We start from the raw sequence: 54,029 nt of genomic DNA on the forward strand, positions 1-54,029 counted from the left end.
CCACAAGGCTACTGGAATTACCCGAAAGGCACCGAGCAAACGCCCACTCATGCGCAGGAAACCAATATGGAGCGCCAGACCAAGCTTGTGGGAATCACCTCGGCGTGCATTGATTGCGTCGCGCTCGGCACCATCGAAGGTGAAAAATGCCTTCATCTCGAAGTCGCTGATATCGCGGGGGAGCCCACGCATCCCCAAAAACGTTGTGTGCCAACCCTGCATCGTGAACCTCAAAAGTGGGAGGCCACCATACCCGTTTACAAAGCGAACAGGAAAGTCAATGAAATCAACGGTCTACCCAGACCACCCCCGCGCCAGTGCTAGCTTTGCGTACCGTCACTTATTGCACTGAAAACGAGGAGACCCCACAGTGAACAATAACGATCCCCAGTGGCATGAAGCCCCCACTGTTGTCAACGCCCGCCGGGGGCTTGCCCACGCCGATCATCAACGCTGTCTTAACAGATCCATTCCAGAAAACCACTGTGACAAACTTCGATCTGAATGCTATTGCCCTGTTGGTCGAAATCATTGATACCGGAAGTCTGAGTTCTGCAGCCTTGCGCAACAACTTGAGCCGGTCGGCGGTGAGCCATCGGCTAAAGACCCTAGAAGCCGCATTGGGTGTGCAGTTGCTGCGCCGCACCACTCGGCGCCTGGAACCTACGGAGATTGGCCGACGCCTTTACGAACATGGCCGCATCATCGTGGGCGAGCTCGCGCAGGTGCGGGCCAAGGCCTCGACGGCCGGCAACTCGCCGAGCGGCGCGGTCCGCCTGAGTTTGCCCACGGGGCTAGGCGATGCGCTGATCAGCAGCATGCTGATGGACTTCAAGCGCGCCTTTCCGCAGGTCGAGCTGGAGGTGCTTTTTGAGAACCGTGTGCTGGACCTGCTGGCCGACGAGGTGGACGTGGCGATCCGCATTCTGTCCTCACCGCCGGAGTCACTGCATGCGCTAGACCTTGGCAATGTGAACTGGGTAATGTGCGCGGCGCCCGACTACCTAAAACGGGTCGGCACCCCGACCCGGCTAGACCAGCTACCGTCGCTGGAAATAATCTGCGCGGCTGCGGTGGGAGGCAAGCTCACCGTTTCAGCGACGCGCTGCTCCCAGCGGACCATCATCACGGTCAATCCCGGCCTGCGTTCGGAGAATTTCCAATTCTTGAAGCACGCGGTGATCGCAGGACTGGGCATTGGCATTCTGCCCTTCTACCAAGTGGAGTCCGATCTTGGTGGGGGCCGCCTGGTTGGCCTGATGCCTGAATACCGTTTCGGCATATTCGGGCGCAAGGTCATGCTGCTGGCCATGCCGGACCGCTACCGCACCGCGGCCAGTGGGGCTCTGATCGAGTTCTTGAAGGTCCGGGTGCGTGAGGATATGGCGGCGTTCGGCGAGCGCTTCGATGCCGCTCGCCTGGCGCCGCGCTCCGCGGCAGTTACGGAGCGACCGTCAGCGGATGTCCGATCTTGCGCTGATTCAGTCCGGTGATCTGTATCCAAGTTCCGGCCAGCGGCTGTTCCTGCATGCCTGGCTTGGTGAAGTCGCAGACGCCGGTCGGGAACACCGCGCTCAGTGCTGCCAGGTCGGCCGTGCGCTGCACGCCGACCCAGCCCGGATTGGCCGCCGCATAGCCGTCATAGTCCTCTGCGTTCACAGGCTTAAGCTGGCACTGCATCGTCCGTCCGGTCATCGGCTCGCCCGCATCGAAGCGTGGATAAGACGAGGCCGGTGCCATCGCATTGCAACGCGACGGCGTGGCACTCACGCCCACCGTGCCCGCTGGTGACTTGCTGCCGTTGCCCTTAATGAACACGGTATTGAAGCCGCCGAAGACCTGCGGTTCGGCGATGAAATCGTCAGCGGCACCGGCAGTGGTGGCACCGAAGCAGCCGTCAACCAGCGTAGTCGGTTTGCTCTTCACCACCTTGGTTTTCAGCGGAGTGGACGACTTGTCGTTAGCCAGCGAAGTCAGCCATTGGTCCATTGCCGCGAAGGCCTTCTGTTGTCCCACCAGCTGACGGCCGGTCATAGCCGGGCGGGGCGCTTGCACCGGGGTCGCGTGGTTCGCATTGGGGTCTTGCTTGAATGCCGGTATGTTAGCCACACCGTTCCACATGACGTGGTTGTCGAACGAGCCGGTGGCCGCCGCAATGCGGGCGCGGATCATGTAATGGAAGAACTTTAAGTGCAGGTCACCCGCGCCAGAGAACTCGTTGTTCAGATTGTCGAGGTTCAGCACTGCCGTCTGCGCAAGGCCAGCCCCACCGTACATGATCATGCCAGTCTGGTAAGCATTCTTCAGCCCTTCCAGGTCGGGTTGCATGCGCTCCGTGCTCATATTGCCGTCAATGTCCTGACCACCGATTTTCTTATTGAGATCGATGAACTGAGCCATTGTGATCTGGCCGGTATTGAGCGAATTCAGGCCGTATTGCAGACCAACGTTGGCCGTGTAGGAGCGCCCGAAACCGGTGGGCTCGACACCCAACGTGTTCTTGTTGTGGTCCGACACGTTCGGCCGCAGGCCGTTGGGATTGGCCGGCAGCGCGCTCACCGGTGGCGCCGGCAGCTTGCCCATCGGGGCCGACGCGACCACGTTGGCGGGGCTGTATTTTTCGTTGGTGCCAATCACCGCGCTGAACACCGACGAGTTACCCGTCCCGGCGGTCACGTTGTCCCGGTCGCCCGCATTGATGGGGCGCAGCACGGAGTCCGTTCTACCGGCCCAGAAGCTCGCCTGCTGGCGAATGCTGTGATACGTCGAATAGCCCGAGGCCGCAGCGAGTTCGGAGTTGGTCCATGTCACCAGCGTGGGGTCGGACAAGCGCGCTGCCGCCGTGGCGTTGTCATAGGATGGGTCATAGGCCGTGTTGGGCACCGGGGCGTAGGTAGCGTTCTGGGTCGTGCCAGTCTTGGTATGGTTGAGCTGATAGTTGTAAAACAGGCGGCCTTCCACGCTTGCGGGACTAGTGTTATCCGGGAAGCCATTGAGCAGCACGATGCCATCAAGCAGGCCTGGGTAGGTGTCGGCGATCATGCTCTGCTGCATCGCGGAGCCGGAGTTACCCCAGCCCATGGTGTAGAGCACCGGACCGTTGGCTTTGATGAAGCGCTCCTTCACCATCATCATGGTCTCGGCCGAGATGATGTGGTTGCAGTTCTGGCCAAAGTAGTTAAGCGTGGAATTCGCCACCGCGAAGCCCTGGCTCAGTGGCAGGTCGTTCAATGCATTGTTGTCGCCCGCTGTGCCGTTTGACGACGCGGCCGAGCCGCCCACCGGACCCATCACGCGGCCTTGGACGTACCAGCCCGAGCCGCAGCTCTGGCCGAACGGGTAGACCAGCTTTCCGTTGAACCCGGCCGGCGGGTTAAGCGGCGTCGGGTTAGGGTTCTTGACCGGATCGCCCAGTACCGCGAGCTGGTAGATGCCGCGGTTGATGACGCCGGTTTCCAGTCGCACGATGTAGGGTACCTTGGTGCCGTCCTGCAGCGTTGTCAGTTCAACGTTGGCGGGCGGCTTGGCCGGGTCGTACGGCTGCCAAACAGCCGTGCCGGCCTTGGTGGCGTCGTGGTAAACCCAGTCGACGCGTGTGGGCGCGGCGCAATTCGGGTCGTTATTGGGCCCCGACGTGAGCGTCGGACCGCCGGGATAGATGTTGAAGGTGTCGGTCTGGCAGTGAAAGCTGGGCTCTTGCGGTGCATAGAGGATAGGCCCTTGGACCGGGTAGGCGGTAAGCTTGAGGCTCGCGCGCAGCTTGCCTTCGCCGCCGGCATCGTTGACCTCGACCAGGTTGTCTCCGCGATTAAGGCCGGTGAGCAAGCCGAGTGATGCGTTGCCCTTGCTCGCCTTCTGAAACTTGGCTGTCACGTCCGTACCGTTGAGGCGAATGCTGACGCCGGTGACCGGGCTGTCGTCGGCCATTGCCACCTGCACTAGCGTGTCATCACCGCTGGTCATCTTCTCGGGCGAGGACAGGCTTTGCAGGCGCACCTCCGTCGAGGGCGGAGTGCTGCCGCCGCTGCTGCCGCCGCTGCCGCCGCTGCTACCACCACAGGCAGCGATCACCATCGCCACTGCGCTGAGCGAGGCGGCCGAAGCTCGGAGCGGCAGGCGCCGCCGTGTTGCTGATTTGGTCATTTTCATGTTGTCTCCGTTATAGGCATGGGGTGCGCTTGAACTCAGTCGACCGTGGCGCGTGATTCCTTCACCGTCTTGGCCCACTTCGTGGCCTCGGACTGGATGAATTCCGCAAATTGGGTGGGTGACTCGGGGTGGGGCTGTGCGCCCTGTTCGCTGAACAACTTTTTCACCTCGGGCAGAGCAAGTACAGCTATGAGCGATTCGTTTAGCTTTTTGACGACGGCGGGCGGCGTGCCGGCTGGGGCCAGCAGGCCGAACCAAGAAGTTGCCTCATAGCCCGGCACGCCGGACTCCGCGATGGTGGGCACGTCCGGCAGCGAAGGGGCGCGCTGGGCCGAGGTAACAGCAATAGCACGGAGCTTCCCGGCCTTGATTTGCGCGGCAGAGGAAGGAAGGTTGTCGAACATCATGTCCACCTGCTGGCCGAGCAGCGCCGTCACGCCGGGTGCGCTTCCCTTGAAAGGCACGTGGAGCATGTCGGTTTTCGTCATCGACTTGAAGAGCTCGCCCGACAGGTGAATGGAGGTTCCATTGCCCGCCGAGGCAAAGCTCAGCGCGCCTGGGCGGGCCTTGCCCGCAGCGATCAGGTCCTGCACGTTGGTAATGCGCGACTGACTGTTCACAACTAGCACATTGGGCACCATCGCCACCCGGCCGATGGGCGAAAAGTCCGCCACCGGGTCGAAACCGATGTTTTTGTAAAGCGCCTGGTTGATCGCGTGGGTGCCGACGGTGGCCATCACCAGCGTGTACCCGTCGGGCGCGGCCTTCGCCACGAGTTGGGCACCGAGGTTGCCGCCGGCGCCGGCCCGGTTGTCGACCACCACGCTCTGCCCGAGGCGCTGTCCGAGATGGGTGCCGACGATACGCGCCAGGATGTCGGTAGTACCAGCTGGAGTGAAGGGAACGACGATAGTGATCGTGTGGTCGGGGTAGACGGCGTGGGCCTGAGAAGCCCAGGCTAGGGTGCTCAGGGCGGTCAGGCTTGCCAGTACCAAAGCACGGCTACGCCTGCCCGGCGGGGGCGGGGTGTTTTGTAAAGTCATATGTCTCCTGGTCTTTTAGACCTGTGTGTGTGCTGAATTATTAAGCGGGCCTACTTGTAACGGAATGCCGCTTTTCGGGATGCACTGTCGAATTAGATTCAACAATCAAAACCGTGTCGCCGTCTGCCGCCATCGCCACGGTCCGTCGCCCATCGAGAGCTACGGGTACGATCAAGCGGCGATGGAGAAATACCTCGACTCAGCGGCCCGCTCGCTGTGGTGATGGTTCGTCTACACAGCGGGCCAGACGCCGCTGGATCCCGACAAGCCAGGCGCCGCCCGCCAATAGCACCTGGAAGACCTACGGGCGGCCGATCGGGGCGACATCGCCCCGCTGCTGGCCTTCGCAGCTGACCTATTCGGGCAGATACCGGTTTAGTCGGAAGTCGACCCGATGGCGCCCGAAGAAACGAATGCCGAGCTCTCTCACGCGCAGTTCTACGGTGTTTCAGGATAGGGCCCTGGAGGCGTCCTAAGGGAAACCAGGCCCAACCCCTCAACCCAGGCGAAAAAACGCAGCCTGGGCCGTTCTGGAGGGCCGGATGGTGGTTCGATGGCCAACCCCGCCCCTTTCTTGCCAAACGGTTTTGGGTGAGACCTTGCGTCGAGGGCGAAGCCCTGGCAAGCGTAGCGCGCAGGACTCGCGCAGCGAGCCGAGTTGGGGGTCGGCGCGAAGCGCTTTGCTTTTCCCCCCTTGGGGGGACTGTTGAAGGCCATGGCGCAACACAGATTCAAAAAAGATTAAGAGAAGATTAGTGTTTTCGGGCACCATCCGTAACCTATTGTCGCCATTGAGATTTTCTGAATTTTCCGGGAGGGCATCGGGAGCGGAATGCCGTGCCACCGGGAGCGGAATGCCGTGTCCGCGGGAGCGGAATGCCGTGTCCGCGGGAGCGGAATGCCGTGCCTGCGGGAGCAGAGTGCCGTGCCACCGGGAGCGGAATGCCGTGCCGTTATCCACAGGGAGCGGAATGCCGTGTCTTGCACAGCTAGAAGGAGTGGATTTTGGCCAGATACAGGCCCATTTCTCCTCAAAACCTCCTTCAGACCGGGAGCGGAATGCCGTGCCTCAGCGGATGCCTTTCCCACACAAGGCCGGTCTCTCCCTTGGCTGCAGACGGTTCAAGACCAGCAGACCGGGAGCGGAATGCCGTGCCTCAGCGTTCCAAATGCCGCCGTTGACTTTGCGTGGGCCGGCGCGTCACAACCACACAGTCGTTCTCGTCGATGACCCAGCCGGTGATCGACGTTTCCTTGGCCACCAGCAGATCCAGAGCAGTACGCAGCAGCTTCCGGAAGTCTCCTAACCGTTGCGTTGCCTTGGCACCGCACAGATCCCGGATAGTGGCTACCTTGTAGGGCAGCTGCACAGCATGGCTGCTGTAGAAGCCATGCAGCCACTTCGCTAGGTTCGCGTTCCCCAGCTGCTGGCGTTCCTCCCAGTCGATGTAGGTGTTGCCTGCTTGATAGAGCTTGAGCAACTGCGGTGAAACCTCGATCACGTAAGCCTGCTCGGCCTCGTCCCGGTAGTAGCTTTGCACCATCGTTCCGCCAAACGCCTGACCCTCTTCCTTGATCGTGATTTCGACCACGGCGCCGGTCAAACGCGAGATGTCTTCCTTGAGTTGCTCATGCTGCTCTCGACCGTGGTGCCGTCCCAGCATCGTGAGCATCGAGTGCGCGGAAAACCTCACCTTCGAGCCCAGATTCTGGGTCCGCGCCAGGTGGATGATGGTTTCCCAGGTGTCCAGATCAGTCGCATGAATTCCAGCACAGCCTGGCAGGCCTGGCTCAGACGCCGTTCGTCCCGCGCCCAGCGCATGGCCTGGCGAATGCTGGTGGCAGACAATTGCGGAATCATGCGCGCGCATTCGACCGCAGTCAGACTGGTGCCGTGGGCCATGATGCCGGCATAGACCATCAGCAGCTCGTCGGTAGAGCGCGGCTCACGTCCGAGCATGATCCAGCTAAAGCGCACCTGGGCGTCAACGGCCAGAATCACTTCCGGCAATTGAACCTCACCGATGCGGTGATCCAAAGCCGCGCGCAGCTTGGTCACTTCTGGGTCTTCGTCCTCTGCGGGCAATGGCGACAAATGGAGTTCATCATCCACGCGCAGTACGCCACTGCGGGCTGCAGCGGCCACCGCATCGACACCGGCAGTTACTCTGGCCAGCAAAGGCTTCAAGAAAGTGGCAGCCTTGCTGGGTAACGATAGACGGGCATAGTGTTTCTTGGACTCTGCCTGCCAACGCTCGTCCGTGAAGAACAAGCGCGCACGACCCCGAAAGCTCAGGCTGTGCTCAATCCAGACCGAGCCATTGCGCACCGCGCGGCGCAGGGCAAACAGGGTGGCCACCTCCAACGCCTGAAACGCCCGTTCCCGGTCTGGGCTGGAGATCGAAACCTGCCAGATCATTCCCAGACTTGGTGCCACCACTTCAACTGGCAGCTTTCTGGATCCTTTGAGATATAAAGCTTGCAGCTTGGCAAGGTACTCGATGGCAGGATGCTCGCCGGTGGCCTGCCAGGGCAGCTTTGCAATGGCGACGAGCAACGACCGCACGGGGCGAATTCCATCAATCAATCCCTCGCGGACCAGGGAGGCCCTGCTCGGTGGTTTGCGTTTCTGGGTTTCGGTGATCAAGGCTTCAAGACGGGCACGCAACTCAGCATCTGGCACCGCACCTTGCGCGCTCAAGGCAACAAGTTCGCCGAGCAGCGTTTTGTACATTGCGGCCCAATTGACGGTAGCGGGGACATCGGCGGCAGCCTGACGCCACAGATCGGCGATCCGGCGCTGCACCATAAGGATCAACTGGTCTGTGGTGGTGAACAGGCAATACCGAAGAAAGCATGCGACCTCCACGGTGCGCGCTGGCTCTTTGATCTTGGCTCCGGCTGAGGGCGGCCTGGAGACAAGTCGGCGCGCGTAGCGGCGCAAGATGAGATCGGGGATGTCTGCCAGGTGCTTATGAACGTCCAGCGTGTAAAGCAGGTCGATGCGCTCCAGTACCTCGCTGATTTGGCGGGTTGAGTGTTTCGCCGGTGCAGCCCATAGCCAACTCTGCTGGGTTTGTCCATCTGGGCGCAGCTCTGAAACTGAGGCTCGCCAGCGATCAAGTGTTGCTGGATCAACGCTGGCGGCGATGGCGGTGCCTGTTTCAACTTCAAGCTGGGCAAGTGCCGCCGCAATCAGTGTCCGAATTGCCCGCTCGTGCACGATCACCAGCTTGTTCTTGTACAGCCATTGACGCGCCCGCACGAGTAGCTGATCGCGGTCGGCGCAGCGCGCCACTTCGTCGCGCAGTTCACGTACCAGTGAGCGGCGCTGGTGCTCGCTCATCCACTGGAATCCAAGGACCGTGCAGGCTACTTGTTGGTGATCGAATAGCGTGCGCCCGCGTTCATACATGGCTCTCAGCGAGGCGACTTCTGGTGCTGCAATGCCAAGCTCGTTGCCAAGGTGGCGCCACAAGGCTACTGGAATTACCCGAAAGGCACCGAGCAAACGCCCACTCATGCGCAGGAAACCAATATGGAGCGCCAGACCAAGCTTGTGGGAATCACCTCGGCGTGCATTGATTGCGTCGCGCTCGGCACCATCGAAGGTGAAAAATGCCTTCATCTCGAAGTCGCTGATATCGCGGGGGAGCCCACGCATCCCCAAAAACGTTGTGTGCCAACCCTGCATCGTGAACCTCAAAAGTGGGAGGCCACCATACCCGTTTACAAAGCGAACAGGAAAGTCAATGAAATCAACGGTCTACCCAGACCACCCCCGCGCCAGTGCTAGCTTTGCGTACCGTCACTTATTGCACTGAAAACGAGGAGACCCCGGCTTGGCCCCTCAAGTGTCTGCATGCCGCCGCTGCGCCCCTCATCTGTCAATGAAAAACGGGAGCCTAGGCCCCCGTTCTCTGTCGCATGTCCACCTGGTCTACCGCTGGCAGTAGATCGAGTCACCCTGCACCCATGACAGCTTGATAAGCCCGCTCTGGCTCAACTCTTCGCACGCCTGGCCGGTCTGCTCGCGCCACTTCTTGAGCCTGGCCGAATCGGACCCGCACATCAGCCTGAACGTCTCCAGTTTCAAGGGGAAGGGTTCCTTGTGAGAGACGAAGTAATCGAACATGCGCCGGGCAGTAGGGGACAGCTCGCGGTACTTTTCCCACACGAATTTCGAGTAGTGATCGCCGGCAAAAAGCACTACCATTTCCTCGTCGATTTCGACCTGGCAGCGCGACGTTTTCTTGCCGCGATCCAGCACGCGGAAGCGATGGATCAGGGACACCGATTCAAGCCGGCCGATCCGGCCCGAACTGAACTGCATGGCGGTCGCCTGCAGGCGAGTCAGGCACTCTTCGGCCTTGTCGTAGTACCGGCCGTTGATCGGCCAGCCCAGGTCCGTGCAAAGCTCGTAGAACGTGAAGGAAACGGGCGTACCGACCGGCGAGCGCTTCGCGTATTCAAGAACCTGCTGCCAAACCAGCTCGTCGTCATCGGCCCGCAGCTCGATCCCGGTATAGGTGATGAGCACGTCCTTATTGACGTGAAAAATTACGTGTTGCTGCCGCACCTCACGCGGGGTCTTCTTGTTCCTGGTCGTGAAGAGCGCAGCACGCGCCAGGTCGTTCGGCATCGCCCGCATGTCGTCGCCCCAGGGCGCGAGGTCGAACAGCGAAAGCTGCATTGCCTTGATCTGCTCTTTCGTGTGCTTGAGCAAAGCGGCCTGCTTGACTTCGCTCACCTTGTCGGCGGTCTTCTCGACGGCGGTTTTTCGTTTCGGCGCTGGGGCGGGTGCGGACATTGAGGTTCCTCCGAATGGAAATTACGCCACGGCAAATGCCAACGGCGGGTGATTCGGCGGCGTAACTCCTGCCGTCGCTCGACGCATCGGTATCAAAACAGCCGATTGGACGCCAGGGGAGGGGATCACATCGGCTCTGCAGCTTGATGTATCGCTCGCCCCTTCATCGCGGGTAAAATTACCGATAAATTGGAACCTGTTTAGGCTCATGCATTGATTTTCTTGCGCTAGAGAACTCGAAGTTTAGCTAAACACGGTCTCCCCGTCAAGAACTTTAGCGGCTAAAATTTTGAGCTGCGGATCGCAAGGCATAGCCGACCGTGTACAACCAGATATTCTTTACGAACGTCTTACGCCTGCTCGAAGAGCAAGGGATGACGAAGCATGACCTCGCCGAGAAGGCAGGAATGTCCATATCATTCCTGTCCGACTTGACCAACGGGAAGGCCAATCCTTCCCTCAAGATCATGGGTTCCATTGCGGACGCCTTGAGCGTCCCATTGCCGACCCTTTTGGAAATGACTGACTTGGACAAGGCAACGCTGGACGCCTTGTCCGGGGGCAAGGCCCCAAAGAGTCTCCCGGACGGGTTCGCACGCATAGCGGCGATCCTCAACGAGTACCAGGCATTCACAGTGCGGCAATGGGATGAGGCGAACAGGAAGCAAATAGCCAAAAGTAAAGGCAAAAAGTCCTGACGCCAGAGGGAAATTTTTAGCGGCTAAAGCCCCCCATTCACGGGGATTGCCGCTTCGCTGGGTAGCAATCCAGCCGCCAGCCAGCCGCGTAACTCGCCAGCCAGCGCCTCCTTTCACCCTGCAGCCTTCAACCGGGCGCCCCATTTGTCAACAGGGGTAACAGTTCGTTGAAGGCTTTGGCTTGCCTTGCTTTCCTGTTCGGTATATCGTTTGTCCGTGTAGAATACGACGAAACGAAATGGAACAGGACGGACATGGCAGACACAGAAGACTTCTCAACGCTCAAAGAGCGGGCCAAGAAGAAATTGGAACGCGACATGGGGCCGCTGCTCTTGGGTGCATTGAATGACCCGCGCACGGTCGAAATCATGCTCAACGCGGACGGCAAGCTGTGGCAGGAACGGCTTGGCGAAAAGATGAAGTGCATCGGGTCGCTGCGCGTGGCGCAGTCCGAAGCGATCATCAAAACCATTGCCGGCTACCACGGCAAGGAAGTCACACGCGGCAAGCCCATCCTGGAAGGGGAGTTGCCGCTTGATGGCTCGCGCTTCGCGGGCCAGCTCCCCCCGGTTGTGCCTGCGCCCACGTTTGCAATCCGCAAGAAGGCCGTGGCCATCTTCACGCTGGAGCAATACGTCGAGGCCGGCACCATGACGCAGGGCCAGTACGAGGCCCTGAAAGCCGCCGTCAAGAACCACCGGAACATCCTGGTGATTGGCGGCACTGGCTCGGGCAAGACCACGCTCGTGAACGCGATCATCAATGAGATGGTGATTTGCGATCCCATGGAGCGCGTTTTCATCATCGAAGACACCGGCGAAATTCAATGCGCCGCTGAAAACTTCGTTCAGTACCACACGTCCCTGGAAGTGCCGATGACGGCGCTTCTGAAAGCGACTCTGCGCATGCGCCCTGACCGGATTCTGGTCGGGGAAGTGCGTGGGGCGGAAGCGTTGGATTTGCTCGATGCCTGGAACACCGGGCACGAGGGTGGGGCGGCAACGCTCCACGCCAACAACGCAGCCGCTGGCCTGGCTCGTCTGAGGTCGCTCATTACCCGTAATGAGTCGGCACCGGCCGAAATTGAACCGCTGATAGGCGAGGTGGTTCATGTCGTTGTTCATATCGCCCGCACCCCTGAAGGCGGTCGCCGCATCCAAGAAATCCTTGAGGTTTCCGGGTACGTGGACGGCCGCTACATCACCAAAACCCTCTAGGAGTATTTCCAATGCAAGCGTCTCTTCTCCGTCCCTTCGCCATCAACCGCACGACGATGTTCTACATCGGCGCGGCGCTGCTGATGGTGCTTTTCCTGCTGTCTCCACAGCATGCCTTTGCCTCGGAAGGCACGGGCGGCTCGCTGCCCTATGAAAGCTGGTTGACGAACCTGCGCAATTCCGTCACCGGCCCCGTGGCCTTCGCGCTGTCGATCATCGGCATCGTGATCGCTGGCGGCGTGCTGATCTTCGGCGGCGACCTGAATGGCTTCTTCCGCACGCTGATTTTCCTCGTCCTGGTGATGGCCCTCCTGGTCGGCGCGCAGAACGTGATGAGCACCTTCTTCGGCCGTGGCGCTGAGATTGCTGCGCTGGGCGATGCCGTGATGCACCAGCTCAAGGCCGCATCGGTTCTGACCAACAGCGTCCGCACGGTCTAACGATGGCCCTCCGCACGATCCCCATTCGTCGCGCCGGGAACCGAGACAACCTGTTCATGGGTGGGGATCGTGAACTGGTGATGTTTTCGGGTCTTCTGGCCTTCGCGCTGATTTTCAGCGCCCAAGAACTGAGGGCAACGGTGATCGGGCTTCTGCTGTGGTTCGGTGCGCTCTTCGCGTGCCGGCTCATGGCGAAGTCCGATCCCAAGCTGCGCTTCGTGTACCTGCGTCACCGTAAGTACAAGGGGTACTACCCAGCGCGCAGCACGCCTTTCCGACTGAACCCGAATAGCCAAGGGAAGCAATACAAATGATCGAAGCAATCGCAATTGGCATCGCGGCGCTCGGTGCCTTGCTGCTGCTCATCCTGTTCGCTCGCATCCGAGCCGTCGATGCGGAATTGAAGCTCAAAAAGCATCGTTCCAAGGACGCCGGCCTGGCCGATCTACTCAACTACGCCGCCATGGTCGATGACGGCGTGATCGTGGGTAAGAACGGGTCGTTCATCGCCTCTTGGCTCTACAAGGGCGACGACAACGCAAGCAGCACCGATGAACAGCGGGAAATGGTGTCGTTCCGCATCAATCAGGCGCTCGCGGGCCTGGGTAACGGCTGGATGCTCCACGTCGATGCCGTGCGCCGGCCGGCACCCAACTACACCGAAACGGGCCTGTCGCATTTCCCTGATCCGGTGTCGGCCGCCATGGACGAAGAGCGCCGCCGACTCTTCGAGGGCCTGGGCACGATGTACGAGGGCTATTTCATCGTCACGATGACCTACTTTCCGCCGCTTCTGGCGCAAAGCAAGTTCGTTGAACTGATGTTCGATGACGAAGCGAAGACCCCCGGCAACAAGGCCCGCACGCAAGGCTTGATCGACTACTTCAAGCGCGAATGCACCAGCATCGAATCGCGCCTGTCGTCGGCCGTCAAGCTGCAGCGCCTGCGTGGCAACAAGGTGGTGAACGAAGACGGCTCCACGGTCACGCATGACGATCTGCTGCGGTGGCTGCAGTTCTGCATCACGGGCATGGATCACCCTGTGCTGCTGCCCAGCAACCCGATGTACCTGGATGCCGTGATCGGCGGCCAGGAGCTGTTCGGCGGCGTGGTGCCCAAGATCGGCCGCAAGTTCGTCCAGGTCGTCGCCATTGAGGGCTTTCCTCTGGAGTCAACACCGGGAGTCTTGACCGCCCTGGGCGAGCTGCCCGTCGAATACCGCTGGTCGAGCCGCTTCATCTTCATGGACTCGCACGAGGCCGTGAAGCACCTGGACAAGTTCCGCAAGAAGTGGAAGCAAAAAATCCGTGGCTTCTTCGACCAGGTGTTCAACACCAATACCGGCTCGGTGGACCAGGACGCCATGTCCATGGTGAACGATGCCGAGTCTGCGATTGCCGAGGTCAATAGCGGCCTGGTCGCGGTGGGTTACTACACCAGCGTCGTCGTCCTGATGGACGAAGACCGCGAAAAGCTGGAAACCTCTGCACGCCAGGTAGAAAAGGCCATCAACCGCCTGGGCTTCGCTGCGCGGATCGAGACAATCAACACGCTGGACGCCTACCTGGGAAGCCTTCCGGGCCACGGCGTGGAGAACGTTCGCCGCCCGCTCATCAACACGATGAACCTGGCCGATCTGCTGCCGACAAGCACGATCTGGACGGGCCTCAACAAAGCGCCTTGCCCGATGTATCCGCCGCTGTCGCCGGCACTCATGCATTGCGTGACGCACGGTGCCACGCCGTTCCGTCTCAACCTGCATGTGCGCGACCTGGGCCACACCTTCATGTTCGGTCCCACGGGTGCCGGCAAGTCAACGCACCTTGCGTTGATCGCGGCGCAGCTCCGTCGCTATCAAGGCATGTCGATCTACGCCTTCGACAAAGGCATGTCCATGTACCCCTTGGCCAAGGCCACGGGCGGCAAGCACTTCACCGTGGCGGCCGATGACGACAAGCTGGCCTTCTGCCCTCTGCAGTTCCTGGAGTCGAAGAGTGATCGGGCTTGGGCGATGGAGTGGATCGACACGATCCTTGCGCTGAACAACGTGGAAACCACCCCGGCGCAACGCAATGAGATCGGGAACGCGATCATGAGCATGCACGCCAGCGGAGCGCGCACGCTGTCCGAATTCAGCGTGACGATCCAGGATGAAGCGATCCGCGAGGCGATCCGGCAGTACACGGTGGACGGCAACATGGGCCATCTGCTCGATGCCGAAGAAGATGGTTTGTCGCTCACCGACTTCACCGTTTTTGAAATCGAAGAGCTGATGAACCTGGGCGAGAAATACGCCCTGCCGACGCTGCTCTACCTGTTCCGCCGCATCGAGCGCAGCCTGAAAGGCCAGCCGGCCGTCATCATCCTGGACGAAGCCTGGCTGATGCTGGGACACCCGGCGTTCCGCGCCAAGATTCGGGAATGGCTCAAGGTGCTGCGCAAGGCGAACTGCCTGGTGCTCATGGCAACGCAGAGCCTTTCCGACGCGGCGAACTCGGGCATCTTGGACGTGATCGTGGAATCGACCGCAACCAAGATTTTTCTGCCCAACGTGTACGCCCGCGATGAGGACACGGCGGCGCTCTATCGCCGCATGGGCCTCAACGCTCGCCAGATTGAGATTCTGGCTACGGCCATTCCGAAGCGGCAGTACTACTACGTTTCCGAGAACGGCCGGCGACTCTACGACCTGGCTCTAGGCCCGCTGGCCCTGGCGTTCGTCGGCGCGTCCGACAAGGAATCCGTGGCGGCTATCAAGAGCCTCGAAGCCAAGTTCGGCGATGCCTGGGTGCATGAATGGCTCGCCGGCCGCAATTTGAAACTTTCTGACTATGGGGTGGCAGCATGAGCTTTGCAGACACGATCAAGGGCTTGATTTTCAAGAAGCCCGCACAGCCGGCTGATCCCCGGCGCGCACCGGATTCGGTGATGGAAGGTGGCCGACGCAGGGGCGAGGTCGAAAACCCGTACCTGGCGGCACGCCGCACCTGGAATGAACACGTTGGCGCGGTCGTCTCGTCGCGCCAGACCTGGCAGGTTGTCGGCATTCTGTCGTTGTTGATCGTCCTGGCCGCCGTGGGCGGGTTGATCCACATCGGCAGTCAATCGAAGTTCGTGCCCTACGTGGTCGAGGTAGACAAGCTCGGCCAGGCGGTGGCCGTCGCGCCGGCACAGCGAGCCGCTGCAGTCGATCAGCGCGTGGTGCACGCCTCGGTGGCCTCGTTCGTCAGCGATGCCCGCTTGGTGACGCCTGACGTGGCCTTGCAGCGCAAGGCCGTGTTCCGGCTCTACTCGATGCTTTCGGCCAACGATCCGGCCACGGCCAAGACCAATGAATGGTTGAACGGCAGCGAGGACAGCAGCCCGTTCAAGCGCGCCGCGAAGGAAACGGTCAGCACCGAAATTCTCTCGGTGATCCCGCAGACACCCGACACCTGGCAAGTGGACTGGATGGAGACGACACGCGACCGGCAGGGCGTCGTGAAGGGCCTGCCGGTCCGCATGCGGGCCTTGGTCACGGTCTACACCGTCGCCACCACTCCAAACACCACGGAAGAGCAAGTGCGCAACAACCCGCTTGGCATCTACGTCCGTGACTTCTCTTGGTCGAAACAGCTTTAAGGGGCAACACTCATGAACAAGTATCTTCTCGCTTTGGTCCTGGGCGCTGCGCCCGCATTCGCACTCGCTGCAGGGCCGGCCGGCCCGGCTGACAAGAACCTGGCCGACCTCTATTTCTCCAAAGACAACCCGACGCTGACGCCGCAGGAAAAAGCGGCCGTCGCCATCGCTCAGAAGTGGCGCGACAACAGCGCGACGGGCATCAAGCCGGTGGCCGGCGCCGATGGCTCGATCCGCTTCCTGTTCGGTGCGCAGCAGCCCAGCATCGTGTGCGCAGTGCTGCAGGTCTGCGATGTGGAGCTGCAGCCCGGTGAACAGGTCAACTCGATCCACCTGGGCGACACCGCCCGGTGGACGGTCGAGCCGGCCATCACGGGCAGCGGCCCGGCCGAAGTGCAGCACCTCATCATCAAGCCGATGGACGTGGGCCTGGAAACGTCGCTGATCGTCACCACGAACCGGCGCACGTATCACCTGCGGCTGCGCTCGCATCGCACGGAGTTCATGCCCCGTGTGGCGTTCACCTACACGGAAGACGCAATGGCGAAGTGGGACGCCATCAAGACCCGCGAAGTGAAGGAAAAGCAGTCGCGCACGATCCCGCAAACCGGCGAGTACCTGGGCGATCTGAACTTTGCCTATGACGTGTCGGGATCGGCCGCCTGGAAGCCCGTGCGCGTCTACAACGATGGGACCAAAACCATCATCCAGATGCCCAGCACGATGCAGCAGACGGAAGCGCCGACGCTCCTGGTCGTTCGCAAGGATGGCGGCGTTTTCACGGATGAAGAAACCGTGATGGTCAATTACCGCGTGCAGGGTGACCGCTACATCGTGGACACGGTTTTCGACAAGGCCGTGCTGATTGCCGGCGTCGGCAGCAGCCAAGACCGCGTGACCATCACCAGGGGGAAATAACCATGCGCAAGACCGCTTTCCTCGCGCTGCTCGTGGTCGGCCTGGCCGGCTGCGCCACCACTGCGCCATCCACCTACGGCAACTTCACGCAAAGCGCGCCTGCAGCCTTCAATCAAACGATGGCTGATGACGCCGCGAAGCAGCTCGTTGCCGTGTACCCGCCCGCAAGCACGCGGTTCGATCTGCAGCACGCCACGCCGGATGCCTTCGGCTCTTCGCTGGTCGAGTCGCTGCGCGCCAAGGGCTACGCCCTCTTGGAGTTCAAACCAGCCGCGCCGGCCTCGGCCGCATCGGCGGCCACGGACGCCACGGCGACCGCCGGCAAACCGCTGCGGTACATCCTCGATCAAGCTGAATCGAACCTGTACCGCGTGACCCTGCTGGTGGGCAACCAGTCATTGACCCGCGCTTACTCGGCTGCACAGAACGGCACTCTGTACCCGGCCGGCGCGTGGGTTCGGAAGGAGTAACGCACATGAGCGAAGACCAAATGTCGCCTGACGCTTCCCCTGGGGAAGTGACAAAGAAGACCGGCGTTCGCCGCGTCAACAATCTGCCGGTCTACATCATCGGCGGCCTGATGGGCGTGTTCCTGCTGGTCATGGTGTTGGTGGCTGCGGATCGCGCAGCCCAGCAGAACCGGCCGGCCGGTGCGAAGGACGAAAAGGCTGGCAACACCAGCATGTTCGCCAACGAGATTGCCGGCAACCAGAAGGACGGGATCATTCAGGCCGAGCGGCCAGCACCGCCCACGGTGCCCGACCTCTCGCAGCCGCAAGGCCAGGCCATCGACGTTGCCCGCCCGGACAACCTGGACGCGCCGCCGACGCCACCGACCAGCGCAAGCCTGGATGACCGTGTCAACAACGACGAAATGCAGCGCGTCCGCATGGCGAAGATGCAGCAGCTCGAAGAGGCCATCAAGGCAAAGACGGGCGTGCGGGGCATCGCTCCGCGCAGCTCGGGATCGACGCCTGGCGGCCTGACGGATGGCGCAGCGCCGGCCACCCGCGAGGAAGCGTTAGCCCGACTGGCGGCCGTGCGCCAGCAGATCGACGCGCAGACCCGCGACGACCCCACGGCGGCCTACAGAGCGCGCATGCAGCAGCTTCAAGCCGGTGGGGTAGGGGGCATGGCCGGGGGAGGCGTTTCGGCGGCTCCTAGGCTCCTGCAAACGGCCGGCTCCAGCTCGTCGGGGAGCAAGGACTATTCGCAGTTCGCCAACTCCGGGCAGGAAGACCGCTGGAAGCTCGATTCCAAGCCCGAAGCGCCACGCTCGCCGTATGAGCTGCGCGCCGGTTTCGTCGTGCCCGCCACGCTGATTTCAGGCATCAACTCCGATTTGCCCGGTCAGATCATGGCCCAGGTGAGCCAGGACGTGTTCGACACGCCCACCGGCAAATGGAAGCTGATTCCTCAAGGCTCGCGCCTTGTGGGTCGGTACTCCAGTGATGTGGCATACGGCCAATCCCGCGTGCTGATTGCCTGGCAACGCATCGTCTTCCCGGACGGCAAGGCAATGGATATTGGTTCGATGCCTGGTGCGGACAGCGCCGGTTATGCGGGCTTCAATGACCAGGTGAACAACCACTATTTCCGGCTGTTCGCATCGGCATTCCTCATGTCTGGCGTGACGGCGGGTATCACCATGAGCCAGAACCAGGATCAGCAGAACAACGGCAATCGGCAGACGGCCAGCGGCGCACTTAGCGAAGCGTTGGGCCAGCAGCTCGGCCTTGTCACCGCTCAGTTGATTTCCAAAAACATGAACATTGCCCCGACCCTCGAAATTCGTCCGGGCTACCGTTTTAACGTCATCGTCACAAAGGACATGACGTTTTCCAAGCCGTACCAGGCGTTCGACTACTAACCCAAAGGAGAAAGCGAAATGAAGATGCTCACTAAGAAAGTTTTAGCGGCTAAAGTCGCTTTGGTTTTTGCACTTACTGCCCCTGGCGTGATGACCCCCGCGCAGGCCGGCATCCCGGTTATCGACGGTGCGAACCTGACGCAAACCGTCATGTCGGCGGTGGAGAACGTTGCGCAGACGCTCAAGCAAATTGAGCAGTACCGCACCCAGCTCCAGCAGTACGAAAACATGATTCAGAACACGGTCGCACCGGCCGCGTATATCTGGGATCAGGCCACGTCCACGATGAACCAGCTTCGCGGGGCCATCGACACGTTGAACTACTACAAGAACCAGGCGGGCAGCCTCGACGGCTACCTGTCGAAGTTCCAGGACGTGTCCTATTACCGCTCGTCCCCATGCTTCAACATCGGTTGCACGAAGGCTGAATTCGACGCCATGAAACAGGCTTCCAACAAGCTGAATTCGGAAGCTCAGAAGAAAGCCAACGATGCGCTGTTCAAAGGCTTGGACAAGCAGCAGGACGCAATGGAATCCGATGCGCGCCAATTGCAACGCCTGCAATCTTCCGCGCAGGGAGCCACCGGCCAGATGCAGGCCATCGGCTTTGCAAACCAGCTCGCCAGCAACCAGGCAAACCAGCTCCTGCAGATTCGCGGCCTGTTGATCGCGCAACAGAACGCGGTCGCCACGCGCAACCAGGTGATTGCAGACAAAGAGGCGCAAGAGGCCGCTGCTGCCGAAAACTTGCGCAAGGGCGAGTACCGCGCTAGCCCTGCGCGCACTTGGTAAGGGCTGCTCGATGAAGACCAACAAGGTTCTTACCTTGGCCCTGGCCGCCCTCGTGGCGGCCTTGGTCGCCGGCTGCGGCGAAAAGCCTGCAGAACAACCGGCCAAGCAAGCCATGCCCGAAGTCAACGATGAGAACTGCAAGCCCGCGAGCGTTGCCAAGATCGAAGACAAGGGCGCGCAGCAAGCGTTTTCGTCGCTGTGCCTGCGCCGTGGTGGCGGTTTCAAACCCAGCGAAAAGAAAGAATGGTGAGGTTGTGACTATGAGAATGCCAGCCGTATTCAAGAACGCCGGCCTGCTGTTTGTTTTGCTGTGGCTGGCGTTCTTTTCCATTGAGGCGCAAGCGGCTATCGACAATGCCGGCGTCTTAGATAACGTCCTCAACCGCTATTCGGCCGCCGCCAGTGGTTGGGCCGGCTTCATCACGGCCCGGGCCACCTGGTTGTTTTGGACGCTCGCAGTGATTTCGATGGTGTGGACGTTTGGCTTCATGGCCTTGCGCAAGGCCGATATTGGCGAGTTCTATGCGGAGTTCATCCGCTTCACCATCTTCACCGGCTTCTTCTGGTGGCTGCTCACGAACGGGCCGAATTTCGCCACCGACATCATGAGTTCGCTGCGCACCATCGCAGGCAGTGCAAGCGGCACCGGCTCGACGCTGACGCCCTCCGGGATCGTTGATATTGGTTTCGACATTTTCTTTAAGGTGCTCGATCAGTCTTCGGTGTGGTCGCCTGTCGATAGCGCGGCCGGCATCCTCATCAGCGCGGCGATCCTCATCATCCTGGCGTTGATCGGCGTGAATATGTTGCTGCTCCTGGTGAGCGGCTGGATATTGGCCTATGCCGGCGTTTTCTTTCTCGGCTTCGGTGGATCGCGGTGGACTTCGGACATGGCGATCAACTACTACAAGACCGTCCTGAACATCGCCGCGCAGCTCTTCACGATGGTTCTGCTCGTCGGCATCGGCAAGTCGTTTGTCGATCAGTATTACAACGCCATGAGCGCCGGCATCAGCCTCAAGGAATTAGGCGTGATGATGATCGTCGCGGTCGTGCTGCTGGCCCTGGTCAACAAGCTGCCGGCGATGGTTGGCGGCTTGGCGATGGGCGGCGGAACGCACGCCCTCGGCGGTGGCTTTGGTGCCGGCGCAGCGATGGGTGCGGCGGCGGTGGCCGGCGCGGCCATCGCCACGGGCGGCGCGGCGATTGCAGCCGGCGCGGCCAGCGCGGCCGGTGGCGCGCAAGCCCTCATGGCGGCCTACAGCAAAGCGTCTGCGGCATCCAGCGAGGGCGGCGGCGGTGGTGGCATGGGCGACACGATGGGCGGCGTCGCTATGGCCGCTGCAGGCCCTGGCGGCGGCAGCTCTGGCGGTGGCAGCGTCTTCGCGGGCATGGACACCGGCAGCAGCTCGGGCAGCAGCTCGGGCGGCGGCTCAAGTGGCTCAAGTGGCTCGGGCGGTGGCTTCGGTGGTGGTGCCTCCGAAGGCGGCAGCTCGGGCGGCAAGAGCAGCGCGCCGGCAGGCGAGGGCAAGGACTCGGGCGGTGGCGCGGCACCTGGTGCCGAAGGGAAGGCCGACGCAGGCGGCAAGGCCGCAGGTTCTGACGCCAAGGGAGGGGGGCAGGGCACTGGCCTGGCACCTGGCGAACAACGCTCCACCGGCAGCATGTTGGGCCGTGCGGCGGCTATTGCTGCGGGCACTGCGGGCAACCTGGCGCAAGGCTCCTGGGACGTGGCGAAAGCCAAGGCCGCGAGCATGCGCGAGTCGGCTCTTGATCGCATCAGCGAAACCACGGGCGGAAAGATCGCAGCCGCGATCAGGGCGCAGGACGCGGCAGCGCCGGCAGACCTGTCCACTCCCGCACCGGCACCCAGCAGCGCCGCGCAGGCCTCGACGGCCGCGACGGCCTTCAACGACAACGAACTGTCTGCAGGCAAGGGCCAGGCAGAAACCCCCGTCGCGCCCGAAGTGGCCGACTTCATGAATCGCAATTCCAAAACCTCGTAACTGCAAAGGAGCATCAACCATGCAACGCAAAAACCTCATCGCCTCGGCCGCTCTTGCGGTGGCCGCCTTCGGTGCGATTCCAGCCACTGCCAGCGCGCAGGAAATCCTCACGGGCGATACCCGCCTGGCCTGCGAAGCGATCTTGTGCCTTGCCACTGGCACCCAGCCCAGCGAATGCACGCCTTCGCTGCGCCGCTATTTCAGCATTTCGTACCGCAAGCTGTCGGACACGATCCGGGGCCGCGTCAACTTCCTGAACCTCTGCCCCGTCGCCAATCAGACGCCGCAAATGTCGGCCCTGGTCAATGCGCAGGCCAATGGTGCCGGCCGGTGTGATGCCGCTTCGCTGAATGCCGTGCTGCGTTCGTGGACGGGTTCCGACGATGGCATGGTGTACGTCAGCAACCAGATGCCCAGCTACTGCACCGCCTACACGACGCACGCCTACACGGACTTCTCGGGCACGGTGCCGCGCTATGTGGGGATTCCTGAGCGGGGAGGGTATTGGGTCGAGGCGCGGGACTATGACCGCGCCCTGGCCGAATACAACGCCCGCATCAAGGCCGAAGACGAAGAGCGCCGCCGGGCCAGTTGGGGCGGCGGTGGCAACTAAGGGAGCCTGAACCATGCCTTTCATCGATCTCCCGCCCCAGCTTCAAGAGCGCGTCATCTGCTCGATTTCGGCCGCCGTCAAATACGAAGTGCCGGCGAACATCGTTCTTGCGGTCGCGGAGAAAGAAGGCGGCAAGCCGGGCCAGTGGGTGAAGAACACGAACGGCACGCATGACGTGGGCCCGATGCAGTTCAACACCCTGTACCTGGGCGACCTGGCGAAGTACGGCATTACGGCAAACGACGTAGCAGCGGCTGGCTGCTACTCGTTTGACCTGGCGGCCTGGCGGCTGCGGCAACACATCCGCAAGGACAAGGGCGACTTGTGGACGCGGGCGGCTAACTACCACTCGCGCACCCCCCAATTCAACGTGGTCTATCGCGCCGACTTGATGCGCAGGGCTGTCAAGTGGGCCGACTGGCTCGATGCGCGGTTCGTCACCCGCGACGTGACAAAGCCCGGCGCAATCCCTTCGACTCCGGTAGCCGTTCAAGCGGTCGCTCCGACCGCGCCAGTGGTATCGAAGCCGGCCCCTGCAGCGGTCCCGCAGGCAGCGCCTGCAGGGCCTTGGAGCACTGCCAGCTACGTGCCTCGAAAGCTCATCATCAACGGCCAGTGAGGCCGTTTTTTTAGCGGATAAAAACATGGACTTTCACGCCTTCATGAAGCGGTACACCCTCGGCCTTTTCGGTGTCATCAAGAGCTATTGCGATTGGGCCGAGTCGCAGGCCAAGAGCCAGGGCGATTTACTGCTGCTTGCCTTCGGACCGCTGCTCCTGCTCGGCCTGGTGCTCTGGTCGCTGCCGGCATGGATCGGCAAGACCATTGCGCTGATCCTGCTCGCGCCCGTGCTGTATCTCGCCTTCGTCGCCCTCCAGCACTACAGCCGGCGAGGTGGCCGCAAGTGAGGTTGCCGCGCCTGGTCGTCGCTGATGGATCGGTCGAAGCGTTGAAGTGGCTCGCGCTGCTGCTCATGACCGGCGATCACGTCAACAAGTACCTGTTCAATGGCACGGTGCCGCTGCTGTTCAACGCGGGTCGCCTGGCGCTGCCGATCTTCTGCTTTGTCCTGGCGTACAACCTGGCTCGGCCGGATACGCTGCAGCGCGGCGTCTATCGCCGCACCTTGAAGCGCCTGGCCCTCTTCGGCCTTGTCGCCACCCCTGCATTCCTCGCCTTGGGCGGCCTGTGGGCCGGCTGGTGGCCGCTGAACGTGATGTTCACGCTGCTGGCCGCAACGGCCGTGCTCTTCCTCATCGACCGGGGAGGCCGTCCGCGCCTGGTTGCCGCTGCCGCCGTGTTCCTCGTCGCCGGCAGCTCGGTCGAATACTGGTGGCCGGCGCTCTCGATCTGCCTGGCTGTCTGGTGGTACTGCAGGAAGCCATCGGTGCCGGCGCTCGCGCTGCTGCTGGCGTCCTGCGCCGCGCTGTGGTTCATCAACGGCAATTTTTGGGCGTTGGCGGCGGTCCCCGTGGTCGCCGCGGCTGCGCACGTCGATGTGCGCCTGCCCCGGCTGCGGTGGGCGTTTTACGCCTACTACCCCCTGCACCTGGTCGCGCTTTGGCTCATCCGAATCCCGATGAGCAAGGCCGGCTACCTCTTTTTCTGATTGGAGCGTGTTCATGTTCAAACCGTGCCTGCTGGCCCTCTCTGCTGCCTTCCTGGTGGCCGCGCAAAGCGCATCGGCCCAGCCGATGACCGAATACGGCAGGCCGGTCCTGTCGGGTGTCTTCGTGTCGTTCCCCCATGGCGGCACGGCCTTCCGGCCCACGGCACGGCAGGAAGCGGAATTGCTCAACGCGAAGGATGCCGACCTGGTGACGATCAAGGGACGCACCAGCACACTCAAGCCGAGCGCGCAGGATGAATCGCTGGCCCTTGCTCGGGCACTGTCGGCGCGCTCCTATCTCATCGCACGCGGCGTTTCGCCGTTGAAGATCGTCGTCAACTTCGCATCTGCTGCAGACTTCATCGCGGACAACTCGACTCCAGAAGGCCGGCTTGAGAACCAGCGCGTGGAAGTCGAACTTGTCTTCGTGGGCAACTGACATGGCGCGCTTGGCTCGCCTGGTCGCGCTGGTCCTGTGCATCGCTGCAGGACAGGCACACGCCGATTTCGCGGGCCGCGTCGTCGGCGTTGTCGATGGTGATACGGTGGATGTGTTGGTGGATCGCACGCCGATCCGCACGCGCCTGGCTGAGATTGACGCCCCCGAGAAGGCGCAAGCCTTCGGCACCAGGTCAAGGCAGGCGCTTGCTGCGGCGGTGTTCCAGAAGTCGGTCTACGTGCGATCGGCGTCCGTCGATCGCTACGGCCGCGCGATCGGCACGCTGTTGGTGGACGGCCGCAGTGTCAACCGCATGATGGTGGAGCAGGGCATGGCCTGGGTGTATCGGGCCTACCTGGTGGATCGGTCGCTGCTCGACGTCGAAGCAGCGGCACGCGCTGGGCGGGTCGGCTTGTGGGCCGATCCGCACGCGGTCGCGCCCTGGGAGTGGCGCGCAGAAAAAAGAAAGGGATGGGACGCCAAGTGAAATTCACCGACGAACAGAAGCACAAGGAAACGCTGGCCGTGCTCGAGAACGTTCTCGACTACCTGCAGCGTCTTCCCTCGGTGCCGGCCACCACGGCCATGTGCGAGAAGATCAAGGCCCACATGGACAAGCCGGCGCAGCGCCTGGTCGCTGACTCCAAGCGCGAGCTGATAGGCATGTGGATCACGCCGGCCGGCAAGCGCATGTTTGAAGCCTCATTGATCGGGGATCAGCTCACCGTGAGCGTTCCAGATTCAACGGATGACCTCCCACGCAAAAGCGTCGAAGAAAAAGCGCAGTCCCGCAATGAGGTGTCGGCCGCCGTGGTTAAGGCGCTCATGCGGCCGGCCGGCGTCACGGTCAAGCTGGTGAGGCCGTCGCCCGCATTGACCAAACGCGCTTGACCTGGCTTTCGCTGCAGCCGGCCAGCCTGGCCGTATCGGGGATGCTGTGCCCCGCAGTGCGCAGCGCAATGATCCTCTCGTGAGTTGCTGTGTCGGCCTGGCGGCCGGTGTACCGTCCCGCTTCCTTCGCAAGCGCCACGCCCTGGCGCTGCCGCTCGCGCCGGTCTTCGTAGTCGTCGCGGGCCATCTGCAGGGCAAGGCGCAATAGCAGCTCCTGCAGCGACTCCAGCACGATCTTGGCAACGCCCTGGGCCTCGGCCGCGAGGTCGCTCAGGTCGACCACGCCGGGCACCGCCAGGCGGGCACCTTTGGCGCGGATCGAGGCCACCAGGCGCTCGGCCTCGGCCAGCGGCAAGCGGCTGATGCGGTCGATCTTCTCGGCCACCACGATTTCACCGGGCTGCAGGTCGTCAATCATGCGCAGCAGCTCGGGCCGGTCGGCCCGTGCGCCCGATGCCTTCTCCCTGTAGATGCCGGCGACGTAGCAGCCCGCAGCGCGTGTGCTGTCCACGATGGCCGTCTGCCGGTTCAAGTCCTGTTCGTCGGTGCTGACGCGGAGATAGATGCGCGCCACCTTGAACCCAACACCTTGCGCCTGGTGCGCGGCCGGCGTCCGCATTGTCATTTTCAGAAGGCGACTGCACGGAATGTCAGGAGTCGGCTGCACGGCCTGTCGGGGCTATTTTTTGCGGGAGCGTTCCATGTGCAGAACAGCGTCAAGCAATGCCATTGAATCGCAGGTGTCGGATGCGTAGACCGTGCGCGTCCTTGGGTCATACGACACCATGACGAACGGGTCTGAGGTACGTTCCGTGCTCCGGGGCGCTTGACGCTTGGAGCGGTAGGTTCTGCATACCTCCCTCTTTTCGGCAAGCTGCTGGCCGATCTTCTTCCAGTCAAAGAGATAGTCGGGATACAACCGGCGCATGTCTCGCTTGTCCTGCGGCTCAAGCGTGTAATTGCGAATCCGCATGATGTTGTAATTGCTCCTGCCGACTTTGACCGTGAGATAGCAAAAGCCCTTTCTGGTCGTGACGAAGGCACTGCTTTGCTTGCGGCTCATGGTTGCTCGCTCCCGCCTTGCAGCGCGGCGTATAGGGCCGTCTTGCTCACCTTGAGCCGTGTAGCAGCCTCCCGGACGTTCAGCCCGTTGGCAATATGCTCCTGCGCCCGCTGCAACTTGTCGGCAGTGACAACCGGCTTGCGCCCGCCCTTGCGCCCGCGAGCGGCGGCAGCGGTCAGCCCGGCCTTGGTGCGCTCACGGATCAAGTCGCGCTCGAACTGGCCCAGCGCGCCGAACACGTGGAAGATGAGCCGCCCGCCCGGTGTGGTGGTGTCAATGCTTTCTGTCAGCGACCGGAAGCCGACGCCACGCGCTTCCAGCGCGCCGATTGTCTCGATGAGGTGTGGCATCGAGCGCCCGAGCCGATCCAGCCGCCAGACGGCCAGCACGTCGCCGTCGCGCAGATAGGCCAGCGCGGCGGCCAAGCCGGGCCTGTCGGCCTTGGCCCCGGAAGCCGTGTCCTCAAAGACGCGCTCGCAGCCCGCCTTGCGCAGTGCATCCGTCTGCAAGGCGGTGTCCTGTTCAGCCGTCGATACCCGCGCATAGCCGATGAGTGCCATTACCGCCCCTTTTGTCCGTTTTTCCGTCCGCCTATCATAATGTCCGACAACCCGTTATTCAAGCGCATTGCCGGACAGTGACCGGCTTGGCCGACTAATGATCGTTTGACGGACAAGGCGGCGCATGTGCCGCCATCCCGGCGCAATGGAACAGCGAACCGACTTAAGCCGGAACCGCCGAAAATTCCGGCGCGATACCGAGTAAGCCGGAATCCCAGATTTTTCCGGCACCGGGTCAAATAACGCCAACGACCAACAGGAGCGCCCTATCTATTGCTTTCATTCGCTCATCGTCGAGGCGGCCAAACGGTTCACTGATTTTGGTGCGCGGTAGCGTCGAGAGCTTGTCCACCATAACTTGCGATAGTGCGCGCAGCCCGTTAGCTGGATTCGGTTCCACGGTGACGCGAAACGCGGCATTGCGCAGGTCGCTTGTCACTGGGCACAGCACAACGCTTTCCAAGTCGGTTAGTAGGTCTGATTGAACGATCAGGGCTGGTCGTGGTTTGCCGTAGTCACCCTGCAATGAAACCGTCACGAGGTCGCCTCGCTGCATCACTCCCAGCCCTCAACGTGCGATGCCGCCTCTTCGGTGAAGCGCAAAACCTCTGCTTCTGCTGGGTCGCCCTTCAGGCTTTGGCATTGCTTGCGCACTTGCGCCGTGAACTCAGGCGAACGGGTGTCCGGCACCCAAAACTGCACAGGCCGCAGCCCCGCCGCGCGCATCCGTTCGCGGTGTCGGGCTACCTTTGATTCGTGAATTGATGGCATGGTGCTCTCCATTGGTTGCATGTATGGTTACATGATACTGCGCATGAAACCATAGCGCAAGCCAAGCCGTTCCGCAACGTCGTGCAGGGAAGTTCTGCGCAATTTCCGCCCTTCTTGGAGTTTCGTGCATAGGACTGCTGACACGACCCGGTCAGAAGTCGGCTGCACACGGGGCGGCCAGCCTCATGAACTGGTGCAGTCGTCTTCTGAAAATGACACCGTCAATTGGTGCAGTCGTCTTCTGAAAATGACAAATTGGCCGGGTCGGTTTTGGCTACCCAAATTGGCCGGCGTGGATCTCGTTCGGGATCTGCTGCAGTAGATCTCGACCAGGTTGGCCAGCCTGGCCAACTCGGTGTTGGCCACGGCCGCCGCGTGCATGCTCGATGCGCGGCAGGGGCAAAAAAAAGCCGCCTCGGGGTGCGAGGCGGCAAGGGAGGCTGCGGAGCGGTAGGGAGGGAGGAACCCGCTCACACAGTGCAGCCATTATGCGGCCTGTTCGTTAAATCCGTTGTCAGATTTTTGCAGCGCGGCGCGGCTGCAACGGTTGGTCTTGTCGTTGCACGCGCTGTTGCTGCTGCTCGATGCGCGCCTGGTGCCTCTCGATCACGTCATGGACGGCGGCCCGCACCTGGCGGTCGATCCCTTCCTTGCCCAGCACGCTTTTGTTCGCCAGGTCGTTGAAGTCGGTCTTGCCCTTCATGTGATCGAGCGCGGCAAGCTGCTGGTCGGTGAGTGCCGTCCCGGTGCGCTGATGCTCCCTGAACTTCTCCGGGGTGACGGGTGGAAGGCCAGCGGGATAGCTGTTCTCGCCCGGCGCAAAGATCGGCAGCATTGCCTTGCCTCCGGTGATCTTCGCGGCCTCCTGGGCCTTCGCCTTGCCTGGGTTGACGCCCTGCGTCAGCTCCAGGTGGCGGTCATCGTCGCCAGCGATGATGACGGGCTTGTCCGGGAATTTCTCGTGCAGAGCCTTCGCAACGGCCGGCAGGTTCCCCGAGTCGAACGCGGCCACGGTGGCGAAGCCCAGCGATTGCGACAAGCTGCCGGCAGTCGCATAGCCTTCACCGATCACAAGGGCGGGGGCCTGGGCCAGCGCATCCATGCCGCCGACGACATGGAAGCAACCTTCCTTGCGGCTGTCCTTCGCAAACCGCTTTGTGCCGTCCTCCTGGATGTATTGCATCGTCCACTGCTTGCCGTCCACGTCCGTTGCGGGGATGTAGGTCTTCTGGCCTGCGCGGTCGGTGAAGACGCCGGCCTGCGGCTCGATGCCCTTGGCCTGCATGTAGGGCGTCGGCTGCTCGACCGGCACCAGGTCGGCCATCTGGCGGCCGACACGTTGCGCGGTCGCTTCGTGGGCCTGAGCCTGCTCGGCTTCGCGGGCCTGCAGCTTGGTGGCGGCCTCGGCCGCCATGCGTGCCTTCTCTTCGGGATCGAGGGTGTAGCCCTTGGACTTCCATTTCATGTCGATGCCGGTCTTGTTGTTCTTCATGTAGCCGGCAGGGTGTCCGTCAAGATGGCCGACATAGAAACCCGAGCCGGCTTTCTCGCTGGGCTTCTCGCCTTCCACGCTGATGCGGTGTTTCTTGCCGTCCATGATGGGATGCTCGCCGCTGACCACGCAGCCGATGGAGCGCAGCGCATCGGCAAACTCTTCCTGCGGCGTCATGGCCGGCCCCTGCTGGTCGGGCACGTTCTCGGGCTTCCAGCGGGCCAGCTTCTCCATGTCGGCCTTCGGGCCGGCATACCAGGACTTCGCTACCTTGTCCCACTCGGCGCCGGCCGCCTTGGCCGCGATGCGCTCGCCGTAGGGAACAGCCAGGTATTCCCGCTCCTGGGCCGCTTTGCGGCCCACGGTGGGGCCTTCGGTCGTCTGCACTGCCTGCGGCGCGTCTACGGCGGCCGTAGCGGCCCCCTGCGCCCATTTTGCGAAGGGGCCTGCAGCCACACCGGCCGGAACGTACCAGGACTGTTCCTGCCGGTCCCACTTCGCACCCAGCGCCTTCGCCTCGTCTTTCTCGCGGTAGGGCACCTGGATGAAGGTCTTTTGCGCCTGGGCTTCGGCCTTGATCTGGCTCGGGGACTGCGCTGCCGGCGCTGCGGCCTGCTGCTGGCCCCGTTCCCGCTCGAACTCGGCGATTCGGCGCTGCATGTCGGCATCGTTGAGCATGGCCGCGCCCTCGGCATCCTTGCGGGCCTCTTTAGCGGCTGAAATTTGCTCGTCCGTGCTGTTCGGGTCGCGGCGCACGGCGTTTTCGAGCACGCGGGCCAGCTTGGCCGCCTGCTCGTGCGGGTTCTGCTCGGTAATGGCATCGACCATGCGCAGCTGGTCGGCCAGCTCGTCGGCCTCGGTGACGGCTGGGAAGTCGGCCAGCCACTGATGCGTGCCGTCCTCGTGCTGCGCGTAGACCCCGAAGAACTCCGGTTCAACGCCAAGGGAATGTGCTGCGGCGACGTGAGGCTTGCCGTCGATCTGTTGCGTCACGTTGCCCTGCACCTGGATTCGACCGTTCCAATCGGCCGGCATGTCCACGCCGAAGCCTTCCTTCGCGCTCTGCTGGAACGATGCCGGGCTGATGGTGCGTGCGTCGGCCGTCAAGATGATGGCATTGCGCCGCTCGGCCAGCTCGAATTTCTCGCTCGTCTGCAGGGCGGCCGGGTCGGACACCCGCGTGACGGCTTCTAGTACGCGCTCGATGTAGGCCGCCTCGGCCCGCTTGGCTTGTTGTGCTTGCATGTTCGCCTCCTGCTGCTTCCCTTCGTCCAACATGGCGGCAACGCGGACGCCGTAGGAATCCTGAATCGACTTATCGGCCCGTGCGGCGGCGGCTGTCGCAATTCGGGCGGCCTGCTCGGCCGTCGCACCTACTGGAATGAGCGCGCCATCTGCCGCCGCCACGTTGCGACCTTCGCTGAGGTACTGGAATTGCAAAGTGCGGTTGATGCCATCGCCGGCCGTGATGAACGCATGTGCATCGTTCTTACCGTTCACTGTATCGAACGACTTGGACGCGATGGCAGCGCCATCGCTGCGCACCCAGCCGGCCGACTCCAGCGCGGCTACGACACTTTCAGCTTGTGTCTCCGGCAGCGCCTGGCGCTGCTGCTGGTCCTGCTCCTGCACCTGTTGCTGCTCCAGGCCCAGCACGTAGTCTTGAATCTTCTCGGCATCTGCAGCGGCCCGGAAAATCTCCAGCGGATCGTCCTGCAGCGCCTTGATCCACGAACCCACATAGGCGACGTGCTGGCCGGGATCGTGGCCGATGCCCAGCTCGTCGCCCAAGATCATGCTGGCGATTTCCGCCCGCAGCTCTTCCTTGGCGTACCCCTCGGACCCGAATGGATTGGACAAGTCTCGATCAAGGCGCGACTCGTGGCCGGTCCAGTGGCCCAGCTCGTGGAGCGCGGTCGCGTAGTAGTTGTCGGCCGTGGGGAACTGCCCCTTGTCGGGCATGTGGATGCTGTCTGTCGCCGGGCGGTAGAACGCCCGGTTCTGCTCGCCGTGGCGGATCACGGCACCGGACGCCTGCAGGATGTGTTCGGCGCGCTCCACGGCCGTCCAATCCTGTTGCTTGCGCGGTTGCAGCGGTGGAAGCCCGTCGATCTGCTCGGCGTTGAACACCGTCGCAAAGAACACCCTCGGCCGCTCCAGCTTGACCGACTGCTTGACCGGCTCGCCCTGTGCATCAAGGACGGGCTTGCCGTCCGCGTCGGTCTTGATCTGCTCGTCGCTGAACTTCCAGTATTGGATCGGCGTTCCCTTCTCGCCCTTGCGCACCTGGGCACCAACGGCAGCCGCCTGCTTGTAGGTCATCCAGCGCTGATCGCTGTGGCCCTGGCTCATGAGCTGGATAGCGTTGATGCCCCGGTAGCGCTTGCCGGTGGTCGGGTTCGTCGGAATGAAAGCACCAGGTTGACCAGGCTCCCACGGCTTTTGCCATGGAGCGGTGCCCTCTTTCAGTTGCTCGATCAGCTTCTCGGCCACTGTCTCGTGAAATGGCTTTTTCGGCTCCATCTTGTCGTCCCTTCTGAATAGCTCGTTGATCTGCGGAAAGGTCTGCTGCGTTCTGGATCGGTCGTGCAGGCCCTGAGCGACGACGCACACGATGTTGTGCAAGTCGTCCGCCTGCATGGGCCGCACGCGGGCGATGCAGGTTTCCGCGAATGACTGCTGGCCCTTCTGCCGCACCTGGTCTGTGCCCTGGGCGAAGAGGTCCGCGCCCTGGTGATGGCTTGGCTCGATGCCCTCGCAGTACAGGGCAAAGACTTCCTCGGCGCGCACGTCCACGGGATAGCCGGCGTAACGCCGGTCTATGTCGTCCCATAGCGGTTTGAGGCTTGGTTCCTCGCGGGCGGCCACCAGGCCGTCCAGCAAGGCACGCTTCTCTGCCGGCGCGAAGGTGTTGGCTCCGTAGTGGCCCAACACCTCGTGCCGCAGCGTCAGCAGCAGGTCGCCGGCGTCCTCCACGTTCGCCAGGGGCACGTCCACGCGGCCACGGTAGGCACGGCCGGCGTGCTGCGTCTCCTTCGGGACGTAGCCGCCTTTCATGTCCTGGGGCACTTCGGCGGCTCGCGGCCCGTACAGCTCGGCGGCGTCCTCGCGGAATTTGTAGGCCAGCTCAAGCGCGCCGGGGTAGTCGCGGACAAAGGCCCGCGTCACCTCCTGCGCCTCGGCTTTCGTGATGGGCATGGATCAGCCCTCCTTGGCCTTGCGTGCGGCGGCCTGGGCGACCGACTCGCCAGGGCGCAGCTCGTACAGCTTGCGGGCGTTGGTGGTCGAGACGATGCGCGGGAGGTCTGCGCTCGGGCCGTCATCGTCAAGGAATGCCGGCTCCAGCGACCCATCGCCGGCCAGGTCGGCCAGGTCGTCGGTGCTGGCGAGGGCATCGCCTTCGCTCAAGGCGTCTTCTGCGAACGCGCCGGCACGGTCGGCCTCGTCGGGATCGAATTCGGCCTGGTAGCCGGGCGTCTGTGCATCGGTCAGCTTCTCGCGCAAGGCTTCCGCGCTGGCTGCGGCGTCGTCAATGGCCGGGATCACTTCGGCGGCCTGGTCGTTGGTTTGCTGGGTCATGTCATCACTCCTTCGGTTTGCTGTAATCGGGCTTGCCCTTGATGTCGGGATAGGTCTGTGTGCATGTCGGGTAGTTGCTGCAACCCCACCAGAACATGCCTTTCTTCTTGGTGCTGGCCCGCCTAGACAAGCCGCTGCCGCAAGCCATGCACTTGTGCAGCTCCGACACCTTTGGCGTCTCTCGCGGCACTGGCTTGCCGGCCTTGTCTTCGCAGGCGAACTTGCAGCCATCGGCGAAGCCGGTGCATCCCCAAAAGAACTCGTTCTTTTCCTTCTTCTTGATGCGGCGCAACGGCTTGGCGCAGAGCGGGCAAGGGTGCGTGTCAACCTTGATTGCCAGCCCGTTTTCCTTCACGCCGGCCACCTCGCCAGCGATGTAGTCCATCAGCTCGCGCACGAATGATTCGGTGTCGCGCTGGCCGGCCTGGATGGCCTTCTGCTGCTCATGCCAGAGCGCGGTCATGTCGGGGAATTTGGCCTGGTCGGGCAGGGCGTCGTAGAACTCTTCGGCCGTGGGTGTGGGCACGATGTTCTTGCCTTGCTCGACTAGGTAGGCACGCTCGAAGAGCGTGGCGATGATGCTGTCTCGCGTGGCCGGCGTCCCGATGCCGCCATGCTCGCCTTCCTTGCCCTTGTCCTTCTCCAGCAGCAGCTTGCGCAGGCGGTCGTCGCGGATGTACTTGGCAACGCGGGTCAAGTCCCCTAGCAGGGTCGCCATCGTGTAGAGCGGCTGCGGCTTCGTTTCCTGCTTGGCGGCCTCGGCATCGACGCAGACGCCGGCCTGGCCGCCGCGCAGCGTGCGTATGTCGATGGACAGGTCGTTCTCGTCGCTTTCCAGGTCTTCATTGCCCGCGTCGTTCTTGTAGAGCAAAAGCCAGCCTTGGCGCGTGGTGACGTTGGAGCGCACGGCGAAGCGGTGCCCCTCGGACTCCACCAGCACATCGGTCTGGTCGTATTGGTGCTTGGGCCAGAACTGCGCGATGTAGGCGCGGGCGATCAGCAAATAGATCTTCTGTTCCCCCTCGCTCAACGCCGCCAGGTTCGCCGTCGCCTCTGTCGGAATGATCCCGTGGTGGGCGGAAACCTTGGACGAATTGAAGGCCCGGCTCTTAATCGAGGGATCGGCCCGCTGCGCAACGGCGGCCAACATGGGCGCGGTCTGCGTGATCGCCGCCAGCACGCCCGGCGCGTCCCCGTGCTGCTCGTCGCTGAGGTATTCGCAGTCGCTGCGGTTGTACGTGATGAGCTTGTGCTTTTCGCGCAGCGACTGCGTTATGTCCTTGGTCTGGTCGGGCTTGAAACCGAACTTGCGGGAGGCATCGGTTTGCAGCTTCAACAGGTTGTAAGGCAAGGGCGGATGCTGTTCTTTCTGCTTGGTGTCGGCGCTGACGATTCGCGCAGGCTTGCCCTTGACGGCATCCGCGATGGCCTGGGCATGCTGCTCTTCGATCAGCCGGCCCTTCTCGTCCACTGGATCGGCTTCAACGATCTGATACCGCGCAGGGAAGGCAACGCCTTCGACCTCAAACCGTCCGGTGACGTTGTAGTAGTACGCCTTCTTGTGGGCCTTGAATGCCCGCGTGCGGCGCACGACAAGGCCGACGATGGGGGTCTGCACCCGGCCTACGCTCATGACGCCCTGGTAGCCCTTCTGGCGGGCCGCCAGGGTGTAGGCGCGGGTCATGTTGTAGCCGTAGAGCTGGTCGCCCACGCTGCGGGCCTCGGCGGCGGCCGACAGGCCGGCGAACTCGCGGTTGTCGCGCATGCTCTCCAGCGCCTTGCGCACAACCTTGGTGTTGTTGTCGTTGATGAGAACCCGCTTCACCGGCAGAGTGCAGCCGGCGTACTCCAGGATTTCATCGACAAGAAGCTGCCCTTCTTCGTCGGGGTCGCCAGCGTTGACGACGCTGCTGGCCTTCTTCAACAGGCCGAGAATGACCTTGAGCTGGTCCTTCGCGCCCTTGTCACCGCTGGGCTTCTTCTTCCAAGGAATATGGGACATGGGCAGGTCGTCCATGTTCCATTTGCTGTATCGCTCGTCGTAGTCCTCGGGGTCCAGCAGTTGCAGCATGTGGCCGTAGCACCAGGCCACATAGTCGCCGCCGCAGTCGTAGTACCCGTCCTTGCGGCTTCCGCCTCCCAAGCCTTCGACAATGGCTTTCGCCAGGTCGGGCTTTTCTGCAATGAACAAACGCATGGTGCCTCCTACCAGGTGATGACCGGGACGATCACGGTCTTGATTTGCGAAACGTTGACCGGCCCGAAGTAGCGGCCGTCGAACGATGTGCCGCTCACGTCCGACATAAGCAGCACCTCGGAATTGCCCAGCTCGTAGCTGTTGGTCTGGTAGCGCGGCAAGGGCCGGCCGGCCTTGTCGGTCTTGAGCGGTGCGCTCAGTGGCAGCAGTGCGCCATTCACTCGCACGCCGTCATCGGCCACGGTGACGGCATCGGCTTTAGCGGCTAAAACCTTTTTCATGAGGTAGCCGTAGCCGCCAGGGCAGAACCCGCCCCCGATGTAGCCCCGTTCCTTGGCGTCACCGAACACGCCGACTTGCGGCGGGCAAAACATGACGTAAGCGCCCTTCTCTACCGGCGCGCTGCTTGCCCAATAGAGGCCGACGGGAATGCTCTTCGTGGTGTTGACGCGGGCACCGGCTGCATAGCAGGCAACGCCCAAGGCGAGCACGGCAGCGCCGCCGATGGCGGTGCCGATGGTGATCCGTTTCAGCAAGCGGCTCATATCGTGATCCCCTCCCCTGCGGGCGCGACAAAGCTGTTACGCAGCTTGTCGCTGTTCTTCGGTGCGGGAATCGCCGCCCGCGCCTGAAAGGTCGGGTCTTGGAAATACAGCGGCTGCTTGCCGTAGATCGCGGGATAGCCCGCGACGTACACCACCATGTCGCCGGCCTTCGCAATGTCGCCGCCCTCGGTCTTGACCGGGCCGGGCATGCGCAGGCACTCATCGGGCGTGAGCAAGGGGCGCTGAACCTCCTGGATCGTCCGCGACACCTGGCCCAGCAAAGCGCTCGTGCGCCGGCCGCTGGTGGTGATCTGCTCCTTCGCTACGGTAGTCTGGCCGGTGAGCTTGGAAAGATGCTCGGCCGTCTCAACGCGGTTCGGTGGGTAGGCGTTCTGGACGTGGCAGTTCGACGTGATGCTCTCGTCGTGGCCGTAGCCGGTTTCGCGGCTCTTGAGCTGGTTAATGTCCTGGCAAATCAGGTAGCACTTGATGCCGTAGCCGGCCACGAATGCCAGCGACTCCTGCATGATTTCGAGCTTCCCCAGGCTGGGGAACTCGTCAAGCATCATCAGCATGCGGTGCTTGTAGTGCGCCACCGGCCGGCCGTTCTCGAAGTCCATCTTGTCGGCCAGCAGGCGAACGATCATGTTCACCATGACCCGCACCAACGGCCGCAGGCGGGCCTTGTCGTTTGGCTGCGTGACGATGTAGAGACTCACCGCGTTGTCGTGGTGCATCAAGTCCTTGATCTTGAATTCGGACTTGCTCACGTTGCGGGCCACGATGGGATCGCGGTACAGGGCCAAGTAGGACTTGGCGGTGGACAGCACCGATCCTGCTTCCTCGTCGGGCCGGTCCATCATGTCGCGGGCGGCAGAGCCGACAACCGGGTGGACCTGGCCGTCTACGTGGCTGTAGGTGGTCATTTCCATCCACAGCTCGCCAATGTCGCGGTTGGGGTCGGCCAGCATGGCATCGACGCCGGGCAGCGTGGCCGGCGTGCCTTCGGCCTTGGCCTTGTAGAGCGCATGCAGGATCACGCCGACAAGCAGCGCCTGGCTGGTCTTTTGCCAGTGCGATTCGAGGCCCTTGCCGTCCGGGTCAACGATCAGTGTTGCGAGGTTCTGCACGTCGCCCACTTCGTTTTCCGTGCCAAGGCGGATTTCATCGAGTGGGTTCCAGCAAACGCTACCGCTGGCCGTCGCCGGCTCGAAACGCAGAACCTTGTTCTTCGCATGCTTCTGCCGCCATCCGGCCGTCAGCGCCCACAGCTCGCCTTTCAGGTCGGTGATGACTGCGCTATGGCCCCAGGACAGCAGCGTAGGAACCACCAGACCGACGCCCTTGCCGGAACGGGTCGGCGCATAGCAAAGCACATGCTCCGGGCCGTTGTGGCGCAAGTAGTGCTGCTTGCCCTTCTTGTCGATCCACGCGCCCACGTAGACGCCTGAGCTGGCCGCCGCATCCTTGCCGGTGATGGTCTGCCAGAACGACCGCGCACGCGGGATGAGGCCGGCCGCCTGAATGTCCCTGACGTTCGCCCAGCGGGCCGAGCCGTGCAGGTACTCGTTCACCTTCGATGAATTCGCCAGCACCATCTTGGCGACAACCAGGCTGATGAGGCCCACGCCGGTAATCGTGACGCCGATGCTTCCGGCGCGCATGAAGGCGTCGGGGTACTGGCCGTACCACTTGCCGGCCCACTGGACGATTCCCCACGGCGGGTAAATGTGGTTGATGTGCGCGCCAAGCGCGGCCTGGTACTTGAAGTCATGGGCGAAGAACTGCGTAGCAGCCTGCAATCCGCCGCCAAGGGACAGCACGGCCAGCGCCGGGATGACCTTGCCAGGCCCCTCCTTCTCGGCGCGTACCTGCGGCCCTACCGCGTTGTTGAACCTGTCTTTTGTCATCTGCTACGTCCTTTCGTCGTTTTGATGGAACCCTGGGGGGTCACGGTGATGGCATCACCAACGGCAAGGCGCTTGAGGCGTCGTGCGGTCGGCTCGTCAACTGGCAGCACCATGACTTCCTCGCCGCGTTTCAGAAGGGCCAGTGATTGCCCCTCGACCTGGCGGATGCCGGCGAAAGTCGCGGCCCCGTCCTGCCCGTCAGTATAGCGGGAGTGCTTCGGTATATCGAATCCTTTAAGGCGCTTGCCTTCCCGCTCCGCTATGTATTTGTCGGCGGCAGCGGCAACCTGCGGGCTTAGTCTTCCTGGCCCAAAAATATCCCGTCGCAGGCCGTCAACTGGTTTGGCTCCTTGTTGCTCCACGTCACCAGGAACATGACGCGGCAATAGCACTTCACTTCCGCTGGCGAGCTGAACCACACCGAGTTGGGACAGTCTTCGCAGACGGTTTTGGCTTTGGGGCGGCGGCTTTCGTCCAACGCGGCCAACGTTGGGCTTGCTGGCCCGTCCGGCTGCGGCGGCGTCGGCTCGTGGCTGTCCGGCTCGGGCGGCTCCGGGGATTGCGGCAGTGGCTGGTCCACTGCCGCTAATGCCGCCTCCAGCAGCTCGTCCTCGGTCGGTTCGGTCATGGTCGTTCTCCTTCGTGGTTGCTTGGGTCAGTAGTTCTTGACGGCGGCGCTCCAGGGCGTCGTCGTCAAAGGTGATGGGTAATTTCGAGGCCGCCGCCGCTTGGGCGATCTGCTCTTTGAATGCCGGCGTGCCGCCGACGCTGATGCGGTCGCCGTAGCGATCCACTGCCATGCGCAACGCGGCTTGCATGCCGTCCTGGTCGGCCCCGCGCGAGACTTTCAGGCGGTCGCCATCGTCGCGGACGGCGGTAGGGCCGACGCGATAGATGATCGTGCCCTTCTTCGTCACGCTGTCCTGCTCTGCAGCGGCCGCCTGGGGCCGCTGCGGCCCCGTGCCGGCCACGGTGTTGCCCTTGAGGCCCTGGGCAGCATCGCGGGCGCGCAGCGCCCCTAGCGCCTCCTGGTCGCCCTCTGCGGCCTTGGCGCGCAGCCAATCGGCCCACGCACGGCGCTGGTACTTCTCATGTATCTCTTGCCGTTCCTTGAGGTACTGCTTGTTGATCTTCTCGATCTCGGCTTTCATGGTCTTGCTGGTGGCCGAATACATCAGCTTCTTGCCCACGCCGGCCCCTGAAATCAGCTTGATGGTCGAACGCTTGAGCCGCCCGCTACGCTTCGCGGCTTCAATGAGGCGGTCTTTCTTCGCCCTCGCCTTCTCCCATTCGGCCGTGCGCGATCCGCTGATGTTGAGTTGATCGGCCTTGTACTTCGCGTGCAGCTCTACCGTGTTGACACGGGACCGCACCGGCTTCTTGTCGTACTGTTTGCGCGGCTTCTGCGCTGCGCGCTCCAAGTGCTCGGCCGATGGCTCGAAGGTGCCCAGCCTTTCTTCCAGCTTGGCCTTGGAGAATTCGCGGCCGATGGAACTGGCCTTGACGGCAAGGCCGTCAGCGGCTTGGATCACGAACCCATTGCCGCGCTCGCGCAGCTCCAGGCCGTTGTCCCGCATGACCTGGTGCAGAGCCTCCCACGACTGCGCGGCCTGCATGTCTGCGGCGCATTCGCGCTTGACCCAGCCCTGCAGGCTTTCAACGCCTGCATGCCGCTCCATGTCTTGGGCACGGCCCTCCGATACCAGCTTGTTCCCCTGGTGGTTGTCGCGCTCCAGGCCGTATTCGCGTTCGAGCTTTTCGCAGAGCTGCCCGAGCGTGTGATAAGCGTTGAATGGCTCCAGGATCGTGTAGCGCGTTGGGTGAATCTTGTTGATGGCGATGTGAATGTGCAGGTTGTCGGTGTCGTGGTGAACGGCACTGACGCGCTGATGCTCGCCAAACCCCAGCCCTTCGCATATCCGCGCCTCGATGGCCTTCAAGGTCGCGTCGTCGGGTTGCTCGCCTGGCCGGAAACTGACGATCAGGTGATAAGTCTTGTCGGCCCCCGACCGGGTGTTTTGCGCCTGGGTGTTGAGGACTTCGGTGATCGCCACTTCGGGCCGGTCTGTGTGGCAGTTCGTGACAGCCACGTAGCCCACGCGCTCGTTCTTCGCCTGTTCGTCGGTGATGTACTTCACCAGACCGGCGAAGTCACTCTTCTGCACCGTCTTCATGGAAACGTGCTTTGCGATCACGGCCGCCCCCCGCAATTTTTAGCGGCTAAAGGGCTCATCGCTTCACCCTTGGAGTGACAACCTCCTGCATGACCTCGTGCATGCGGTCCTGCGTGGATTCGATCCTCGACAACAGGGCGAGGATGGTCGTCTCTCCAAACTGGAGCGTCCTCACGTCATCGGTGAGCCACAGCTTCAGCAGACCACCCAGCCGCCCAAGGTCGCCATTGATGCGAGCGAGTTCTTCAACTCGCTTGTTGTCCAGGATGCCGGGCACCTGGTAGCCAAGACCCACATTCCGCAGGTACGCCGCCACGGGAAGCCCGACCGAAGCCGCCAGTCGTTTGATTTCGGCTTCCTCGTCGGGAAGCACGGGGACGCGCAAATGCCGGCCCGCTTTGCGGGTCGGCTTTCGCGGATCGTCGCTGTTTCTTGTCTTTGCCATTGGCCTCTCTTTAGCGGCTAAAGCCGCGCACCTCAGACGGCGGTAGCCGTCAGCCTCGCAGAGCAGGATTCCCCGTTGAGCACGAAGTGCGAATAAGGGGATAGTGAAGATAGATAACCGGCTCGCCGGTTAGCTAACTTCACCTATCCTGCCCGCCTTTCGGCGGTATAAACACCAAGGAAAGCATACACCACCGCGCCGCATTTAACCGCTGTTATTGCGCTGAAAGCTAACCGATATAGCGAAAAAGCGCGTAGGATGCCTATAATCAGCCTCAATCGCCTTGTTTCAGCGCACTGTCAGCACATTGGCAGCGCTTTAACAGCGATCTTTTTGCGATCTAACGCAGTGCTAGAGTTGCACGCAATAGGAACGACATGGAAAACAAACGATGCCGAAGAGCTACCCCGAAGAGCTGGCCGAATGGGTGAAAAAACGCGAGGCAACCAGGCCGAGACAGGACAAGAACGTGGTGGCGTTCTTGGCCCTCAAGAGCGACGTGCAGGACGCAATCGCGGCCGGCTATTCGCTTCTAACGATCTGGGAGCACCTGCACGAGAAGGGGAAGATCCCGTATCGCTACGAAACCTTCTTGAAGCATGTACGCCGACACATCAAGGGCCGGCCTCCTGCGGTGGTAGACGGCCAGCCATCGACGCCACCAGACCCGCCACGTCCACCCGCTGCAGGCAAGACCGCTGCACCACGGCCGCAACAACCAACGAAGTCAGCGCCACCAGCTCCGGCCGGCTTCAAATTTGACTCTCAACCGAAAAAAGAGGATTTACTGTAATGGCGAAAATTCACATGGTTCTGCAAGGCAAGGGCGGGGTGGGCAAGTCGTTCATCGCGGCCACCTTGGCACAGTACAAGGCAAGCAAGGGTCAGAAGCCACTCTGCATCGACACGGACCCGGTGAACGCCACGTTCGCCGGCTACAAAGCCCTCGGGGTGAAGCGCCTCCAGATCATGGAAGGCGACGAAATCAACCCGCGCAACTTCGATACCTTGGTCGAATTGGTTGCGCCGTCGAAGGATGACGTAATCATCGACAACGGGGCCAGCTCGTTCGTGCCGCTTTCGCACTACCTCATCAGCAACCAGGTGCCGGCACTCCTGGCAGACATGGGGCATGAACTGGTCGTGCATACGGTCATCACGGGCGGCCAGGCTCTTCTTGACACCGTGAGCGGCTTTTCGCAGCTCGTGAGCCAGTTCCCCACGGAAGCAATTTTCGTGGTGTGGCTGAATCCGTATTGGGGGCCGATTGAGCACGAAGGTAAGGGCTTTGAACAGTTGAAGGCATACACGGCCAACAAGGCCCGCGTTTCGGCCATCGTGTCGATTCCAGCCCTCAAGGAAGAAACCTACGGCCGCGATCTGAGCGACATGCTGCAGGAACGTTTGACGTTTGATGAAGCCCTGGCGATGGACTCCCTCACGATCATGACCAGGCAGCGGCTCAAGATCGTGAAGGGCCAGCTCTTCGGCCAGCTCGATAGCGCAGCGGTGCTGTGATGGCCGACCAGGTAGAGGAACTCATCAAGGAGATTGCCGCGAAGCACGGCATAGCCGTCTCGCGTGATGATCCGATCCTGGTCCTGCAGACGATCAACAACCGGCTGATGCAGGACAGCTCCAAGGCGCAACAGGCCCAGCTCGATCAGTACAAGGAAGAGCTGGAGGCCCTGGCGCTCCGCTGGGGGACGGACGCCAAAGACAAGGCCGAGCGCATCCTGAATGCGGCACTGACCGCAAGCAAAGGGGCGATGGACAAGGCCATGCAGGAGAACGCCAAGAGCACGGCCGCCACGGTGCGCGCCGAGGTCGATGCAGCCTTGGGCCGTGTCGCTGGCCAGGTCAAGGATGCGCGGCGGATCGGCCTGCTGAACGTGCTTGCATCGTGCATCACGCTCGCGGCGGCGGCGGTTGCGTTGTGGGTAGCGCTGCGATAGCGCAGCGCCTGCAGGCGCGCATAAAAAAGCCCGGCATCGCCGGGCTTCTTTTTTTGGGGATGCGGCGCAGCTAGCGCGCCTGCGAAAGCCCTAGCCGCACGCCTCGGCCGGTTCGTTCGATCTGCTCTCGACGCTCGCGGTCCTGAGCCTGCTTTTTCTCCTGCTCTTCCTTGCGCTGGAGGGCTTCGTGCCGGCGCTGCGCTTCGCGCATGTCGGCCCATTCGCTGGCAAGCTCTGGCTCTTGAGCACGCAGCTTTCGAGCGGCAAGCTCTTCGATACGGGGGGAATGGATGCCCATGCCCTCCTTGATTTCACGGACGGTTTCTAGCCGTCCGTGCAGGCGCTGCAAGGTGGCTTGCTGCTGCTGCATCTGCTGTTGCCACTTGGCACGGGTCGAGGGCAAAGCAAGCATGCCCGGCTGCTTGGCCTGCGCCTGCTGCATCCGGGATTCTTGCCGCTCGATCAGGTCTTCAAGCCGGTCCTCGATCCTTTCCGCCTGGTCGTGCTTCGCCTCGACCTGCGCCGCGAAAGCGGCGCTGTATTGAGACTCCAAGGGGGAGGCTTCAAGCAAGGCCGCTTGCTCGGCCTGGGCCTCCAGGGCGCGATCCTGCAGGGCGTCGGCTTGGACCTCTGCGTCTGCGCCGGCCTGGCGGGCACCGGCAAGCGTGGCGCGGGCGGTTTGCTGCGTCTGCTGCTGCAGTCGTTCCCTGGGAATGCTCATGGCCTTGGCTCCTTTTTAGCGGCTAAAGTTTCATCGGGACAACCCTCGCCCCAGCTTGATGGATGACGGGGCGACTTGCGCCTTGTCACCATCGTATTTGATGCTGGAATTGCTCCCGATTTCAGGTACTTTATCGAAATTCGCCCGGTCATGCTGGACGAACTGTTTGCCGACCTGTTGATACACATGATCCTTGTCGGCATGGACGATCACTCCATCGTGGCTCTGGCTCTTGTCGGCCTTGGTGGATAGGTGGATGTTGTATATCCCCGGCTTGATCGTGCCGGCTTTTTCGACCTTATCCGTGGCCCACTGTCCTCCCTGCTCGCTCTGAACGAGCCTCTGCCCGTTCATCACAAGAAGGCGCTGTTTCATTCCAATACTCCTAGACTCATGGGTTAAAAAAAAAGCTGGTCTGGCATGCCAGCGCGAATAAGGCCAGCCATACCGCTTGAGTCGCCGTTGTAGGCTTCGATTGACGCCTGGGTCATGCGGGCCTGACTGACCCCGCTCCAGTCGATCCTGTGGCCCGCCTGCTGGGCCAGTTGCCCGATGAACTCACGCTGCGTCCTGCCGTTCCCTTCACGGAAGGGATGAAGCACGTTGATTTCCCCGAGATAGTGGCCGGCCCGCTTGCTGAACTCGTCGGCATCGAGGCCGCGCAAGAGCTGTTCCTTGGCAAGCTGCCCAAAGAGCTGCTGCGCCGCGCTCTGGATCGCAACCTGCCGGGCAAACATGGTGCTGCCTTTCGAGATTTCGACCTGGCGGATTTGGCCCGCCCAGTCGTACACGTCGCCAAAAAGGCGCTTGTGAATTCGCTGCAGGTGCGCTAAATCGAATTTGCCTTTAACGGGCTGCTCGCGCAATTCGCTGGCCCGCAAAAAGGAAAGGGTGGATTCGGCTTTATCGAGTCCACCCTGTTCCTTGATTCCAAGGAGATTGCGGAGAACACCCGTTTCGCTGTCCAGGTAAGGATCGCCACGATCCCCGGCGTATTTCATGCCATTTCTAGCCGCATGCGCGCCTTGTACTGGTCCACGGCGGCACCGATGGTCATCTCGCCACGCGCCCAGCGCTCGGCGTCGGCCACGGCCTGCGCATCAGGCTCTAAGCCCTCGATGCGCTGGCTCGCAAGGGCGCTTTGCACCACGGCGCGGCGCTCGGTCTGTTCCTGCTCTGCGATCATGATTTTTGCCCCTCGGATGTAGCTGCCAAACAACATGCCATTTTAGCGCAAAACCCCCGAAATATCAGTCCTTTTTGGTACGTGAAACGGCCTTATCGGCTTTTTCCGAGTCTCGGAATGCGGCCATCAATTGCGTGTGCTGCTCCTTGAAGGCTTCGAGCTGGCCGCGCAGCCCTGCCGCCTCTTCCCGCGCCGCAGCCGCGTCCCGCTGCGCCTGGTCGCGCTCGGCCTGGGCACCAGTGAAGCGCTCGACCATGCGCGCCGCTTCCTGGGCGGCCGTCTTGCGCTGCTCCTGGTGCGCCTCTGCCTGGGACTCCGCACGGGCCTTGACGCCGGCCAGCTCGCTCCGCAACGCCTCGACCTGGACCTGAGCCTGGCGCAGTTGGTCGGCCAGCTTGACGCCTTCGGCCTCGGCCAGCTCCTGGCGCTGCTGCACCTTGTCGCGTTCGGTGCGCAGGCTATCGGCCGTGGCCTTGGCCTGGGCGGCGGCAGTCTCGGCCTCGGCGTGCGCGTGATCGAGTTCGGCGCGCAGTTCACCCGCCCGACGCTCAATTTCTTCGGCCCGGCCCTCGGCCACGGCGGCCCGCTGCTGCATGCCTAGCAGGGCGGTATGCCCTTCCTCGATCTGCTGCCGGCTCGCCTCGGCCAGCTCGGCCGCCTGGCGAGCCGCCGCCTCCAGCTCGGCAATGCGGCCCTGCGCCGCCTCCAGCTCGGCCGCCTGCGACTCGTAGGCATCGGCCATCTGCTTGTTCAGCGTCTCGGCCTCGATGCGCTCCGCGTCCCAGCCCGCTTGCGCAGCCCGAAGGGACTCGTTCGCCAGCTCCTGAGCCTCCTTCCACAAGGACGCCAGCGCGGCGCTGCTGGCCTGCTGAACGGCCTCGGGCACCTGGACGGCCACCGGGGCCGCCTGGGCGGTCTGCGCACGCCGCCACTCCTTCATGCCGGCGCTGGCGTCGTTCATGTTGACGCGGGCGACCTTCCGCACGGCATCGACCGTGGGAAAGGCGGCCCGGCCGGCCTGCTCGTAGAGCGAATCAGCGGCGGCAAAGATGCGGTCGCGGGTGTCTTTGGCGAGTTCCATGGTGCGCGGCTCCGGGTTGAATAATACGATAAGAAGAATAATATTCTTATTATTCTTACCTGTCAAGCGTTTAGCTAAACTTTTTTTAGCGGCTAAAACTGTGGGACGAAAAAAAGCCCGCCGGGAGCGGGCGGGCTTGTGGGGTGCGGCGTGGGGCCTGGGCGCGGCCCTGTGGGGGAATCAGGGTTTGTTTAGCCTTCCAGCAGGGCCACCAGGGTGACGCTGCTCAAGTTGGCTTCAAACTCCTGGCCGTCATCCTCGTACTTCAACCAGGCGAAGCCCTCGGCCGGTGGGCGACGGTTGAGGATCAGCCGGGCAGGGCGTTCGTTGTGCTGCACCTGGACAATGGCCTTTTTCAGCTTGTCGGGGTCGGGCTCCTTCTCTTCCTTCTTGGAGTCAGAACCTGAACCCTGCTCGCCGTCGCCAGCTTCGGCGTCCGTCTTTCCGGTGAGTACGTCTACCGTATTCGGATCGCGGTCGTCGTCCTCGTGCTTGCGCTTGTCGTCCAGGAACTCGCGCAGCAGCTTGACCGAACCCCGCGTGATTTCCTGGTTCTCGTCTTCCAGCCAGTCCGTGACCTCCTGCGGCTTCTTCTTGAACGCCGTCACCAGCTCGTTGACCACGGTAACGTCCTTGACGCGGCCCGAGTTGAACGCCTCGGCAATGGGATCGGGCAAGTCCAGCAGCGCGGCATGCTGCGTCACGAAAGCGGGCGACTTGCTGATGGCCTTGGCAATCTCGCCCTTCTTGACTCCCTTCGCCAGCTCGCGGCCGATGTAGTCGGCAATCTCGCGGGCCGTCAGTTCATTGCGCTGCAGGTTCTCCACCACCTGGTCGGCCTCGTTGTAGTCGTTGTCGATAAAGCCGGGGATCGTGGCCTTGTCGGCTCGCTTCGAGCCACGGAAGCGGCGTGCGCCGTGGTTGATGAGGTAGCGACCAGGCGCATCCGGGTTGTCGCGCACCGAAATAGGGGTCTTGACGCCACGGAGGCGGATCGAGGCGGCCAGCTCGTCCAGGCTCTCGTCCGAGAAACCGGGGTTGTCCTCGGTGCGCGGCTGGTGCGGGTCTTCATCAATCAGGCCCATATCCAGGTCCAGCGGACCGCCACCGTTCGCGGCGGCCGTAGGGCCGGCCAGGAGCGCCGACAGGTCGCCCATGCCCTCCAGGCCCAGGCCCCCGGCTTGCGGCTTCGCCTCGGCCTCGGGAGCGGCCTTCGCAGGCGTCTTCGACTTGGGGGCGGTCTTCTTGTTTGCGGCGGTGCTCATTGCGCGATCTCCATCTTTTCAAAAACATAGGCGGCCAAAGCGCGAACTTCGTGCGTGGCCTTGCGGGCGGCGGTCTTCCTGATCTTCCAGACGGGCACCCCGGACGCCAGGGCGTCGGCAATGCTGCTGCGCAGGCCGATGCTGGCCGGCGCCATCAGCTTCGGATAGGCCGCCTGTAGCTCGACCTGGTGGCGCACATGGCGCGGGTTCCTCGCGTCTACCTTGGACGGCACCATGCCCAGGAACTGCAGGCCGGCGTTCTCCTTGCGGACGTTCATGATCGTGGTCAGCATCATCTTGATGCCCTGAATGCTGTACGCCTCCAGCTCGATAGGGGACAGCACGCAATCGGCTGCGTAGAGCGCGGCCACCAGGGCAACGCCAAGGCCGGGTGCCGTGTCGATCAGGCACACGTCGAACCCTTGGCCGGCCAGCGCCTTGAGGTTGGCTTTCAGGTTCTGCTTGGCCTTGTCCAGCGGCAGAAAAACGGCATTGGCCAGCTCGGGATCTGCTTCGATCAGGGCCAGGCGTGCGCCGTCGCCATCGGCCGCGGCTGCACCTCGCCAGCCATCGGCCGGCACCGGGCCAAAGAAGCCGCTCGCCCGAGCCTCGATCTTGTACTGCGCCAGGGTGAAGGAGGCATTGGCTTGCGTGTCCAGGTCGATCACGGCAACGCGAAGGCCACGCTCCAGGAAGTCGAACGCCAGGTGAACAACACTCGAAGTCTTCCCGACTCCGCCTTTCTGTTGAGCGACGACCAGGGTTTTCATTTCTTGGGTTCCTTCTTCTTTGTCGCCGCGTCCTCGGCCCACTTCTTGACGATGAACGCCTGATGCTCCGGCAGCACTGCCGAAACCCGCTCGTACCCCTGGGGTACGTTCTTGGACGAAAACGCCGTCCACACCCTGCTCACGGCCTGCGAGACTGCCCCTTTGGTCAGTCCCAGCGACGTGATGAAAGCCGCTTGCGGCTGGCCCAAGACCAGCACGCCCCGCGCTATTTCGATGGTCTGCTGGCCCACGTCCAAGCCCTTTATGCACGCCTGGAACTGGGCTTCGGTTAGCCGTTTCTTCATGGATTGCACCCATATCATTGACTCCGCGCCTAGTTAAAAAAAGCTGGTGACAGCCAGCACCCATAAGACAAAGTTTAGCTAAACTTCGTCCACGAGTCAAGCGTTTTAGCCGCTAAAATTTTCTTTGGCACGAAAAAAAAGGCCCGATAAAACGGGCCACCTGTCAATGCGCTTTTGCCTGGCGGATTGCGCGTACTGCCGCACCCTTGGCAAGCGCTTCCCGCCAGCACTCGGAATCGAGACTGCACGCGCTGCGCGTAGTGCCGTCCGGCATGTCGTAGAACACAGCCGGGCGGCTCTCGATGAGGCTTTCGATGCGCAAGGCCGATGCATCAAGCCCAAGGTCGCCCGCAATCACGGCCAGCGCCTCACGTCGCTCGTCTTCCTCCTTGGCGTTCAACCGGGCCGCGTTCTTCGTCATGTCAAATTCCTTTGGGCTTGTAGATGGATACGAAATAGGTCAAGGCCACCAGCACCGCGAAGTGCGCGAGGAACGTCCAGCCGGCGAAAACGCCCGGCGTGTTCCAGTGGTAGACCATGCGGATGAACTGAAAAAACACGTCAATCGAGACGATCCATTTCAGCAGCGGCCACACCAGGACGACGACAACCCAAACGGCCTTGACCACTGGCGCGAACAGGCCCCGGCGCGGCGCGGCAGGCGCTGGCTTCTCCTGCGCTGCCGGCTCCGGTGCGACCTCGGCGGGTGCCTCGGCCTTGCCTGGAAACTTGATGATGTTCGTCATCGCTTGACCCCTTTTCGCATTGCCTATCCAATGCAGGGTGCAACCGCGCCTATGGTTGGGCCTTTGGTGTGACAGCACCAGGGCCGAATGCCCCGGATCACTCCGGGGCGTTCCTCCTACCAATCAGCTCGGCGCTTCGCCTGCTCTACTTCCTCATAACCCCATTTCCCCTTGGCGTCGCCCTCCAGGCTCAACGCTGCGTAGTACGCCTTGGCGCGCAGCTCGGCCGCCTTGTTCAGCAACCCCGTTGCTTGCTCTGTCAACGCCGCTGCTTCGTCCATCACTACAGCGATTTGATCGCGTCGAGCGGGAAAGTCGGTAGCGGGTGCGCCTGCAAGTTGATCGACCCACGGCATGATCGGTGCCTTGTTCATCGGATGGTTCTCCGGTTATTGACCTGAGCGGTATGCCCGGCCTTCTAAGTAACATGATAGGGCAAAATGCCCTAGCTGTCAACTGATTTAACGAAAATAGTTTAGCTAAATTGCCGTGAAAATCTTCTTCCTTGGCGTAAAAATCCGGCGCAGCCGGGGTATTCATGGCTTTAGCCGCTAAAGCGGCTAGCTAGGGCGTGTTAACACTAATAGCGATTGCGTCCACTGCGGCGGATACTTCGGGGCATGGAGATCACACCCGAGCAATTCGCCACGATTGAGCACTGCCTGCCCAAGCAGCGTGGCAACGTCAGCCTGAGCAATCTGCAGGTGGTCAATGCGATCCTCTACGTGGCCGAGCATGGCTGCAAGTGGCGCGGACTGCCCAAGCGGTTTGGCAACTGGCACACCATCTACACGCGCATGAACCGCTGGACCAAGGCCGGTGTACTTGATCGCATGTTCGAGGAGTTGCAGCGAGCGCAGGTCGTGCGAATCAAGATCGAAGCAGTCTCGCTGGACTCCACAAGCATCAAGGTCCATCCCGACGGCACAGGGGCACTAAAAAAAACGGTCCGCAGTCCATCGGAAAGTCCCGAGGTGGATGGAACACCAAGATTCATATGGTTGCCGCGGATGCTCGAACGGCCGTGACGTTTTCGCTCTCGCCTGGGCAGGCGCACGACGCACCCGAAGGCCGGCGCCTGCTCAGCAGTCTTGGGCCGACCAGCAGACCGGTGCATTTGTTGATGGACCGTGCCTACGAAGGCAACGAGACACGGCAGCTGGCACTGGATCTGGGTTTCATTCCGGTGGTGCCACCAATGAAGACGCGGATCGAACCGTGGGACTACGACCGCGAGATGTACAAGCGCCGCAATGAGGTGGAGCGGTTGTTCCGTCGACTCAAAGGCTATCGCCGTATCTTCTCGCGGTTCGAGAAACTCGACCTCATGTTCCTGGGCTTCATCAGCTTCGTGCTCGTCGCTGATGGACTGAGGATGTGTTAACAGGCCCTAGTCCTTCTTCCAGATTTGGCCCAAATTGCCGAAGTCGCACAGCAAGGCCCATGCGGCATAAGGGATGGCCGAATCCCCGCCGATCCAGCGGCGCACGGTTCTATCGCCCTTCGCCCCCAGCCCGAGGGCTTTCGCGGCTTGGCCTCCCGTGAAGCCCGCCGCTTTCAGCGCCTCGCGCACCTCTTCGCCGGTCGGCTGCTCCCAGCCGTCGTTTGCGGGCCGCAGGCATTCAAGCCTGATATTTGCCTCTGACATTGCATTGCTCCTGGTCATAGGATGCGCAAGGCATCCATGCTGTAAATCGACTCGATACAGCGCGGGTCTGAATCCACCACGCGCCGCCCATTCCGGTTGATTTTGTACGTTACGGGTCGATCCTCATGCGCGAACACCTGGCGGGTGTCTGCGGCAACTTTGGTCACGACCACTTTTTTGCCTATGTCCTTGGCGAAAACAGGATGGTGGACGCTCTTGATCTGGCACCGAACGCCCTTGAAAAACGCCTCTGTCGCCGGGGGTTCCTCGTAGTAGTAGTCGTCGCTCTCGGCAGCAGGGGAGGGCGCTACGTCTTCTTCCTTGGCGTCGATCCGGGCCGGCACGGCCTTGGCGGCCCCCCTGGCCGCCTTGACTTTCAGGCGCGCAGCTTCGGCCCACTTCTTGACGATGAATGCCTGGTGCTTGGTCAGGACGGCATCCACCAGCACGAACCCGGACGGCAGTGGTTCGGCCAGGTCATCGGCTCCCACCGGCTCGATGGCCCGCGCCCGCCTGGGCGGTTGCGCCATGCCAGCCAGCCAGGGGCGCACCGGCTTGGCGGCATGCCTGTTTTGCGCTTCGGCTGTCAGGTAGCGACGATGCGCTTTGACTTTGAGATAGCCGGCGAACACGGCGGCGGCCACCTGGTCAACGGTCATCCCGCCCTGTGCCGTCTCGAAATGCGAACGGTAGCCCGTCTCGGAGATAAATGGCCCGTCCAGGTCAACGACATGGAACGCGAAATGCCGATCCAGCAGCGAACCAAAGCCATCGCCGACTTCCACCAGGCAGCGCACGCCGGCCGACTCCATCAGGAATTCCCCCGACTGGCCCCACATCGGCACCACGCCAGGCGCGGCGCTGCAATGCAGCTCGATCAACGTGCCGGCCGCCTCGGGGTTCGCGCCATCCTTGCAGCCTTGGTACGTGCCGCCGTTGAGCTTCCAAATGCTCGCGTCGTAACGATTCGCGGCTGCTTCGGCGGCAGCGCCGTCGCTGGCCAGCACGGCCGCGTGACAAGCGGCCACGGCCTCGGCCGCGACCGCCAGCAGGCCGGCCCGCTCTTCGGGCAGCTCGGCCGCCAGGTCCGCCGCCGCCTCGTCGCGCTCGCGTAGTCGCTCCTCGACGCCCCCGGCCTTCTTGGCGCGTTTCTTGGTCTTCACGGCGGCCGGCGCTGCCGGCGTCGGATGCTTGACCAGGTGCGAGTCGATGCACTCCGGTTTTCGGTCGTCGTCGCAGAAACGCAGGCCGTCCACCACGCAGCAGCCCGGCAGGGGGTATTGCATCCAGTATTCGGGCTCGGGGTAGGGGTGCAGCAGCTCGCCGCACGCATGGCAGCGCTCGGCTGCGCCCACGTCCCCATCCGCGAGAAGGCGGCCGGCCTCGATGGCCGCATTGCGCCGGTCGGTTCTGTCTTCATGATCCATGATCGCGCTCCAGGTGGCTCCAGCCTTTCGGCTGGAGCCGGCCCCCTTTAGTCGATCGCTCGGAAGATTTCTGCGGCCTCGGCGTGGTCGCGTGCGAAGTCGCGCAGGAAGTGGTAGCGGTCGATCAGCACATCCGCCACGTCCGTGCCCTGGTTGTCAGCGGCAAGCTGGCCCAAGGTGAACAGGGTTGCGACGATGCCGGCCGCATCGGCCGACAGCTCGCCGCTGTACCCGTTCCCGTCGACCTCCAGGCACAGCCGGCCAGTCAGCTCGGGCGCGAGATAGAACCCGCCGTTGCTCAGTTCGTAGTAGTTCCAGAACCCGCCGTTGTAGTCTTCACTGAGCCGGCGCAGCCAGGCATACACCAGCGATTCGCCGCGCATCATCAGGCGCGGTCCGAAGTAAGTAGGTAGGAAGGTAAGCCGGCGATTGCTGGCGACCAGGGACGCGGTGACGGGTTGGTTTGCTTGGGTGTCGTTCATCGGAATTCTCCGGTTGTTGACCTGGGCGAAATGCCCGGCCTTCAAAATGAATTATAGGGCAAAATGCCCTAGTTGACAAGCAATTTAGCTAAACTTTTTAGCCGCTAAAGAGGGAATCGTTGGCCGCTTTGGCTTGGCCGCGCTCGACGGCCTGGGTGATGCGTTCCTTCACGGCCTCGACAGCCTTGCGGAACTGCTCCAGGTCGTAGGGCGTGGCGCGCTTGCATTCGCAGTGCTCGACCTCGGCCAGCACGCGGCCGGCGACGGCTCGCCAGTTGTCCAGCTCGTGGGCACCGACGCAGGCGTGGTAATCGACGTTCGCCAGTCGAAACAGGTGATCGGCCTCGGCACGAAAGGCGGCCACTTTCAAAGTCTTGCTCATCGGAAATGCTCCGGTTGTTGACCTGGGCGAAGCGCCCGGCCTTGCCATCAATTATAGGGCAAAATGCCCTAGTCCGTCAACCTGTACCCGCGTTTCTTTGACACTTGAGGGGCCACTTCTCCCAGCAATCCGGCTAACGGTCGCCGGCCCTTTCCCCCTTGGAGTAAAACCTTGCGGCCGTTGCGCTGCACAGTCCTTCCATCTTGGCCGCGATGGTTGTGCGGCATGGACAGTTGCAGGAGTCCAGAGGGGCGCAGCCCCTTTGGGCATAGCGCAGCGACCTGGAGACGAAATTAGGGCTGTTGCAGGCGCTTGCGCCTGTTTGGTAGCCCTCTGCGCCGTCAGGCGCAGCTCGAATGCAGGTGAGGCCGAAGGCCGAGGGGCGCAGCCCCTGGGGGGGATGGGAGGCCGCTTGCGGCCGGGTGGGATCGAGAAGGGGGGTCTCCCCCCTTCGGCGCGTGCTTTTTAAGCACGCAGGTTAATAACTACGGTTTATTAAATTCGGTTTAGAAAGCGGTTATAAAGCGGTTAGCGCATCGGAAAACATGCCGTAAGTCGTTGATACGCCAAGAAAAAAGCAAAACCGCTGCCCCTCAAGTGTCTAGGGTGCGCCCCTCAAATGTCTGTAGTTGGCCCCCCAAGTGTCAAGGAAGCCGCCCCCCAAGTGTCTAGGGTTGCGCCCCTCAAGTGTCTATAGAAATCGGGCTTTTCCACAGGCTTATGCACAGTTCCTGTGCATAACTTGACCGCGGCGAGCGCCTGCAGGCACTTGGCCAAGCCTGGCCAGGCTGAAAACTGACGTTTGCCCCTCAAGTGTCTGCAGTGCGCCGGGGTACTCTGCCCCCCAAGTGTCAATGAACGCCCCCCAAGTGTCACGGTGGGCCGATTTGTCCACAAGCCGCCCACAGGGCGCGGGTGGATCTTCGGCAGACCTGGCCCCCGGGCAGGGATCGGCCGGCCTTGGATGGCCGCTTGCGGCGGCCGTATGGCCCGCTGGCGGGCCTGCAGCCCAGCGGCGAGGGGCATGGACCCGGTGAGCGTCGGAAAGGCGCTGGAAGCCCGCAGGGGTCGAGACGCGGAACGTGGCTCGATGCGCAGCACGACATAGCCGGTTTTCGCGCCCGCGAAAATTCCCCGTCCCTGGCTTGGGGTCTCCTCGTTTTCAGTGCAATAAGTGACGGTACGAAAAGCTAGCACTGGCGCGGAGGTGGTGTTGGTAGATCGTTGATTTCATTGACTTTCCTGTTCACTTTCAAATCTGCGATTCGTGGCGTCAAACCGTGGTCGGTTTCATCCATTGGTGCCAGTTATCGATGCATTTGGCCGCGAAGGCAGGATTTGGTCAGCATAGCGGTCAACCGGGAAGCGAAACACACCCCGCAAGTTGATGCTCTCCAGCCTGGTGGGCGCAATCTTCCCGATCAGTTCCGGTGGAATGACCTGGCGGCGGTTCGACCAGCGATCCAGGACCGCCTGCATCTGTGAGGTATTCCACGCCATCACGATGTTGGCCATCAGGCTCAACGCATCGGCCACAGCCTGCATTTCATCGACACGTTTGGCCTGCGCCGGGCTGATCCGGCCGGTATAAATGGCGCGCTTGAGGGCGTTAACAGCCTCGCCCCGATTGAGCACCCGGCGCAACTCGTTCCTGAAAGCGTCCTTGACAAAGTAGTCAGCCAAAAACGCCGTACGCAGCAACCGCCCCAATTGCACGCCAGCCTCATAGATTGGATCGCCCTGGGCGGCAGAACCGAACCGCGCAAGAGCTGCCACCGCACTGGCATGTCCGCTCATGACCGAGGCTGCCAGGTGCACCAGACTATCCCAATGCTTTTCGATCAAAGCGACGTCGACATTGGCTTCGCACACCGCAGCGATTTCTGCGGGCACTTTGGTGCCGCGTGGCACAAAGAGGTGGCGCTGTTTGAGTTCCTTCAACCGCGGGCAAAGATCAAAACCAAGCAAACGGGCATGTGACATGGCAAAGTCGGTGTAGCCATGGGTATCCACAGCAAGCTGGCTGGTCTCCAGCTTTTCTTGGCGGATGACACCTTCAATGGCCACGCCCGCCTGGCGCTCATTGAGCACAAAGGGCTGCGCATGGAAGATGCCCCACCGGTCTTTTACATGGGAGTAGATTCCAATGGAAGGTGTGTTGCGCCGAGGATCAAGCCGGGCTTGCCACACCCGTTTGGTGGTCTCCATG

57 protein-coding genes and 1 pseudogene are annotated in these 54,029 nt (G+C 62.3%); 24 read left to right on the top strand and 34 right to left on the bottom strand.

Features of this window, described 5'->3' with window-relative positions:
* On the bottom strand, positions 1–222 hold a 222-nt coding region (locus tag A9977_RS34775), incomplete at its 3' end, for a DUF4158 domain-containing protein (protein ID WP_183027042.1).
* A 173-nt stretch (positions 223–395) separates the two neighbouring features.
* Between A9977_RS34775 and A9977_RS22095 the strand changes: the two genes are divergently transcribed.
* Positions 396–1,493 carry a LysR family transcriptional regulator gene (locus A9977_RS22095; protein ID WP_183027043.1) on the top strand — a complete coding sequence of 366 codons (1,098 nt, stop codon included), beginning with the start codon at positions 396–398 and terminating at the stop codon, positions 1,491–1,493.
* Here the strand turns inward: A9977_RS22095 and A9977_RS22100 are convergent.
* The 5 genes and pseudogenes from A9977_RS22100 to trfA (A9977_RS22120) form a co-directional block, all read right to left on the bottom strand.
* On the bottom strand, positions 1,441–4,149 hold the full coding sequence (locus A9977_RS22100) for a DUF6351 family protein (protein ID WP_183027044.1): 2,709 nt from the start codon (positions 4,147–4,149) through the stop codon (positions 1,441–1,443). The two genes, A9977_RS22095 and A9977_RS22100, sit on opposite strands and share 53 nt — an antisense overlap.
* 35 nt (positions 4,150–4,184) lie before the next feature.
* Positions 4,185–5,192: a tripartite tricarboxylate transporter substrate binding protein gene (locus tag A9977_RS22105; protein WP_183027045.1), complete on the bottom strand. Its 1,008-nt coding sequence runs from the start codon at positions 5,190–5,192 to the stop codon at positions 4,185–4,187.
* A gap of 1,157 nt (positions 5,193–6,349) precedes the next feature.
* Entirely contained in the window at positions 6,350–7,063 is a 714-nt protein-coding gene (gene trfA / locus A9977_RS22110) for a plasmid replication initiator TrfA (protein WP_183027046.1), read from the bottom strand.
* Positions 6,949–8,886: pseudogene (locus A9977_RS22115) on the bottom strand (Tn3-like element IS1071 family transposase); the annotation flags it as partial. The gene trfA (A9977_RS22110) and the pseudogene A9977_RS22115, both read right to left, overlap by 115 nt.
* Positions 8,887–9,132: 246 nt before the next feature.
* Positions 9,133–10,002, bottom strand: coding sequence for a plasmid replication initiator TrfA (gene trfA, locus A9977_RS22120; RefSeq protein ID WP_031944006.1), 870 nt, complete (start codon positions 10,000–10,002; stop codon positions 9,133–9,135).
* A 320-nt stretch (positions 10,003–10,322) separates the two neighbouring features.
* Between trfA (A9977_RS22120) and A9977_RS22125 the strand changes: the two genes are divergently transcribed.
* From A9977_RS22125 to A9977_RS22215, 19 genes are all read left to right on the top strand, one after another.
* Positions 10,323–10,700, top strand: coding sequence for a transcriptional regulator (locus A9977_RS22125; protein ID WP_031944007.1), 378 nt, complete (start codon positions 10,323–10,325; stop codon positions 10,698–10,700).
* 254 nt (positions 10,701–10,954) lie between these two features.
* Complete coding sequence (gene trbB / locus A9977_RS22130; RefSeq protein ID WP_011171718.1) at positions 10,955–11,917, top strand: P-type conjugative transfer ATPase TrbB; 963 nt, start codon at positions 10,955–10,957, stop codon at positions 11,915–11,917.
* Between the two features lie 11 nt (positions 11,918–11,928).
* Complete coding sequence (gene trbC / locus A9977_RS22135; protein WP_011171719.1) at positions 11,929–12,357, top strand: IncP-type conjugal transfer pilin TrbC; 429 nt, start codon at positions 11,929–11,931, stop codon at positions 12,355–12,357.
* Between the two features lie 2 nt (positions 12,358–12,359).
* A complete protein-coding gene (locus A9977_RS22140) occupies positions 12,360–12,671 on the top strand; it encodes a conjugal transfer protein TrbD (protein ID WP_011171720.1) in 312 nt (103 codons plus the stop codon).
* Complete coding sequence (locus A9977_RS22145) at positions 12,668–15,205, top strand: VirB4 family type IV secretion/conjugal transfer ATPase (protein WP_015063520.1); 2,538 nt, start codon at positions 12,668–12,670, stop codon at positions 15,203–15,205. Before A9977_RS22140 ends, A9977_RS22145 begins: the two co-directional genes overlap by 4 nt.
* On the top strand, positions 15,202–15,978 hold the full coding sequence (locus A9977_RS22150; protein WP_015063521.1) for a conjugal transfer protein TrbF: 777 nt from the start codon (positions 15,202–15,204) through the stop codon (positions 15,976–15,978). Before A9977_RS22145 ends, A9977_RS22150 begins: the two co-directional genes overlap by 4 nt.
* Before the next feature lie 12 nt (positions 15,979–15,990).
* The gene (gene trbG, locus A9977_RS22155; protein ID WP_015063522.1) at positions 15,991–16,896 is read left to right on the top strand and encodes a P-type conjugative transfer protein TrbG; all 906 of its coding nucleotides are present in this window, start codon (positions 15,991–15,993) and stop codon (positions 16,894–16,896) included.
* Positions 16,897–16,898: 2 nt separating this feature from the next.
* Complete coding sequence (locus A9977_RS22160; RefSeq protein ID WP_015063523.1) at positions 16,899–17,366, top strand: TrbH Mating pair formation protein; 468 nt, start codon at positions 16,899–16,901, stop codon at positions 17,364–17,366.
* A gap of 5 nt (positions 17,367–17,371) precedes the next feature.
* Entirely contained in the window at positions 17,372–18,766 is a 1,395-nt protein-coding gene (locus A9977_RS22165) for a TrbI/VirB10 family protein (RefSeq protein ID WP_031944009.1), read from the top strand.
* Between the two features lie 24 nt (positions 18,767–18,790).
* Positions 18,791–19,558, top strand: a complete 768-nt coding sequence (gene trbJ / locus A9977_RS22170; protein WP_075116803.1) for a P-type conjugative transfer protein TrbJ — start codon at positions 18,791–18,793, stop codon at positions 19,556–19,558.
* A 10-nt stretch (positions 19,559–19,568) separates the two neighbouring features.
* On the top strand, positions 19,569–19,808 hold the full coding sequence (gene trbK, locus A9977_RS22175) for an entry exclusion lipoprotein TrbK (protein WP_031944010.1): 240 nt from the start codon (positions 19,569–19,571) through the stop codon (positions 19,806–19,808).
* Between the two features lie 10 nt (positions 19,809–19,818).
* On the top strand, positions 19,819–21,564 hold the full coding sequence (gene trbL / locus A9977_RS22180) for a P-type conjugative transfer protein TrbL (protein ID WP_183027047.1): 1,746 nt from the start codon (positions 19,819–19,821) through the stop codon (positions 21,562–21,564).
* 19 nt (positions 21,565–21,583) lie between these two features.
* Positions 21,584–22,177, top strand: coding sequence for a TrbM/KikA/MpfK family conjugal transfer protein (locus A9977_RS22185; protein WP_015063527.1), 594 nt, complete (start codon positions 21,584–21,586; stop codon positions 22,175–22,177).
* A gap of 13 nt (positions 22,178–22,190) precedes the next feature.
* Positions 22,191–22,796: a transglycosylase SLT domain-containing protein gene (locus A9977_RS22190; RefSeq protein ID WP_183027048.1), complete on the top strand. Its 606-nt coding sequence runs from the start codon at positions 22,191–22,193 to the stop codon at positions 22,794–22,796.
* Between the two features lie 25 nt (positions 22,797–22,821).
* Positions 22,822–23,085 (top strand): conjugal transfer protein TrbO, encoded by a 264-nt coding sequence (locus A9977_RS22195; protein WP_162572153.1) that lies wholly within the window; start codon positions 22,822–22,824, stop codon positions 23,083–23,085.
* A complete protein-coding gene (locus A9977_RS22200) occupies positions 23,082–23,786 on the top strand; it encodes a TraX family protein (protein WP_405054701.1) in 705 nt (234 codons plus the stop codon). Before A9977_RS22195 ends, A9977_RS22200 begins: the two co-directional genes overlap by 4 nt.
* Positions 23,787–23,799: 13 nt before the next feature.
* The gene (locus A9977_RS22205) at positions 23,800–24,225 is read left to right on the top strand and encodes an OmpA family protein (RefSeq protein WP_053057113.1); all 426 of its coding nucleotides are present in this window, start codon (positions 23,800–23,802) and stop codon (positions 24,223–24,225) included.
* A 10-nt stretch (positions 24,226–24,235) separates the two neighbouring features.
* Complete coding sequence (locus A9977_RS22210) at positions 24,236–24,712, top strand: thermonuclease family protein (protein ID WP_220812003.1); 477 nt, start codon at positions 24,236–24,238, stop codon at positions 24,710–24,712.
* The gene (locus A9977_RS22215) at positions 24,709–25,116 is read left to right on the top strand and encodes a hypothetical protein (protein ID WP_031944013.1); all 408 of its coding nucleotides are present in this window, start codon (positions 24,709–24,711) and stop codon (positions 25,114–25,116) included. Before A9977_RS22210 ends, A9977_RS22215 begins: the two co-directional genes overlap by 4 nt.
* Here A9977_RS22215 and A9977_RS22220 read toward each other — a convergent pair.
* From A9977_RS22220 to traJ, 12 genes are all read right to left on the bottom strand, one after another.
* Complete coding sequence (locus A9977_RS22220; RefSeq protein ID WP_183027050.1) at positions 25,073–25,735, bottom strand: recombinase family protein; 663 nt, start codon at positions 25,733–25,735, stop codon at positions 25,073–25,075. The genes A9977_RS22215 and A9977_RS22220 overlap by 44 nt on opposite strands.
* Before the next feature lie 60 nt (positions 25,736–25,795).
* The gene (locus A9977_RS22225) at positions 25,796–26,179 is read right to left on the bottom strand and encodes a hypothetical protein (RefSeq protein ID WP_021561446.1); all 384 of its coding nucleotides are present in this window, start codon (positions 26,177–26,179) and stop codon (positions 25,796–25,798) included.
* A complete protein-coding gene (locus A9977_RS22230; protein ID WP_021561445.1) occupies positions 26,176–26,739 on the bottom strand; it encodes a recombinase family protein in 564 nt (187 codons plus the stop codon). Before A9977_RS22230 ends, A9977_RS22225 begins: the two co-directional genes overlap by 4 nt.
* A 235-nt stretch (positions 26,740–26,974) precedes the next feature.
* Entirely contained in the window at positions 26,975–27,295 is a 321-nt protein-coding gene (locus A9977_RS22235) for a type II toxin-antitoxin system PemK/MazF family toxin (protein ID WP_021561444.1), read from the bottom strand.
* Complete coding sequence (locus tag A9977_RS22240) at positions 27,295–27,510, bottom strand: antitoxin MazE family protein (protein ID WP_021561443.1); 216 nt, start codon at positions 27,508–27,510, stop codon at positions 27,295–27,297. The genes A9977_RS22235 and A9977_RS22240 overlap by 1 nt, the downstream gene beginning before the upstream one ends.
* Before the next feature lie 514 nt (positions 27,511–28,024).
* Positions 28,025–32,200 (bottom strand): zincin-like metallopeptidase domain-containing protein, encoded by a 4,176-nt coding sequence (locus A9977_RS22245; protein WP_183027051.1) that lies wholly within the window; start codon positions 32,198–32,200, stop codon positions 28,025–28,027.
* Between the two features lie 3 nt (positions 32,201–32,203).
* Positions 32,204–32,581, bottom strand: a complete 378-nt coding sequence (locus tag A9977_RS22250) for a hypothetical protein (RefSeq protein WP_011171724.1) — start codon at positions 32,579–32,581, stop codon at positions 32,204–32,206.
* 4 nt (positions 32,582–32,585) lie between these two features.
* Positions 32,586–34,778 carry a DNA topoisomerase 3 gene (locus A9977_RS22255; protein WP_183027052.1) on the bottom strand — a complete coding sequence of 731 codons (2,193 nt, stop codon included), beginning with the start codon at positions 34,776–34,778 and terminating at the stop codon, positions 32,586–32,588.
* Positions 34,779–34,786: 8 nt separating this feature from the next.
* Complete coding sequence (traF, locus tag A9977_RS22260; protein WP_011171726.1) at positions 34,787–35,323, bottom strand: conjugative transfer signal peptidase TraF; 537 nt, start codon at positions 35,321–35,323, stop codon at positions 34,787–34,789.
* A complete protein-coding gene (locus tag A9977_RS22265) occupies positions 35,320–37,233 on the bottom strand; it encodes a type IV secretory system conjugative DNA transfer family protein (protein ID WP_015063532.1) in 1,914 nt (637 codons plus the stop codon). Before A9977_RS22265 ends, traF begins: the two co-directional genes overlap by 4 nt.
* Positions 37,230–39,428, bottom strand: a complete 2,199-nt coding sequence (gene traI, locus A9977_RS22270; RefSeq protein WP_183027053.1) for a TraI/MobA(P) family conjugative relaxase — start codon at positions 39,426–39,428, stop codon at positions 37,230–37,232. Before traI ends, A9977_RS22265 begins: the two co-directional genes overlap by 4 nt.
* A 34-nt stretch (positions 39,429–39,462) precedes the next feature.
* On the bottom strand, positions 39,463–39,852 hold the full coding sequence (gene traJ / locus A9977_RS22275) for a conjugal transfer transcriptional regulator TraJ (RefSeq protein WP_104558936.1): 390 nt from the start codon (positions 39,850–39,852) through the stop codon (positions 39,463–39,465).
* 391 nt (positions 39,853–40,243) lie between these two features.
* Here traJ and A9977_RS22280 point away from each other — a divergent pair, with 391 nt between their 5' ends.
* From A9977_RS22280 to A9977_RS22290, 3 genes are read left to right on the top strand one after another with little or no spacing between them, the layout of a single operon-like run.
* Positions 40,244–40,645: a TraK family protein gene (locus tag A9977_RS22280; protein WP_031944027.1), complete on the top strand. Its 402-nt coding sequence runs from the start codon at positions 40,244–40,246 to the stop codon at positions 40,643–40,645.
* Positions 40,645–41,370, top strand: a complete 726-nt coding sequence (locus A9977_RS22285) for an AAA family ATPase (RefSeq protein ID WP_011171733.1) — start codon at positions 40,645–40,647, stop codon at positions 41,368–41,370. The genes A9977_RS22280 and A9977_RS22285 overlap by 1 nt, the downstream gene beginning before the upstream one ends.
* On the top strand, positions 41,370–41,807 hold the full coding sequence (locus A9977_RS22290; protein ID WP_011171734.1) for a conjugal transfer protein TraM: 438 nt from the start codon (positions 41,370–41,372) through the stop codon (positions 41,805–41,807). The genes A9977_RS22285 and A9977_RS22290 overlap by 1 nt, the downstream gene beginning before the upstream one ends.
* A 70-nt stretch (positions 41,808–41,877) precedes the next feature.
* On the opposite strand, the gene A9977_RS22295 is transcribed toward A9977_RS22290, so the two are convergent.
* The 11 genes from A9977_RS22295 to kleA all read right to left on the bottom strand — a co-directional run bounded on the left by A9977_RS22295 (position 41,878) and on the right by kleA (position 48,255).
* Positions 41,878–42,528, bottom strand: a complete 651-nt coding sequence (locus A9977_RS22295; protein ID WP_220812009.1) for an IncP plasmid survival protein KfrC family protein — start codon at positions 42,526–42,528, stop codon at positions 41,878–41,880.
* A 30-nt stretch (positions 42,529–42,558) separates the two neighbouring features.
* The gene (locus A9977_RS22300; RefSeq protein WP_031944030.1) at positions 42,559–42,903 is read right to left on the bottom strand and encodes a KfrB domain-containing protein; all 345 of its coding nucleotides are present in this window, start codon (positions 42,901–42,903) and stop codon (positions 42,559–42,561) included.
* A 23-nt stretch (positions 42,904–42,926) separates the two neighbouring features.
* The gene (locus A9977_RS22305) at positions 42,927–43,529 is read right to left on the bottom strand and encodes a Fic/DOC family protein (protein ID WP_075116844.1); all 603 of its coding nucleotides are present in this window, start codon (positions 43,527–43,529) and stop codon (positions 42,927–42,929) included.
* Positions 43,526–43,750 carry an antitoxin VbhA family protein gene (locus A9977_RS22310; protein WP_238817683.1) on the bottom strand — a complete coding sequence of 75 codons (225 nt, stop codon included), beginning with the start codon at positions 43,748–43,750 and terminating at the stop codon, positions 43,526–43,528. The genes A9977_RS22305 and A9977_RS22310 overlap by 4 nt, the downstream gene beginning before the upstream one ends.
* Positions 43,751–43,778: 28 nt before the next feature.
* Entirely contained in the window at positions 43,779–44,795 is a 1,017-nt protein-coding gene (locus A9977_RS22315) for a DNA-binding protein (RefSeq protein ID WP_011171678.1), read from the bottom strand.
* A 191-nt stretch (positions 44,796–44,986) separates the two neighbouring features.
* Positions 44,987–46,060 (bottom strand): ParB/RepB/Spo0J family partition protein, encoded by a 1,074-nt coding sequence (locus A9977_RS22320; RefSeq protein ID WP_031944033.1) that lies wholly within the window; start codon positions 46,058–46,060, stop codon positions 44,987–44,989.
* A complete protein-coding gene (locus tag A9977_RS22325) occupies positions 46,057–46,830 on the bottom strand; it encodes a ParA family protein (protein WP_104558930.1) in 774 nt (257 codons plus the stop codon). The genes A9977_RS22320 and A9977_RS22325 overlap by 4 nt, the downstream gene beginning before the upstream one ends.
* Positions 46,827–47,135: a transcriptional regulator KorA gene (locus A9977_RS22330; protein ID WP_031944035.1), complete on the bottom strand. Its 309-nt coding sequence runs from the start codon at positions 47,133–47,135 to the stop codon at positions 46,827–46,829. Before A9977_RS22330 ends, A9977_RS22325 begins: the two co-directional genes overlap by 4 nt.
* A gap of 163 nt (positions 47,136–47,298) precedes the next feature.
* The gene (locus A9977_RS22335; protein ID WP_031944036.1) at positions 47,299–47,556 is read right to left on the bottom strand and encodes a hypothetical protein; all 258 of its coding nucleotides are present in this window, start codon (positions 47,554–47,556) and stop codon (positions 47,299–47,301) included.
* Position 47,557: 1 nt separating this feature from the next.
* A complete protein-coding gene (kleE, locus tag A9977_RS22340) occupies positions 47,558–47,881 on the bottom strand; it encodes a KleE stable inheritance protein (RefSeq protein WP_075122821.1) in 324 nt (107 codons plus the stop codon).
* 116 nt (positions 47,882–47,997) lie between these two features.
* The gene (gene kleA, locus A9977_RS22345) at positions 47,998–48,255 is read right to left on the bottom strand and encodes a stable inheritance protein KleA (protein ID WP_011171685.1); all 258 of its coding nucleotides are present in this window, start codon (positions 48,253–48,255) and stop codon (positions 47,998–48,000) included.
* Between the two features lie 246 nt (positions 48,256–48,501).
* Here kleA and A9977_RS22350 point away from each other — a divergent pair.
* Positions 48,502–49,265, top strand: a protein-coding gene (locus tag A9977_RS22350; RefSeq protein ID WP_259652097.1) for an IS5 family transposase whose coding sequence is annotated in 2 segments (ribosomal slippage) — positions 48,502–48,817 and positions 48,817–49,265 — 765 coding nt in all. Because the reading frame shifts where the segments join, the coding sequence is not laid out codon by codon here.
* A 6-nt stretch (positions 49,266–49,271) separates the two neighbouring features.
* Here A9977_RS22350 and A9977_RS22355 read toward each other — a convergent pair.
* The 5 genes from A9977_RS22355 to A9977_RS22375 all read right to left on the bottom strand — a co-directional run.
* Positions 49,272–49,529 carry a DNA-binding transcriptional regulator gene (locus A9977_RS22355; RefSeq protein WP_011171686.1) on the bottom strand — a complete coding sequence of 86 codons (258 nt, stop codon included), beginning with the start codon at positions 49,527–49,529 and terminating at the stop codon, positions 49,272–49,274.
* Between the two features lie 14 nt (positions 49,530–49,543).
* A complete protein-coding gene (locus tag A9977_RS22360; RefSeq protein ID WP_259652098.1) occupies positions 49,544–50,956 on the bottom strand; it encodes a klcB in 1,413 nt (470 codons plus the stop codon).
* 47 nt (positions 50,957–51,003) lie between these two features.
* On the bottom strand, positions 51,004–51,438 hold the full coding sequence (locus tag A9977_RS22365) for an antirestriction protein (protein ID WP_011171688.1): 435 nt from the start codon (positions 51,436–51,438) through the stop codon (positions 51,004–51,006).
* A 97-nt stretch (positions 51,439–51,535) separates the two neighbouring features.
* Positions 51,536–51,820, bottom strand: a complete 285-nt coding sequence (locus A9977_RS22370; protein ID WP_031944038.1) for a hypothetical protein — start codon at positions 51,818–51,820, stop codon at positions 51,536–51,538.
* Between the two features lie 1,290 nt (positions 51,821–53,110).
* Positions 53,111–54,029 (bottom strand): Tn3 family transposase (locus A9977_RS22375; RefSeq protein ID WP_183027054.1); only part of this gene is annotated, 919 nt, incomplete at its 5' end.

It is taken from the genome of Variovorax sp. UMC13, assembly GCF_014170375.1.
In the GTDB taxonomy this organism is placed as follows: domain Bacteria; phylum Pseudomonadota; class Gammaproteobacteria; order Burkholderiales; family Burkholderiaceae_C; genus Variovorax.

Coding starts and splice junctions, on each gene's coding strand:
- A9977_RS22290 (WP_011171734.1), top strand. CDS start 41,370: ATGGCCGACCAGGTAGAGGAACTCATCAAGGAGATTGCCGCGAAGCAC.
- A9977_RS22265 (WP_015063532.1), bottom strand. CDS start 37,233: ATGACAAAAGACAGGTTCAACAACGCGGTAGGGCCGCAGGTACGCGCC.
- A9977_RS22230 (WP_021561445.1), bottom strand. CDS start 26,739: ATGGCACTCATCGGCTATGCGCGGGTATCGACGGCTGAACAGGACACC.
- A9977_RS22280 (WP_031944027.1), top strand. CDS start 40,244: ATGCCGAAGAGCTACCCCGAAGAGCTGGCCGAATGGGTGAAAAAACGC.
- A9977_RS22365 (WP_011171688.1), bottom strand. CDS start 51,438: ATGAACGACACCCAAGCAAACCAACCCGTCACCGCGTCCCTGGTCGCC.
- A9977_RS22185 (WP_015063527.1), top strand. CDS start 21,584: ATGCAACGCAAAAACCTCATCGCCTCGGCCGCTCTTGCGGTGGCCGCC.
- A9977_RS22295 (WP_220812009.1), bottom strand. CDS start 42,528: ATGAGCATTCCCAGGGAACGACTGCAGCAGCAGACGCAGCAAACCGCC.
- trbK (WP_031944010.1), top strand. CDS start 19,569: ATGAAGACCAACAAGGTTCTTACCTTGGCCCTGGCCGCCCTCGTGGCG.
- A9977_RS22305 (WP_075116844.1), bottom strand. CDS start 43,529: ATGAAATACGCCGGGGATCGTGGCGATCCTTACCTGGACAGCGAAACG.
- A9977_RS22205 (WP_053057113.1), top strand. CDS start 23,800: ATGTTCAAACCGTGCCTGCTGGCCCTCTCTGCTGCCTTCCTGGTGGCC.
- kleA (WP_011171685.1), bottom strand. CDS start 48,255: ATGAACAAGGCACCGATCATGCCGTGGGTCGATCAACTTGCAGGCGCA.
- A9977_RS22105 (WP_183027045.1), bottom strand. CDS start 5,192: ATGACTTTACAAAACACCCCGCCCCCGCCGGGCAGGCGTAGCCGTGCT.
- A9977_RS22140 (WP_011171720.1), top strand. CDS start 12,360: ATGGCCCTCCGCACGATCCCCATTCGTCGCGCCGGGAACCGAGACAAC.
- A9977_RS22235 (WP_021561444.1), bottom strand. CDS start 27,295: ATGCAGCGAGGCGACCTCGTGACGGTTTCATTGCAGGGTGACTACGGC.
- A9977_RS22100 (WP_183027044.1), bottom strand. CDS start 4,149: ATGAAAATGACCAAATCAGCAACACGGCGGCGCCTGCCGCTCCGAGCT.
- A9977_RS22320 (WP_031944033.1), bottom strand. CDS start 46,060: ATGAGCACCGCCGCAAACAAGAAGACCGCCCCCAAGTCGAAGACGCCT.
- trfA (WP_031944006.1), bottom strand. CDS start 10,002: ATGTCCGCACCCGCCCCAGCGCCGAAACGAAAAACCGCCGTCGAGAAG.
- trbB (WP_011171718.1), top strand. CDS start 10,955: ATGGCAGACACAGAAGACTTCTCAACGCTCAAAGAGCGGGCCAAGAAG.
- A9977_RS22145 (WP_015063520.1), top strand. CDS start 12,668: ATGATCGAAGCAATCGCAATTGGCATCGCGGCGCTCGGTGCCTTGCTG.
- A9977_RS22225 (WP_021561446.1), bottom strand. CDS start 26,179: ATGAGCCGCAAGCAAAGCAGTGCCTTCGTCACGACCAGAAAGGGCTTT.
- A9977_RS22150 (WP_015063521.1), top strand. CDS start 15,202: ATGAGCTTTGCAGACACGATCAAGGGCTTGATTTTCAAGAAGCCCGCA.
- traF (WP_011171726.1), bottom strand. CDS start 35,323: ATGAGCCGCTTGCTGAAACGGATCACCATCGGCACCGCCATCGGCGGC.
- A9977_RS22160 (WP_015063523.1), top strand. CDS start 16,899: ATGCGCAAGACCGCTTTCCTCGCGCTGCTCGTGGTCGGCCTGGCCGGC.
- A9977_RS22095 (WP_183027043.1), top strand. CDS start 396: ATGAAGCCCCCACTGTTGTCAACGCCCGCCGGGGGCTTGCCCACGCCG.
- A9977_RS22310 (WP_238817683.1), bottom strand. CDS start 43,750: ATGTTGTTTGGCAGCTACATCCGAGGGGCAAAAATCATGATCGCAGAG.
- A9977_RS22245 (WP_183027051.1), bottom strand. CDS start 32,200: ATGCCCATCACGAAAGCCGAGGCGCAGGAGGTGACGCGGGCCTTTGTC.
- A9977_RS22355 (WP_011171686.1), bottom strand. CDS start 49,529: ATGTCAGAGGCAAATATCAGGCTTGAATGCCTGCGGCCCGCAAACGAC.
- A9977_RS22335 (WP_031944036.1), bottom strand. CDS start 47,556: ATGACGAAGAACGCGGCCCGGTTGAACGCCAAGGAGGAAGACGAGCGA.
- A9977_RS22315 (WP_011171678.1), bottom strand. CDS start 44,795: ATGGAACTCGCCAAAGACACCCGCGACCGCATCTTTGCCGCCGCTGAT.
- trbJ (WP_075116803.1), top strand. CDS start 18,791: ATGCTCACTAAGAAAGTTTTAGCGGCTAAAGTCGCTTTGGTTTTTGCA.
- A9977_RS22165 (WP_031944009.1), top strand. CDS start 17,372: ATGAGCGAAGACCAAATGTCGCCTGACGCTTCCCCTGGGGAAGTGACA.
- trfA (WP_183027046.1), bottom strand. CDS start 7,063: ATGCGCGCGCATGATTCCGCAATTGTCTGCCACCAGCATTCGCCAGGC.
- A9977_RS22255 (WP_183027052.1), bottom strand. CDS start 34,778: ATGCGTTTGTTCATTGCAGAAAAGCCCGACCTGGCGAAAGCCATTGTC.
- A9977_RS22240 (WP_021561443.1), bottom strand. CDS start 27,510: ATGCCATCAATTCACGAATCAAAGGTAGCCCGACACCGCGAACGGATG.
- A9977_RS22190 (WP_183027048.1), top strand. CDS start 22,191: ATGCCTTTCATCGATCTCCCGCCCCAGCTTCAAGAGCGCGTCATCTGC.
- A9977_RS22330 (WP_031944035.1), bottom strand. CDS start 47,135: ATGAAGAAACGGCTAACCGAAGCCCAGTTCCAGGCGTGCATAAAGGGC.
- trbG (WP_015063522.1), top strand. CDS start 15,991: ATGAACAAGTATCTTCTCGCTTTGGTCCTGGGCGCTGCGCCCGCATTC.
- trbC (WP_011171719.1), top strand. CDS start 11,929: ATGCAAGCGTCTCTTCTCCGTCCCTTCGCCATCAACCGCACGACGATG.
- A9977_RS22195 (WP_162572153.1), top strand. CDS start 22,822: ATGGACTTTCACGCCTTCATGAAGCGGTACACCCTCGGCCTTTTCGGT.
- A9977_RS22325 (WP_104558930.1), bottom strand. CDS start 46,830: ATGAAAACCCTGGTCGTCGCTCAACAGAAAGGCGGAGTCGGGAAGACT.
- traJ (WP_104558936.1), bottom strand. CDS start 39,852: ATGGCAAAGACAAGAAACAGCGACGATCCGCGAAAGCCGACCCGCAAA.
- A9977_RS22360 (WP_259652098.1), bottom strand. CDS start 50,956: ATGGATCATGAAGACAGAACCGACCGGCGCAATGCGGCCATCGAGGCC.
- A9977_RS22220 (WP_183027050.1), bottom strand. CDS start 25,735: ATGCGGACGCCGGCCGCGCACCAGGCGCAAGGTGTTGGGTTCAAGGTG.
- kleE (WP_075122821.1), bottom strand. CDS start 47,881: ATGACGAACATCATCAAGTTTCCAGGCAAGGCCGAGGCACCCGCCGAG.
- A9977_RS22285 (WP_011171733.1), top strand. CDS start 40,645: ATGGCGAAAATTCACATGGTTCTGCAAGGCAAGGGCGGGGTGGGCAAG.
- trbL (WP_183027047.1), top strand. CDS start 19,819: ATGAGAATGCCAGCCGTATTCAAGAACGCCGGCCTGCTGTTTGTTTTG.
- A9977_RS22300 (WP_031944030.1), bottom strand. CDS start 42,903: ATGAAACAGCGCCTTCTTGTGATGAACGGGCAGAGGCTCGTTCAGAGC.
- A9977_RS22370 (WP_031944038.1), bottom strand. CDS start 51,820: ATGAGCAAGACTTTGAAAGTGGCCGCCTTTCGTGCCGAGGCCGATCAC.
- A9977_RS22250 (WP_011171724.1), bottom strand. CDS start 32,581: ATGACCCAGCAAACCAACGACCAGGCCGCCGAAGTGATCCCGGCCATT.